The following is a 56728-nucleotide window of genomic DNA, read 5'->3' as shown; positions in this document are numbered from 1 at the left end:
GGCTCTCGGAGCAGGTCGACGCACTGGACCAGACGATCAAGGACATCCGCGGGTCCATCTTCGACCTCAGCAACCACGATCCCTCCTCGCTGCGGGCGCAGGTGCGCGGGGTCGTCCGGGAGTACGCGGGCGTCATGGACTTCACCCCGGAGATCAAGATCACCGGGCCCGTCGACACCGCGGTGCCCGACTCGGTCCGCAACCACCTGCTGCCGGTCCTGCGCGAGGCGGTCTCCAACCTCGCCCGGCACGCCCAGGCCCACAGCGCTCAGATCGAGCTGACCCTTCAGGACGACGAGATCAAGCTGGTCGTACGCGACGACGGCAGCGGCGTCCCCGACGAGGCCGAGGAGAGCGGGCTGAAGAACGCCCGCTGTCGCGCGGTCCAGCTCGGCGGTCAGCTCGAGATCGGCCCGCGCTCACCCAGCGGCACCGAGCTCGTCTGGCAGGTGCCGATCACCGCTGGGGTCTGACTCAGTTTCCCTTGCGGGGGTGGAGCAGCTCCTTGGCCATCAGCGCGGCCTGGGTGCGTCGCTGCACGCCGAGCTTGGCCAGGATGCTGGAGACGTAGTTCTTCACCGTCTTCTCGGCCAGGAACATCCGGCCGGCGATCTCGCGGTTGGTCAGGCCCTCGCCGATGAGCGCCAGCAGACGCTTCTCCTGGGGCGTGAGCGCCTGCATCTGCGGCGACTCGCCATCGGGGTTGCGCATCTTCTCCATGACCTTCGCGGTCATCAGCGGGTCGAGCAGGGAGCCGCCACCGGAGACGGTGCGGATCGCCTCGACCAGGTCGTTGCCGCGAATGTCCTTGAGGACGTAGCCCTTGGCCCCGGCCATGATCGCCGAGAAGAGCGCCTCGTCGTCGTCATAGGAGGTCAGGATGAGCGCGAGCATCTCCGGGTAGGCCGCACGGACCTCGCGGCACACCTCGATCCCCGAGCCGTCGGGCAGGCGGGCGTCGAGCACGCACACGTCCGGCTGGAGGCGGTCGATGTCCTCGCGTGCCTGGGCGGTGGTGCCACCCTGGCCGACGACGGCGATGTCGTCATGACTGTCGAGCAGTGTCGTCAACCCTTGGCGCACGACCTCGTGGTCGTCGAGCAGGTAGACCCGGATCGTCCTTGTCTCGGTCAACACCGTCTCACTTCCCCCATTCGTTGAAGGGAGACCACGGTATCGGTCAGCCCCAGTCCGGTCGATGTGTGAGTCATCCACAATACGGTTTTCGTGCCGCCATGCGGACCAGGCTCTGCGCCAGCCGTCGAGCCATCCTCCCGCGCGAGCACTTCACGCGCCAGCGACGCGGCGGTCGCGGTGTCGAGATGAGCCAAAGGTTCATCCAGAACCAGGACCTTGTGCCCTGCCAGCAGGGACCTCGCCACCGCCAGCCTGGCCCGCTCGCCGCCGGAGACCTCGGCGGCACCGTCGCCGAGCCTGGTCTGCATCCCTGCGGGGAGGGCGTCGAGCCAGTCACCGAGGTGTGCGCGCCGGATCGCCTGCTCGACCTCGTCGTCGGTGGCTCCGGGCCTGGCCAGGCGGACGTTCTCGACGAGGCTCGAGGCGAAGACGTGCGGGTCGTCGTCGACGAGACCCACGATCTTCCGTACGTCCGGTGGGTCCAGGTCACCCATCGACCGGCCGCCGAGGCTGATGGTGCCGGTGTCCGGGTCGAGGAAGCGCAGCAGCAGCGCGGCCAGGGTGCTCTTGCCGGAGCCGGACGGGCCGACGATGCCGATCCGCGCGCCCGGCTCGACGTGCAGATCGGGGATCTCGACGCTCGGGCCGTCGCCCGGGCGAGCGGTGACGCCGGTGATCGTGATAGTGGTGTCGTGGGTGGGCCGCTCGGGGTGGTCCGGGGCGCTGACTGCCGGCGGGCGGCTGGTGAGGTCGTCGAGGCGGCGCTGCGCGGCACGAGTGCGTGCCCTGGCGGCACCGGCGTCGGCGAGCGTCGCGGCGGGCTCGGCCAGCGCCAGCGGGACCAGGGTGAGCAGAGCGAGCATCGGGCCGTCGCCGACGGTGGTGTAGGCGGCGGTCGCGGCAACCGCCGCGCCGGCGGTCACCAGCACGATGGCCTTTGCGAGCGACGAGGCCGACGCCGCTGTCGTGGTCGCCCTGGTGGCTGCGCCGGCCAGGTCGTCGAGGGTGTCGAGCACGGGCTCGCTCGCCTGCCACATCCGGCGTTCGGTCGCCGTCTGGGTCGCCTCGACCACCTGCTCGGACACCCTCGCCCGCACCGCGACCGATATGTTCTCGGCGCGTGCTGCTCCGGCGTACGCGATCCCGAAGGCGGCGCCCGCCGCCAGCACCGTGGCCATGGTGAAGGCCCCGGCGACCGGGTCGATGAGCGTGGTCGCCAGCACCGCGAGGGCAGCCACGACGGCGTACTCCCGGAAAGGCAGCCGCACCCGCAGCTCCTCGTCGAGCACCGCGTCGACGTCGTCGACGACGCTCGCCAGCACATCGCCCCGGCGGCCGGGCAACGCACCCGGCACCAACGGCACCAGCGCGTCGTAGATCTGCACCCGCCGCCTGGCCAGCAGCCGCAGCGCACTGTCGTGCGACCACAACCGCTCCAGGTAGCGCAGCACCGGCCGCGCGATCCCGAACGTACGCACCCCCACCATCGCAGCCACCAGCGTCAGGATCACCGGATGGTAGGAGGCCTTGATGATCAGCCACCCCGCCAGCGCCGTCAGCGCCACTCCCGACGCCCAGCTCAGCCCGCCGACCACCGCCGACCCCCACAGCGCCCTCCGCGCCGAGCCCTCACTTGTGGCAGTCGAATCGTGAGCTGTGGCGGGCGAATCGGTAGTTGTGGGCGCCGAAACTCCACTTTCGTCCGCCATTTCTGCAGTCTCGGCCGCCGCTTCTACCGTCTCGGCGGGCGGGGTTTCGGCGGAGAGGGTGATGACCTGGTCGGCGATGTCGATCAGCGCCTCGCGGTGGGCGACGAGGACGACGGCGCGCTCGCGGGCGAGGTCGGTGACGGTGTCGGCGATGATGCGCTCGGTGTCGGGGTCGAGGTGGGCGGTCGGCTCGTCGAGGAGGATCCAGGAACGACCGGAGAGTACGACGCGGGCCAGCGCCAGCCGGGCTCGCTCGCCCGCCGAGAGGGAGCGGCCGTCCTCGGCCAGGTCGGCACCGAGACCGCCGGGGAGGTCAGCGATCCTGTCGGCGAGGGCGACCCGCTTGAGTACGCGCCACAGGTCGCTCTCGGTCGCCTCGGGCGCCCCAAGCCGCAGGTTGTCGGCGATCGTCCCGCTGACGAACACCGGGCGCTGCGGCAGGTAGGCGAACCGCCGTCGCCACTCGTCGCCCCCGGCCGGCGTCTGTCCGTCCAGCTCCACCGAGCCCGCGTACGTCTCGTGGAGGCCCGCGATCGTCGCCAGCAGCGTGGACTTACCGCAACCGCTCGGGCCGACGATCGCGGTGATCCCCCGAGCGGGGACCGTCGCGGAAACCGGCGCCAGCGCCGGCCGCTCGCGCCCCGGATAGGTCAGTCCCACCCCGTCGAGAGACATGCCGAGGCGTCGCTCCGGTCGGTCGAGGTGGCAGTCGGTGACGTCTCGGCCGACGCGGGTGACGTCTCGGGAGAGGTCCGCGGTGGCCTCGAGAGTCGCCGTACCTTCGGCGGCCGCGTGGAACTCGGTGCCGACGCGACGCAGCGGCCAGTAGGCCTCGGGGGCGAGCAGCAGGACCACGAGAGCCGTCTGCAGGTCGACCGAGCCGGCGGCGAGCCGGACCCCGATGATCACGGCCACCAGGGCGACCGAGATGGTCGCGACGAGCTCGAGCACGGCCGAGGAGGCGAACGCGATCCTCAGGGTCTCGAGGGTGCGGCGGCGGTAGCGGTCGGTGATCGAGGCGATGACGCGGGACTGGGCCGTGGCGCGACGGAAGGCGACCAGGGTCGGCAGACCCTTCATCACGTCGAGGAAGTGACCGGCCAGGGCCGACATCGCCCGCCACTGGCTGGCGGCCTGGTCACGCGTGGCCAGCCCGACCAGCACCCCGAAGATCGGGATCAGCGGCAGCGTGAGCCCCACGATCAGACCGCTGAGCGGGTCGGTCCAGACGATCACCGCGAGCACCATGACCGGCAGCACGCACGCCAGCACCAGCGCCGGCACATAGCGGGTCAGGTATGGCTCGGCCGCCGAGACCCCGCGGGTGGCGAGCGCCGAGAGCGAGCCCGAGCTCTCCGACCGACCGCGCAGGATCGCGCCGACCACCCGGCGTCGCAGGTCCGCCCCGACGACACCTGCAGCCCGGGCACCGGCCACGTCGGAGACCACCCCGACGACGGCGCGCCCGGCGAAGACGGCCACGACCGCCAAGGCCCAGCCGCTCACCGACCCGGTGTCGCGGATCGCGGAGATGAGCAGTCCGGTGACGGCGTACGTCTGGGCGATCAGCAGCACCGCACCCAGCACCCCGGCGGCCACCACGACGGCGAGCGGCCGCCGGGCTACCGACAGCTGGGCTCGCAGTCGCGGGTCGTTCGGACGCATGTCAATGAGCAGCGGGGATGTGGTGGATCGAGATCCGCTTGCGGAAGACCCAGTAGGTCCAGGCCTGGTAACCGAGCACGAGCGGCGCGAACACTGCGGCAGTGATGGTCATCAGCTTCAGCGTGTAGGGCGTCGCCGCGGCGTTCGTCGTCGTCAGCGAGTTGGCGACGTCGGTGGTCGAGGGCATCACGTCGGGGAAGAGCCCGACGAAGAGCCCGGCCACGGCAAGCCCGATCGCAAGGAAGGTGCCGGCGAAGGCGAACCCCTCACGACCGACGTACGCAGCAGCCAGCCCGGCCACGAGCGCGAGCGCAGCCACGACGAAGAGGATCGCGGTGCCGAGATTGCCGGTCAGGCCCTGCGTCCAGACCAGGAACACCACGGCGAGCACGGCCGCGACGACCCCGACCTTGAGCGCCAGCGCACGAGCCCGGCCACGGATCTCGCCGTCGGTCTTGAGGGCGATGAACAGCGCACCGTGGGTCACGAAGAGCGACAGCGTGACGAGTCCGCCGAGGATGCCGAACGGGTTCAGCAGCGTCAGCACCGTCCCGGTGAACTCGAAGTCGGCGTCGATCGGCACCCCGCGCACGATGTTGGCGAAGGCCACACCCCACAAGAACGCGGGGACGTAGGAGCCGAAGATCACCGCGCGATCCCACCAGCCGGCCCAGGTGACAGATGGCCGCTGGTGGCGATACTCGAAGGCGACGCCACGCACGATCAGGGCGATCAGGATGACGAAGAGCGGCAGGTAGAAACCGGAGAACAGGGTGGCGTACCACTCCGGGAACGCCGCGAACGTCGCTGCGCCCGCAGTGATCAGCCAGACCTCGTTACCGTCCCAGACCGGGCCGATCGTGTTGATCATGACCCGTCGCTCACGGTCGTCGCGGGCCAGCACCGGAAGCAGCATCCCGACGCCGAAGTCGAAGCCCTCCAGGACGAAGTAGCCGATCCACATGGCGCCGATGAGGCAGAACCAAACAGTCGTGAGTTCCATCGCAGGCTCCTCAGTACGCGAAGTTCATCGGCTCGTCGGCATCCGAGTCGGAGCCGCGCAGGGAGGGGTCGGGTGGCTCCACGAACGGGTCTGGAGCCTTCTTCACATACTTGATGAGCAGCCCGACCTCGACCACGGCGAGAACCGCGTAGAGCGCGGTGAACCCGAGGAGCGACATCCACACCTCCCAGGGCTCGACGCCCGGCGAGACGCCGTTGGCGGTCGTCAGCACCCCGAAGACCACCCATGGCTGACGCCCCATCTCGGTGAAGATCCAGCCCATCGAGTTGCCCAGCAGCACCATCACCGGGGCCGAGATCGCCAGCGCGGGCAGGAAGCGCCCGACCAGCCCTGTCGGCGTACGTCCTCGGCGGGTGAACCACAGCACCGCCAGCCCGATGAGGCCACCGACGACGCCCAGGCCCATCATCCAGCGGAAGGTCCAATAGGTCACCGGGATGTTGGGGGTGTAGTCGCCCGGTGAGTAGTAGGTCGCGCCCGGCGTCGAGCCGTACGTCTCCCGATACTTCTCCTGCAGGTCGTAGATGCCCTCGACCCTGCCGTCGAAGGTGCCGGTGCCGAGGAAGGAGAGCACGCAGGGCACCTCGAGCGCCCACTTCTCGTGCTTCCCGTCGCGGGTGCCGATGGTCAGGATCGAGAACGGCGCGCACGAGTCGGAGGTCTCCCACAGCGCCTCCGCCGCCGCCATCTTCATCGGCTGCACCTCGGTCATGATCTTGCCCTGGATGTCGCCCGAGACCGCCACGCCGATGCCGGAGAAGACCATGACCCAGGCCGCCAGCACCATCCCGCGCCGGTACATCGGCCGCTCGGACCCGTCACGTCCCGGCCGGCGCAGGTAGAGCCAGCCCAGGATGCCGAGCATGAAGGCGGCCGAGGTCAGGTAGGCGGCGAGGATGACGTGCGGGAACGTGCCCAGCTGCACCTTGTTGAACATCACCGCCCAGAAGTCGGTGAGCTCGGCGCGGCCGGTGACCTCGTTGAACTTGTAGCCGACCGGGTGCTGCATCCAGGAGTTGGCCGCCAGGATGAACCACGACGACGCCAGCGTGCCGAGGTGGACGATCCACATGCACGCGTTGTGCAACGCTCGCGGCAGCTTGTCCCAGCCGAAGATCCACAGGCCGAGGAAGGTCGACTCCAGGAAGAAGGCGAGCAGCGCCTCGATCGCCAGCGGGGCCCCGAAGACGTCCCCGACGAAGCGGGAGTAGTCCGACCAGGTCATCCCGAACTGGAACTCCTGCACGATCCCGGTGACCACACCGAGCGCGAAGTTGATCAGGAAGAGCTTCGCGAAGAACTTGGTCAGCCGAAGCCACTCAGGGTTCTTCGTACGCAGCCAGATCGTCTCCAGCACGGCGACGAGCATGGTGAGTCCCACCGTGAGCGGGACGAACAGGAAGTGGTAGACGGTCACGATGCCGAACTGCCACCTGGCTAACTCCAGGACGCTGTCCACGCCAGTCACTATGTCACTGCCGCAACACCGGCCACACCACCCCCTCCCCTAGGCATACGTCCCTTGTGTCGTGGCTTACGTCCCTTGTGAACCACGCCACCGTTCACGCTCGCCAACGCCAAAGAACCCGGCCGCCCTGGGCTCGAGGTCACGACCGCGGGGGGATGATCGCGACCTCGAGTCCGGGACGGCCGGGCTCCGTAGGTCTTCGTGCCACCAGGGCCGCATACAGATGGGGGAGCTGATGCGGCACCCTGGTGTCACTCAGTGGTGCAGGCCGAGGAGAACCTCAGCCCGTGAGATCACTATCTCATCATCTGCGCCCAGAGGTTGCGGTCGCGGACGGACTGTTTACGTACTGTAAACAGGTAACCTGCGTATCAGTAGACGTAATACGCGGGCGATACAGCGTCCCCACAGAAAATCCGGTATGCATTTGGATGTACCTTGAGGTAGGGGGTGAGCATGTCGGATCGCGAAGGTGTCCTCGCGCGGGTGGTCGACGAGGTCATCGACTACGTCGGCGCGGGCCTGAGCGTCCACCTGGTGGGGCCTCGCGGATCCGGACGTAGCGAGCTCTGCTCCCTGGTCGCCCACCGGCTCGAGGACGAAGGCCGGTCCGTGCTGCAGATCAGCGGTCACCGCGCCTGGCAGAACGAGCCGTTCGCCGCGCTGACCGCCGCCGGCATCGGCAGCGCGACACCCACCGGCCCACGTCGCACCATCGGCGAGATGACGACTGCGCTGAGCAAGCAGCTCGGCAACGGCACCGTCCTGGTGATCGACGACGCCGACGCGCTCGACACCTACTCGGTCGGCGCCCTGCGCAACATCCACCGCCAACGACGCCTCCTGGCCGTGACCAGCAGCCGCCACCAGCACCCCGTCGCCGAGAACACGCTGATGCTCGGCATCGCGCCCTCGGTCCAGGTCCGCTCCCCCGCGCTCGAGGTCGACGAGGTGCACGAGGTGTGCCGCGGGATCCTCGGCGGCCCGGTGGAGGCCGGGTCGCTGGCCCGGATCGCGATGGCGACCGGCGGCCTGCTCGGTCTGGTCCGCGCGATCGCCACCGTCGGGCCGCGGGCAGGGGTGCTGGAGCAGCTCGACGGACTGTGGCGGCTGCCGCGGCGTACGGGCTGGGCTCCTGAGCTCGCCTCGGCCGTCGAGCCGCTGGTCGCCGGGCTCGACCAGGACGCCTGGGACGGCGCGACCGCCCTCGCGGTGACAGGTCCGGTGCCGCTGGACGAGGCCGAGAAGATGATCGAGCGCACCGTGCTCGACGCGCTCTTCGCCCACGGCCTGGCACGGCACAGCGAGGACGGCCCCGGTAGCGGCGTCGTCGGCCTCTACCCGCCGCTCATCGGCGACTACCTGATCACCGAGGGCTCGGCGTTCGGGCTGGTGATCGCGCGCAACCACCTGGCCACCGAACAACCGCTCCTCGACTACACCACCCACCGGCCCCGCGGCGCCGACGCAGCTCTGCTCCACCAGCGCTCGCTGCGCCAGATGGCCGACGAGGTCACCCGTGCGCGCCGCTCCTGGACCGAGATGCCCTCGCCCGAGACGGCGCTGCCGCTGCTCGTGGCGCTCCGCAACACCGCGGCGCCCAGCGATCAGATCGAGGAGGTCGAGCGGCGTACGCCCCTGACCGACACCCAGGAGTCGGCCTGGATGCTGGCCTGGTTCGCCACCTGGAAGGCGGTCGAGCTCGGCGACCTCAACGCCGCCAAGGCCGTGCTCGACGACGGGCTGAAGCGGCTGCCCACCTTCGCCGCGACCCTCGAGGCCTCCCGCGCCCACCTGCAGTTCCAGACGGAGTACGTCCCCGAGGTGCCCACGGTCGAGCCCGACCCGCGCGACACGGTCGGCCCCGAGATGCTCGGCGTCGTCGCCGCCGAGCGCCTCCTCGCCGCCGGGATGGTCGAGCAGGCGCGCAACCTGCTGGAGAGCCAGCGCCCGGAGAACCCGCTGCCCGCCGGTCTGCACGCCTTCCTCGTCGGGCTCGCCGACATGCTGGGCGGCGACCTCGAGCGCGGCATCGACTTCGCCCGCGAGCAGCTCGAGGCGGCCAACCAGAGCTCGAGCGCCATGCTCATCCAGGCCCACGCCTATCTCTGCGTCCTCGGTCTGAGCATCGCCGGACGGCTGACCGAGGCGAGCCAGGCGGCCTTCCAGAGCCTCTCCTCCTCCAGCGTCGCGGCCTACCGCGACGTCGCCCACACCGGCATCCTGACCCTCGGCGCCGAGATCGCGATGGCGCAGGGCCGCCCGGAGTACGCCCGCAGCCTCGCCTCCCAGATCGGCGGCGCGAAGGTCGCCTTCGGCCCCTGGCCCGGGATGGTGGCCAGCATCATGGCGCCGGCGAGCGGCCGGATGCCCAGACTCAAGGAGCTGTGCGAGCTCGTCGGCCAGCGCCTGGACGCCGGCTACATCACCGGCGGCATCTTCCTCGCCGTCGAGGCGGTCGAGCGCGGCGCCAACGAGAACAAGCACATCACCCGGGCCGCCAGCCTGGCGGCCGGCACCGAGAGCCCGCTGCTGCAGGGCATGGGAGCGTACGCCGCGACCACCGCGGCCGGCGACGTCGACGGCCTCCGCGAGGCGATCGTGAAGCTCGCCGATGCCGGGGCTCTCGTGTTCGTGACCAGGGCCGCGATCTCGCTGGCGATCCTGCAGCGCGAGGCCGGCGACCTGGCCGGCGCCGCCGAGACCCTCGACACCGCCTGGGAGCGCTCCGAGATCTCCGGTAGCCGAGCCGGCATGTTCCGTCGCGCGGCCACCCACATCGGGCTCTCCGGACGCGAGAGCGAGGTGCTGCGGCTGCTCCCGGAGGGACCCACGACCGCCTCGCTGGCCGCGGACCTGGAGATGAGCACCCGCACCGTCGAGACCCACCTGCACAACATCAGCCGCAAGACCGGGGTCTCGGGTCGCGAGGACCTCGCCCGGGTGGCCGACACCTGGCTCCGGCCGGCGCCGAACGGCGACTACTCAGCCGGCGACAGGCACTTCACCAGCGGCTCGTAGAGCTCCTTGCTGGCCTTCTGGTCCGCCTCCGAGAGATCCTCCGGGCTGATCTTGGAGACGTCCTCGGCCTCGACCAGAAGGCGTACCGCCTCGTCGGAGAGGTCCGACTCGTAGTAGGTCTTCGCCAGGCACACGGCCTGCTTCTCGGTCACCTGGTCGCCGCTGCTCTTGGCGATCTGGCCCTGGATGTCCTCGACGCTCGGCCGATCAGCCCCGCCACCACCGCTGCCCTCGCCACCACCACACGCGGTCAGCGAGAACAGGAAGAGCACAGAAGCCGCAGCAATCGCTACAAGGCGCCCAGAGCTGCCTCGGGCTCCGCTTCGGCCGCGATAGATGCCTCGGGCTCCGCTTCGGCGGTGGGGGTTCGCCATCATGACGACGAATCATGACGTACGCGGTCCCCCACCGCTACTCGGGCTCAGGAGCTGGTCAGGAAGAAGAGCAGGTCCTGGCGGGTGAGGACACCGACGGGCTTGCCGTCCTCGTGCACCAGCAGCGCGTCGGAGGAGCCCAGGGTGTGGGCGGCGTCGTGCGCGTCGGCACCGGAGCCGATCGAAGGCAGCGGCGGGGACATGTGCTCCTCGACGGAGTCGGTGAGCTTGGCCTTGCCGGTGAACAGCGCCTCCAGCAGGGTGCGCTCCGAGACCGAGCCCGCGACCTCGGCGGCCACGATCGGCGGCTCGGCGCGGACGACGGGCATCTGCGAGACGCCGTACTCCTGCAGGATGTGCACCGCCTCGGCGATCGTCTCGCCGGGGTGGGTGTGGACCAGGTCGGGCAGCCGGCCGGACTTGCCGCGCAGCACGTCGCCGACGGTCTGCTTGGCGGCCTCGCCGGTCGCGAAGCCGTACTGCGCCAGCCACTCGTCGTTGAACACCTTGGTCAGGTAGCCGCGCCCGGAGTCGGGCAGCAGCACGACGATCACGGCGTTCTCGCCCTCCGGCGTGCCGGCCAGCTCCGCGGCGAGCTGCTTGGCGGCGTACGCAGCCATGCCGGCGCTGCCGCCGACGAGCAGCTGCTCCTCGCGGGCGAGCCTGCGGGTGTAGGCGAAGGAGTCGGCGTCGGAGACCTCGATGATCCGGTCGGCGACATCGCGGTCGTACGTCTCCGGCCAGAAGTCCTCACCCACGCCCTCGACCAGGTAGGGCCGCCCGCTGCCACCGGAGTAGACGCTCCCGGCAGGGTCGGCACCGATCACCTGGACGTCGGGGTTCTGCTCCTTGAGGTAGCGGCCGATCCCGGAGATCGTGCCGCCGGTGCCGACACCGGCCACGAAGTGGGTGATCTTCCCCTCCGTCTGGCGCCAGATCTCGGGGCCGGTCTCCTCGTAGTGGGAGCGCGGGTTGTTGGGGTTGGCGTACTGGTTCGGCTTCCAGGCCCCGGGCTGCGAGGCGAGCCGGTCGCTGACGTTGTAATAGGAGTCGGGGTGCTCCGGCGGCACGGCCGTGGGCGCGACGACGACCTCGGCGCCGTAGGCCTTGAGCACGTTGCGCTTGTCCTCGCTGACCTTGTCGGGGCAGACGAAGATGCACTTGTAACCCTTCTGCTGGGCCACCATCGCCAGGCCGACACCGGTGTTGCCGGAGGTGGGCTCCACGATCGTCCCACCCGGCTTGAGCTCACCGGACGCCTCGGCCGCCTCGATCATCCGGGTGGCGATGCGGTCCTTCACGGAACCGCCCGGGTTGAGGTATTCCACCTTGGCCAGAACCAGCGGTCCAGCACCGGGTTCGGACGCCCCGGCGCCGTCCAACGCACGCTCCAGCCGCACGAGCGGAGTGTTGCCAATAAGGTCGAGAAGCGAGTCCACGTACTCCATGCCGACAGCGTATGTCCACTAGGTGAGATCCCCTATATCCCGATACTGAGTGCCCGGTAATGGGCCGAAGACTTTAGAGTGGTCCCCGTGGCGAAGAAGAGTCTGGCACGCAAGACCGCGTACGCCGGCGGGGGTGTTCTGGCCGCGACGGCCGCGTTCGCCGGGGTCCTCGTCGCGGAAGCGGCGCTTGCCGTCAAAGCGACGCATCAGGTCAAGATGCCGGTGGCACCCTCCCCGACCGGGTGGTACGGAGCACGGCAACCGGGGCGACCGATCAGCATTGCGCTGCTCGGCGACTCGAGCGCCGCGGGCTACGGGATGACCGAGGTCGAGGACACGCCCGGCGCCGTCCTCGCCTCCGGCGTCTCCGAGAAGGCACACCGGCCGGTGCGCCTGCACGACCTCTCCGAGATCGGTGCCAAGTCCTCCGACCTGCACCCGCAGGTCGAGAAGGCGATCGCCGCCGACGCCGACATCGCGGTCATCCTGGTCGGCTCCAACGACGTGATCCGTCGGGTGCGCCCGCGGGTTGCGGTGAGCCACCTCGCCCAGGCCGTCATCCGGCTCCAGGAGGCCGGGGTGACCGTGCTCGTCGGCACCGTCCCCGACCTCAGCACCGCCACCCCGATCCTGCCGCCGCTGCGGTCGATCATGCGGGCCTGGTCGATCCGTATCGCCGCCGGCCAGATCTTCCACGTCATCCGCGCCGGTGGCCACACGGTGTCCCTGGGCGACGTCCTCGGCCCGGCCTTCAAGGCGACCCCGGCGTTCTGGTTCGGCGCCGACCAGTTCCACCCCTCCGCCGCCGGCTACCACGCCCTCGGCGAGGTGCTGGTGCCCCCGACGCTCTCGGTGCTCGGCCTCGTCGGCGACGAGAACGCCATCCTGGAGACCTACAACGGCAAGCAGGTGATGCCGCTGGCGGCCGCCTCGCTCCGCGCCGTCATCCGGCCAGGAACCGAGATCGACCCGGCCCCGCGCCCCCGTGGCCGCTTCGGCCGCAACTGGGCCCGCGCCCGTTCCTTCGAGAACGAGCAGCGCGAGCCTCGCCGGGGCGAGCGTCCCGACGAGACTCCCCCGGTGGCCGAGCGCCACCACGCCCAGCGCTGACGACGAACAAACCGCCCCGTGCCTTGGTAGGCACGGGGCGGTTGTTGTTCGTCAGAATCCGGGTCTCGATCAGTCCTGCTGCAGGATCGCGAGGATGCGAAGCAGGTAGAAGTAGATCATGACCAGGCTCGCCGTCAGAGCGAACGCGGCACGCCAGGACTCCCGCTCCTCGAGCTGGTTCGCGACGCCCTGCTCGACGAAGTCGAAGTCGAGGATCAGGCTGAAGACACCGAAGACCAGGCCGGCGATGGAGAACACCAGGCCCATCGCACCCATCCCGAACAGCCCCATGCCCGCACCGAAGAGACCGAGGACGACCTCGAGAAGGATGAGGCCGAGGAGGCCGAAGCCGGCGGCCATCATGAAGGTGCGGAACTTGTTGCCGACCTTGATGTCGAAGAACTTGTACGCCGCCAGGACACCCGCGAACGCCGCGAACGTGCCGAGCACGGCCTGCACGACGATGCCGCCGCCGAACATGGCGTCGAAGGTCTTGCTGATGCCGCCGAGCAGCATCCCCTGGAGCACGGCATAGATGAGGACCAGCGCGGGGCTGACCACACGCTTGAAGCTGTTGACGAGACCGAGGATCAGACCGCCGATCGAGCCGATCGCAGTCGCGGCGTACAACGGCGCGAGGTTGGCGCCCGTAGTGATGTCCGGGGTCAGCATCCACGTGGCGATGGCCGCAAGGACAACGAGTCCGAGCGAGACCGCGGTCTTCTGCACGACCGAGTCGATCGTCATGGGGGCGCCGACGGAGGGAGCCTGGGGGCCGCCCGTGGACCACTGGCTCGGGTCCTGCCCATAGCCGGTGTACGCAGCACCGTTGCCACCGTAAGTCGCGTTGCCGTAGGCGTTCTGCGACGGCTGCCCGAAGCCCTCTGCCCTACGGAACACCGGGTTGTTGCTCTGCATTTGGGGGTCACTCCTCGAAAGCGACGTGAAAGGTTCCGCCACGGTGGCGGCTCCTGTGGCCAGCGTACCGGCCCTGTGTCTCACTCAACGTCCGGGACAACCCTGATGTTCCGCGGATCGCGGGAGTGCCCCGGGTGGGACTCGAACCCACACTGAAGCGTTTTTAAGACGCCTTCCTCTGGCCGATTGGGATACCGGGGCGCGCGGCCGACCTTAGCGTCATAAGTACGTCTGGCGCTGGTGAAGAGCGTGGGCGCCGGCGACGCGGTCGATGAAGAGCAGGCCGTTGGTGTGGTCGATCTCGTGCTGCAGGCAGCGGGCCTCGAAGGCGTCGGTGACGATCTCGACGGTCTCGCCGGTGACCGGGAGCCGGCCGCGTACCTTCAGCCGGGAGGCCCGCTTCACGTCGCCGGTCAGGTCGGGGACGGACATGCAGCCCTCGCGCGCCTTCTCGTTGCGGCTGGCCTCGACGACCTCCGCGTTGCACAGGACGTACGTCCCGTGGTGGGTCCTGGTCTTGACGTGGGTGGAGACGTCGACGCAGAAGACCCGGGCCGAGACGCCGACCTGGTCGGCGGCCAGGCCGACGCAGCCGGGCGAGACCCGCATGGTGGCGATCAGGTCGGCCGCGAGCTGGACGGTCTCAGGGGCGGTGGGGTCGACGTCCTTGCCGGGCACCGAGAGGACATGCGCGGGGGCGCGTACGACCTCGAGGACCTTGCCCTCGACCCCCAGCTCCGCCTCGGTCCAGGTCAAGACTCGTTCGTTGATGCTCACAGGTCGTCGGCCTCGATCGGCCGCAGGGTGGCGTCGACGCCGAGCTCCTGGGCGACCCGCTTGATCGACGCCTCGAGCACGGCGACGTCGGCGTCCGCCGGCAGCTCGAGCTCGGCGACGACGACATAGAGGTCCCCGGAGAGACGGGTGGTCAGGTCGGTGATGTTGCCACCGACGGCGGCGATCTCGGCGGTCACCGTGGAGACGATGCCCGGGCGGTCACCGCCGTGGACGGACAGCACGAAGAGCTGGCCCGCGCCGGCCGGCGCCTGCTCCTCGGGAAGCTCGTAGACCGTGACCGTCAGGGTGCCGTCGGCCGCGATCGGCTCGAGATCGGCCTGGATGGCCTGGGTGGTCGCCTCGCCCGCGCAGAGCAGCGTCATCGCGAAGTGGCCGCGGAGCCGGGTCATCGTCGAGTCCTCGATGTTGAGTCCGAGTCCGGCCAGGCGGGCGGTGGTGTCGGCGATGATCCCCGGGCGGTCGTGTCCCAGGACGGTGATGGCGTGGATGGTCACCAAACCATTGTCACCCGCGGCCCGCCAGTGGCGGACCGCGGGTGACGCAGATGGCCCCGCTATGACAGATGAGCTGTCAGCCGCAGCTCAGCCGCGGAACCACTTGTCCTTCTCCTCCTCGGGAGGGTCGACCGGCTCGGGAGCGAACTCGGGCGTGCCCTCCGAGGTGGGCTTGACCGCGGTGTCGCCACCGCCCAGGTCGTCGTAGGACGCCTTGTCGGGGTTGGCCGGCGGGGGCGGCGGGACCTCAGCGGCGTACGGGTCCGCCGGGGCGATCGGGTCGGTGAGCGGGTCACCGGTGACGCCGGCCTGCGGAGCAGACGGTGACGGCGGAACCGGCGGAGCCGGCGGGTAGCCGCCGTACTCGCTGCTCGAGGACGAGCCCGTGGTCGACTCCGGGGCCTCCGGAGCGGACGTGGGGGTGGTGGACTCCGGGACGGAGCCGTTGCGGTGCAGCTTGTCGGAGGCGACCCCGGCAGCAGCCGAGACCTTCTCCTTGGCCTGCTCCGCGTAGGGACCGGCCTTCTCCTTCACCGTGGCGGCGTAGGGACCGGCCTTGGCCTTGGCGGCCTCAGCATAGGGAGCAGCCTTCTCCTTGATGGGCGCCGCCTTCTCCGAGGCGGTCGCGAGGGCCGACTGGACGCGCGGGTCATGGGTGACCTTGTTCGCGCCGGCCTTCAGCTGCTCAGACTTGTTCTTGACCAGCACGCCGACACCAGCGGCGGCGATGGCAAGCAGGATGAGCTTTTTCACTTCTTGACCTTCCGAGAGACAGCATTTGGTTCTGTTTGATGGGTACGCCGGTGAACCCAAAACTAGGCGTCAAACACAAGATCAAGTCCCCCGACATGCCTAGTCTCTAACGGACCAGGCAATTCCGTCGAGGATGTCGGACTCGGAGACCAGCAGAGACTCGACGCGCGAGCGCTTCAGAATCCGGCTGAGGATGACTCCACCGGCCGCGATCACGTCGGCTCGGCCGGGGTGCATCCAGGGCAGCGCCAGGCGCTCGTCGACGGTCATCGCGAGCAGGCGATCGACGAGGCGGTAGACGTCGTCGGGCGCGACCTCGGCATGGTCGGTGGCGGTGCGGTCGTACGCAGCCAGCTCGAGCAGCCCCATGGTCAGCTGGATCATCGTGCCGCCGACGGCGACCACGGTGTTGGCAGTGGCCGGGTCGACGGGACAGGCGTCGAGGTGGGCGTCGATGTCGCGTACGCAGTCCTCGATCTCGTCCCGCGTGGGCGGGTCGGAGCGCAGGTGACGCTCGTGCAGACGCACCGAGCCGATGTCCATGCTGTCCGCCTCGCCGACGCCCAGCGTCGGCCCGTCGCCGAGGATCAGCTCGGTCGACCCGCCGCCGATGTCGATCACGAGCACCGGCGGCTCCGGGGTGCCGCGCAGGTTACGGACCGCGCCGCCGAAGGAGAGCGCCGCCTCCTCCGCCCCGGTGACGACCTCGGGCGTGACCCCGAGCCGAGCGCGTACGCCGTCGATGAAGGTCGCCGCGTTGGCGGCGTCCCGGGTGGCCGAGGTGGCCACGAAGCGCACCTTCTCGACACCGTGCTCGCGGATCAGCGCCGCGTACTCATCGATGGCCCCGAAGGCGCGCTGCAGCGCCTCCTCCGCGAACATGCCGGTGCGGTCGACACCCTGCCCCAGGCGGACCATGCGGGCCTCGCGTACGTCCTCGTTCAGGCCGTCGGCGGTGACCGTCGCGATCAGGAGCTTGATCGTGTTGGTGCCGCAGTCGATGGCGGCGACCTTCGTCACTGCTCCTCGTCCTCCAGCTCGAGATCCACGCACGGACCCGACTTCCACCACTCGCCGAGGCGCTCGAGCACCTCGTCGCCGAGCGGGTTGACGCCGGGGCCCTGGGCGAGCGCCTGGCCGGCGAGGACGTGCAGGCACTTGACCCGGTTGGGCATCCCACCTGCGGAGATACCGTGGATCTCGGGCGGGTCACCGAGCTCGTAGCGCGCCTCGAGATAGGCCTCGTGGGCCTTGGCGTAGGCGGCGGCGAGCTCCTCGTCGCTGGCCAGCCGCGCCTCCATGTCCTTCATCACGTGGGTGCCCTCGAGGGTGCCGATCTTCGAGGCGGCACGCGGGCAGGTGAGGTAGAAGGTCGTCGGGAACGGGGTGCCGTTGGGCAGCCGCGGCTCGGTGGTCACCACATCGGGCAGCGAGCACGGGCAGCGGTGCCCGACCTCGTGGATCCCCCGTGGCTCGCGTCCCAGCTGTGCCGTGATCGCGGACACGTCCTTGGGATCGATCGCCATGTCTTCAGTCTTTCTTCTGCTTGGGCGGGTCGATCTCCGACTCCGGCCCGTCTCCTGTCTGCTCCGGCGGGTCACCGGCCAGCAGCACGGAACCCCACGCATCGTCCCACCACGCCTTCGGCTGCTCCGCACTGCCCACCTTGCCGGGGTCGGTGAGCTCCGGCTCGGTCTGGATGCGCTCGCCGTTCTCGTCGAGGGCGACGTACGCCGTCTCGCCCGGCATCACGAACCCGAACCGCTCGCGGGCCTGCTGCTGGACGTAGGCGGGGTCCTCCCAGCGACGGGTCTGCTCCTCGAGCTGCTTGATGTGTTCCTTGCGCTCGGCGATCTCGGTCTGGAGCGCGTTGATGTCGTGGCGCTGCTGGATGTAGGCGCGCAGCGAGGAGGCGTAGGAGATCACCATCACCGCGGCCACGACGATGATCATCATCGCCCGGCCGGTGAGCTTGGGCCGGCGCAGCCGCTTGCGCAGTGCGTCGATCCCACCGATCCCGCCGATCGATGCCGGGCGGGCGGGGATCGGGGCGCGCGGCCGTCGTCCCGGACCCTGTTGGGCCCGAGGACCGCGTACGCGCTTGCTCTGACCGGGTCCCTGCGTTGCCACGTCGCTCATCCTCCCATCCACGACCTACCTCCTGGCGGCAGACGCGCGGCGGCCCGTGTCCTGAGGACACGGGCCGCGGCGGCGTACGGAACTACCTACGCCTGGTAGCGCGGGAAGGCGGAGGCGCCGGCGTAGCGGGCGGCCTCGCCGAGCTCGTCCTCGATGCGGAGGAGCTGGTTGTACTTCGCGACGCGCTCGGAGCGGGCCGGGGCACCGGTCTTGATCTGGCCGGAGCCGACGGCGACGGCGAGGTCGGCGATGGTGGTGTCCTCGGTCTCGCCGGAGCGGTGGGACATCATCGTCTTGAAGCCGGCGCGGTGCGCCATGTCGACGGCGTCGAGGGTCTCGGTGAGCGTGCCGATCTGGTTGACCTTGACCAGCAGCGCGTTGCCCTGACCACCCTCGATGCCCCGGGCGAGGCGCTCGACGTTGGTGACGAACAGGTCGTCGCCGACGAGCTGGGTCTTGGAGCCGATGGCGTCGGTGATCGCCTTCCAGCCGTCCCAGTCCTCCTCGTCGAGGGGGTCCTCGATGGAGACGATCGGGTAGGCCGAGACGAGCTCCTCGTAGTAGGCGGTCATCTCCTCGGCGGTCTTCTTCGCGCCCTCGAAGAGGTACGCACCGTCCTGGTAGAACTCCGAGGCGGCCACGTCGAGCGCGAGGACGACGTCCTTGCCGAGCTCGTAGCCGGCCTTGCCGATCGCCTCGGCGATCAGGTCGAGGGCGGCACGGTTGGACTCGAGGTTGGGCGCGAAGCCACCCTCGTCACCGAGGCCGGTGGCCAGGCCCTTCTCCTTCAGCACGGACTTGAGCGCGTGGTAGACCTCGGCGCCGATGCGCAGCGCCTCGGCGAAGGTGGGCGCGCCGATCGGCGCGATCATGAACTCCTGGATGTCCACGTTGGAGTCCGCGTGGGAGCCACCGTTGAGGATGTTGAGCATCGGGACCGGGAGCACGTGGGCGTTGGGGCCACCGACGTAGCGGAACAGGGACAGACCCGCCGAGTCGGCGGCGGCCTTGGCGACCGCGAGCGAGACACCGAGGATCGCGTTGGCGCCGGCCTTGGCCTTGTTGGGGGTCGCGTCGGCCTCGATCATCGCTTGGTCGATGGCGCGCTGGTCGTCGGCGTCGAAGCCCTCGATCGCGGGTGCGAGGGTCTCCACGACGGCGGTCACGGCGTTCTGCACACCCTTGCCGCCGTAGCGCTCGCCACCGTCGCGCAGCTCGACGGCCTCGAAGGCTCCGGTCGAGGCGCCACTGGGGACCTGGGCGCGGGCGAAGGTGCCGTCGTCGAGGACGACCTCAACTTCGACAGTCGGGTTGCCTCGCGAATCGAGGATCTCGCGGGCGCCTACGGCGTCGATCGATGCCACTGAACTACTCCTGGGTCTCAGGGACGGGGTGTCGTCCGTCAGCCTATTACTCGGCCGGATGGGCCTGGCGATTGGAACGTTAACCGGTCGGTAGGACCACTCCGACCCACGCCCACCTGGTGTTCACGTCGAGGTCGGCACCTCGTCACCACGTCGATGCCTCCGGGTGCGGTGCCGCCCGGATCGTTCCTCCGGCAACAATTCCCCGAGAGGAACCCTCACATGCTTCTCCGCACGAACCGCCTCGCACTCGCCGGGGTCGGCGTCCTGGCCATCGGGGGCCTGGGCGTCTCGCTGATGACCGTCCTCGGTGGCACCGCCACCGCCGATCCGGGCGGGCACCGCGAGTTCAGCCGGCTCGCGACCTATCCAGTCTTCCAGAACGTGCCCGCCGGCGTCGACCCGGCCGACCCGACCGTCGCCGAGATCTCGGCCGTCTCCGAGGACGGCAGGACACTGGCCTACACCGACGCGGCCGGCGGCCGGATCGGCTTCCTGGACATCACCGACCCCTCCTCGCCGAAGGGCATCGGCAGCCACGACGTCGCCGGCGCGAAGGGCGGCTCGCCCACCTCGGTCTCGATCGTGGGCGACTACGCGCTCGTCGTCGTGGACGAGTCGACGTACCCCGGCCTCGAGGACACCGAGTGGGAGGACGAGGAGCCGGCCGTCGGCACCCGTGCCGGGCGGATCGACGTGATCTCGCTGGCCGCGCCGCACGAGGAGGTGGCCTCGTACGACCTGGGCGGTCAGCCCGACTCGATCGCGGTCAGCCCCGACGGGACGTACGCCGCGATCGCGATGGAGAACCAGCGCAACGAGGCCGCCACCCCTGCCGGCGGCGAGGAGGGTGACCTCCCCCAGACGCCGGCCGGATCGGTCAAGATCGTCGGCCTCGACGGCGGGCCGGCCGAGTGGCGGATCACCGACGTTGCTCTGCCCGCCTCGCTCTTGAAGGGGCTGGACACGCCGGAGGACGCCGAGCCGGAGTACGTCGACATCAACGCCGACAACCAGCTCGCTCTCACGCTGCAGGAGAACAACGGCGTCGCGATCATCGACCTTCCGTCCGCGACCGTCGAGGCGGCATGGAGCGCCGGGAACGCGGTCGTCTCCGGCGTGGACGCGAGCAAGGACGGGCTGTTCAACCCGGTCGACACCATCGACGCGCCGCGCGAGCCCGACTCGATCCAGTGGGTCGGCAAGGGTCTGGTCGCCACCGCCAACGAGGGTGACTGGAAGGGCGGCACCCGCGGCTGGACCGTCTTCCGTGCCGCGACCGGCGAGGTGGTCTGGGACGCCGGATCCACCTTCGAGGACCTCGCCACGAAGTACGGCCTGCACAACAACGACCGCGCCGCCAAGAAGGGCGCGGAGCCCGAGGGGCTGGCCTTCGAGACCTTCGGCGGCGTCCCGTACGCCTTCGTCGGCTCCGAGCGCAGCAACTTCGTGGCCGTCTACGACATGCGTACGCCTTCTTCTCCTCGCTTCACCCAGGTGCTGCCGGCGACGAACGGGCCCGAGGGGCTGCTGCCGATCCCGTCGCGCAACCTGCTGGCGATCTCCTCGGAGGAGGACTCCGCCGAGGATCTGGTGCGGGCGTCGGTCTCGCTCTACGGCTTCGGTCGGAAGTCGTCGTCGTTCCCCACCGTCGAGTCGACCTCCCGCAACGGCAAGCCGATCGGCTGGGGTGCGCTCGGCGCGCTCTCGAAGGTGCCCGGCGAGCCCGGCAAGCTCTACGCCGCCAGCGACGCGGCCTACGCCACCGGCCGGATCTACACCCTGGACGTCCGCCGCTCACCTGCGGTGATCCGCGACGTGGTGGAGGTCACCGACTCCGCCGGCGAGATCGCCGAGGGGCTCGACATCGAGGGACTGGCCGCCCGTCGGGGCGGCGGCTTCTGGGTCGCCGACGAGGGTGCGACCGGTGCCGGGAACGCGCTGCTCCGCCTCGACCGCGACGGCCGGATCGCCGAGACGGTGCCGCTGCCCACCGAGATCGCCGAGAAGGTCGGCAAGTGGGGGCTCGAGGGCGTCACGGTGACCGGGAAGCGCCGTTCGGAGAAGGTGTACGTCGCGCTCCAGCGCCCGCTGTGGGCCGACTCGACCGCGAAGAAGCCCGGCGTGGACGGCGCGAGCACCGCCCGGATCGGTCGCTACACCCCGGCGACCGGCGAGTGGGAGTGGTTCGGCTACGGCCTGGGGTCGACGTCGGTGGCCGGTGACTGGCTCGGTCTGTCCGAGATCACCGCCGTCGACGAGGACACCCTCGCCGTGATCGAGCGCGACAAGCAGAACGGCACCACCGCCGCGATCAAGCGGGTCTACACCGTCGACCTGCCCCGCCGGGGCGTCACCGGGCTCAGCCCCGTGACCCCGCTGCGCAAGCGCCTGGCGTACGACCTGCTGCCGGCGCTGCGGGCCACCGACGGATGGACCCAGGAGAAGCTCGAGGGCTTCACCATCGGCGCCGACGGTCGCGCCTACGCGGTCACCGACAACGACGGTCTCGCGGACGCCACCGGGGAGACGGTCTTCCTCGACCTCGGCCGAGGTCCCAAGCGCTGAGGATCAGCATCAGGCCGGCCCGTCACCGACTCGGTGGCGGGCCGGCCTGATTTCGCGGACCGGTCAGTCCTCGGAGCAGCGCTCGGCCGGAAGATGCGTGCCCGCCCACTCGGTGAGCGCGCCGAGCGTCGGCGCGAGCGCGGCGCCGGATCCGGTGAGCGCGTAGCGGACCGCCACCGGCGGGCCGGGATCGACCTCGCGGGCGAGCAGGCCCAGGCCGGCCAGCTCGCTGAGCCGCTCGGAGAGCATCGAGTCGCTGATGCCCGCCACTGCTCGCTTGAGCTCCGCGAAGCCGAGCGGGCCCTGCGTCAGGCTGCCGAGGATCACGCCGTTCCAGCGCTTGCCGAGGAAGTCGAAGGCCCGCACGAGCGCTGCACTGCACACCTGCGGATCGTGGGCGGGCTTCGTCGCGGGCATGCATCCCAGCGTACAGGAGTTGCCTGAAACCTGAGGAACTACTATTTTCGAAGCAACCGGAATATCCCTAGCAACCACGGAGTTCAGAGCGACATGACCGAGACCACTGCACTCGAGACCACTTCCCTCGAGAAGCTGGACAACCGCGGCCGCGAGATCGTCTTCACCGGTGCGCGCACGTCCAACACCTTCGCCGACACCCCTGTCACCGACGACGAGCTCGCCGACATCTGGGAGCTCACCCGCTGGACTCCGACGATGGCCAACACCCAGCCGCTGCGGATCGTGTTCGTGCGCACGGCCGAGGGCAAGGAGCGCCTGCTCCCGCACATCGCCGAGGGCAACGTCGAGAAGACCAAGGCCGCCCCGGCGACCGCGATCGTCGCCTACGACAACAACTGGCACGAGGAGATCCCGAACGTCTTCCCGATCCGCCCGGAGATGAAGGACTACTTCGAGGCCGACGAGACCGCCCGCCACGGCGCCGGCGGCTGGTCCGCAGGCCTGCAGGCCGGTGCCTTCATCCTCGCCGTCCGCGCCGCCGGCCTCGCCGCCGGCCCGATCGCGGGCTACGACACCGCGGGCGTCGACAAGGAGTTCTTCTCCGAGGGCGACTGGACCACCAAGATGATCGTCAACATCGGCCACCCGGGCGAGAACCCGTGGTTCGACCGGCTCCCCCGCGTGGAGACCGAGGCCGCGGTGAAGTGGGCCTGACCCGCTGAGCTGTTCGTTCGAGGCGCTCGTCTGCCGTCACGGCAGGCGAGCGCCTTAAGTTTTCGCCGGAATACAGTTAGCCAAGCTAAACTTTGCCTCGATGTCCGCGACCCACACCAGCCCCCGCCTCACCTTCGCCATCGTCGCCATCGGCGTCTGCTCCTACTCCCTGCTGCAGTCGGTCTCCGTCCCGACGATGCCGCTGATCCAGACCGAGCTGAAGACCGACCAGGCCACAGCGTCCTGGATCCTGACCGCGTTCCTGCTCTCGGCCTCGGTCGCGACCCCGATCATCGGCCGGATGGGCGACTCGTTCGGCAAGCGCCGGATGTACGTGTGGAGCCTGGCCGCCCTCACCGCCGGCGCCGTTCTCGCCGCCGCGGCCCCCAGCATCGAGGTCATGATCGGCGCGCGCGTACTGCAGGGGCTGGGTGGTGGCACCCTGCCGCTGGCCTTCGCGATCCTGCGTGACGAGCTGCCCAAGGAGCGCGTCGCCGGCGCGATCGCGGTGACCTCGTCGCTGCTCTCGATGGGCTTCGCGGCCGGGATCGTGCTGGCAGGTCCGGTCGCCGAGACGCTCGGTTTCCGGGCGCTGTTCCTGCTGCCCGCTCTGGTCGCGGCCGGCGCCGCGATCGCCGCGCGCTGGCTGGTACCCGAGTCCCCGGTGCTCACTCGCGAGCCGATCCCGCTGCTTCCCGCCGTACTCCTCGCCGGCTGGCTGGTCGCGCTCCTCCTCGGTGTCAGCAAAGCACCGTCGTGGGGCTGGACGTCACCCGCCACCATCGGTCTGCTCGGTGCGGCCGGGGTGCTCCTGGCCACCTGGATCCGGGTCGAGTGGACCGTACGACAGCCGTTGGTCGACCTGCGTCTGATGGGCCGTCGCGGCGTCTGGACCGCCAACCTGGTCGCGCTGCTGATCGGCATCGCGATGTACGCCTCCTTCGGCTTCATCCCGCAGCTGACCCAGACCCCGCCGTCGGCCGGCTACGGGTTCGGCGCGTCGGTCACCGTCGCCGGCTACCTGATGCTCCCGACGGCCATCACCTCGTTCCTGTGCGGTCTGATCAGCGCCCGGCTGGCCGAGCTCATCGGGATGCGCCGCATCCTGGTCATCGGCGGGCTGCTCACCGCGGTCTCGCTGGCCATGGTCGCCTTCGTCCACGACGAGCCGTGGCAGATGTGCGTCGCCGCGGGCCTCTCCGGCTTCGGCACCGGCCTGGTCTTCGCCAACCTCGCCAACGCCGTCGTGGCCGCGGTGCCACCGGAGCACACCGGCGTAGCCACCGGGATGAACGCCAACATCCGCACCGTCGGCGGCACCATCGGAACCGCGGTCATGACCTCCGTGGTCACCGCCCACACCCTGCCGTCGGGCTACCCGACCGAGCAGGGATACATCAACGGCTTCGGGTTCCTCACCGTCGTCGCTCTGGGCGCGGCCCTCGCGGCCATGCTCATCCCCCTGGCGCCGCGAAAGGTCACCCCCGCCGGCCGAGAGGTCACCTACGCGAACCGAGGCGTCGCTCCCGTCGGCCGAGACGGCAGTGAGGTGCCGTGTCGGCCGACGTAACGGACGTCTCGGCCGACGTAACTGACGTCTCGGCCGACGTAACTGACGTCTCGGCCGACGTAACTGACGTCTCGGCCGACGTAGGTGCCTATTCGGCGGGGTGGGCGCGTTCGGCGGCCTTGGCGGCCGACCAGAGCTTCTCGACCTCTTCGAGGGTGTAGCGGCGGCCGGAGGCGGCCTCGGGGCCGAAGACGTGCGGGTTGCGGCGCTTCATCTTGGCGGTGAGGCCGGCGATGACGTCGTCCATGGTGAACTCCCCGGCCTCCTCCGCGATGGCCGCGTGGAAGTAGACCTGGAGCAGGAGGTCGCCGAGCTCCTCCTTGAGGTGCTCGGGGTCGGCCTCGTCGATGGCCTCGAGGACCTCGTCGGACTCCTCGCGCAGATACTGCGCGAGCGACGCGTGGGTCTGCGACGACTTCCACACGCACCGCTCGCGCATCAGCCGCATCAGGTCGAGGAACTCGACGAGCCCCTCCCCCGATGCGTACGTCCTGCGCTCGTCGTCTGGGCTCAATCCAGCGCTCCGAACGCGCTCAGGCACTGCCGCAGCAGGGCGCCGCGACCGCCCTCCATGTCGCCGACGACGGCGTCGGAGGCGGCCTCGGCCGGGGTCATCCAGGACAGCTCCAGGGCGTCCTGACGCGGCTCGCACTCGCCGGTCACCGGGATGACGTAGACCAGCGAGACCGCGTGCTGGCGCGGGTCCTGGTAGCGCTCGCCGGGCCACGGGAAGTATTCGGCGACGGTCACCGGCACCGTGGTCAGCGGCAGGGTCGGGAAGGCGACCGGACCGAGGTCCTTCTCCAGGTTGCGCATCAGCGCGTCGCGGATCCGCTCACCGTGCAGCACCCGGCCGGAGACGAGCGACCGGGTGATCGTCCCGGTCGTGGGTGACCCGCGCAGCAGCAGCCCGACCTCGGTGACCCGTCCGTCCGGGTCCACGCGCACCGGGACCGCCTCCACGTAGAGGATGGGCACGCGCCCGCGGGTCTCGCCCAGCTCCTCCTCGGAGAGCCACCCGGGCTCGGTGTCCCACTCGTTGCCGAAGGGCTCCTCAGGGAAGGACTGCTCGCCGAAAGCCTCCATCGTCATGCGTCGATCCTGCCAGACACAGGCGTACGTCACGGAGCAACGGCGCCGCAGTGTGGACTCTCACCGACGCAGGGCCAGGAAGCTGTCGGCCTTGAACGCCTTCTCGACCATCCACCAGGAGAAGCCGTCGTAGTAGGGACGCGCCTCGTCGCGGTCGAGGATCCGCGGCTGGGTGGCGGCGTGGTCGCGGCCCTTCCAGGTGATCGTGCACTCGCCGGCGGCCAGCACGTTGCGGACCCAGTTGGTGCCGGCGCCCCATGGGAGCGTGATCACGAACTCGTCCGCGGTGTGCAGCAGCGCGACCGGGAGGCTCAGGTCGCGTCCGGTCTTGCGGCCCCGGTGGTGCACCACGGCCCAGAGCGGGAACAGGCGGCGCCCGGCCAGGGTCCGCATCATCGGGGCGGTCGCCTTCGCCATCCGCCAGGAGTCGTTGCTGGGAGTGATCGTCGTCGTCATGCTCCCCACTCTGCCCAGGATCCGGGGCCGCCGCTTCCCGGACAGTGGGCAGCCGGCCTGACGGGTTCCCGTCAGTCCGCGCTCAGGCCGCGCCGTTGCGGATCGCCCAGGCGGTGGCCTCGGCACGGCTGCGTACGCCGAGCTTGCGGTAGAGGTTGGCGGCATGCCGCTCGACGGTGTGCTCGGCGATGCCGAGGTCCCGGGCGATCGAGGCGTTCGTACGTCCCGTGGCGATCAGCCGCAGCACGTCCTGCTCGCGCGCGGTCAGTGCCGTGGTGGCCTGACCCGAGGCGGGCGCGGACCCGCGGTGCACCTCACCGGCCAGGAACCAGCGGTTCACCATGGCGAGGTCACGGGCTCCGCCCTCGACGAACAGCGTCGGGGTGCTGCCCTCGAGCTCGACCAGCGTCCCATTGCGTACGCCGTCGGCCAGCCGCCGGGACACCTCGACCGGGATCTGGCTGGCTGCCTGCCGGTGCAGCACGAGCGTGGGCGCCACCACTTGGTCGAGGAGGTCGCTGACGTCCATCCGGGCGGCCTCCGCGAACCAGTCGCGGGCGACCGCGGGCGTCGCGGCGGTGCGGAAGGCCTCGGCGACCCGGCCGGCGTTCTCACCCGACCCCCATCCCAGCCAGGCGGTCGCGGCCGCATCGGCGAAGAGGTCCCAGTCCTGCTCGACCAGCGACAGCAGCGCCTGCGTCTGCGCCGGGCTCATCGCCTCACGCATCCGTGCCGCTCCTCCGAACAGGAGCATCCGGTCGACGCGCTGCGGGTTGGTCGCCGCGTACGCCACTGCAGCGGCGACCGCGTGGTAGTAACCGAGCAGGTTGACCCGGTCGGCACCGACAGCCTCGATGACCGCCTCCAGGTCGCGCAGGTGTGCGTCGAGGCCGAGGTCGCCGGCCCGGCGGTCCGAGGAGCCGGTGCCGCGGCCGTCGTAGAGCACCAGCGTCAGGTCCTGGCTCAGCCGCTCGTAGGCCATCCGCAGCGCGGGCACCCGCCACTGTGCCCGGATGTTGCTGAGCGAGGGCATCCAGATCGTCACCGGCCCGCTGCCGACGGCCTGGTAGGCGATCGAGATGTCGTCGCTGGTCTGCGCGTAGCGCACCTCTGGCTCGCCGGTCACTCGGCCATTCTTGCGCCTGGGTGGTCCCAGTAGCGTCGTTGTCATGAACCGAGTCCTCCTCATCGGGCTGGCGCCCGAGGCTGTCGACCTCTCCGACGCACCGATCGACCTGGCCACGTTGAAGGAGCGGATCGCCGTCGGCAACGCCGAGGTCGCCGATGCCGGCTACGACGCGCTCTCCTGCGAGATCGGCACCAGCGTCGACGATGCCGTCGCGCAGGTCCGCGAGGCGCTCCAGAAGCAGCCCTGGGACATCGTCATGATCGGCGGCGGCGTCCGGGCCGTCCCGGCCCACACCGAGCTCTTCGAGGCGATCGTCAACCTGGTCCACGAGCTCGCGCCCGGGGCCCGCTTCGCCTTCAACGCGGGCCCCGACACGACCCTGGCGGCGCTGCGCCGGGCAGCGGGCGACCGGAGCTGACGGGGCTGGCTCAGGCCAGTCGCGCGACGGCGGCGTCGTACAGCGTCTGCGCCGCCTCCGCGGCCGCGTCGGCGGCGGCGTGCGTGACCGGCTTGCCGAGGTAGTTGTTGGCGTTGCGGTCCAGGCGCATCACGTCGTAGTGGGCGGCCGCATCTCGCGGTGGCGGGGTGTCGAAGATGGCGGCGAGGAACCTGCCGACCTTCACATGGCCGCCGGCGCCGTACGTCGTCTTGTAGCCGTAGCCGGCAAGGACCGCCTCGCCGACGTCGTGGGCGGCCTTGTAGGCGAGGTTGTAGCGGTTCTCGGTCCGGGTGACGTTGGGTACGTCTGCGAGGGCCGACTCCGCGCCGGAGAGGAAGGCGCGGGCCTTCTTCTCGTCGGGTCTCACGGCGCGCAGGGCGCCGGAGCGTACGAGCGCGTCAACCGCCTTCTGCTGCGCCGGGGTCAGCGGCAGGGGCATCCGGTCCTCCTCCATAGATCTCGATCACCGGGTTGGCCCGGACCTCTTCGAGGAACCCGGTCTGCTCTTCGGCCTCCTCCGGGCTCATGATCGTCGGGTTCACGATGCGCCCGACACTGTCGGAGACCTCCCGGCAGACCCGGTAGACCGCCCGTACGTCGGGGCTGCCGATCACCATCAGGTCGATGTCGTTCGGCGGCGGCCCCGGCTCGCCCTTCGCCCGCGCCGCGAACGACCCGAAGAGGAAGGCTCGCTCGATCCCGTCGAGGTCCTCGAGGGCCTCCCGGAGCAGTACGACCGGGCCGGTGACCGTCAGCAGGATCTCTCGCGTCGGCGCCAGCAGCGGACTCTGCTCGTTTCCCCTGATGAGCCGCGTCCTTCCGACGCGGCGGTCGACGAGCAGACCCGCATCCAGCAGCCGCGCGACCTCGCGATGGACCGTCGGATAGGGCAGCCCGGCCCGCTCGGCGAGGTCGGTCATGCTCATCTCCTCTGCCGGGAGCAACAGCTCCGAGAGCAGCAGCGCCTGCGCCTCCGACCGGAACAGAGGCGCGAGCACCGGAGCCTGACTTCTCACAAAATGGATAATAACCTCCATTTTGTGGATATGAAACCCCACAACCGCGCCGAGTCGGCTCGTCATGACGAGCCGACTCGGCGGATGGGTCAGGTGAGCGGGTCGATGATCGCGTCGATGACGACCCGTGCCCAGTCGAGGAGATCCGGGCCGTCGAGGGGCTTGGCGGGGAAGCCGGAGGAGACCGGGCGCGGGACCATGATGGTGTCCAGCTGCGGCTTGACCAGCGACTTCGGGTACATCCGGTTCAGCCGGACGACGCGGGAGTCGGGCAGCGAGACCGGGTGGAAGCGTACGTTCTTGCCGGCCAGGGTGACCTCGGAGACGCCGGCCTGGCGGGCGCGGGCGCGGAAGCGGGCGACCTGGAGCAGCGAGGAGACCTCCGCGGGCGGCTTGCCGTAGCGGTCGAGGAGCTCGGCGGCGACCGACTCGACATCCTCGTCGGAGCGGACCTCGGCGAGGCGCTTGTAGATCTCCAGCCGCAACCGCTCGGAGGGGATGTAATCGTGGGGCAGGTGGGCGTCGACGGGAAGCTCGATGCGCACCTCGTTGAGCTCCTCGGCAGCACCGTCCGGACCGGCTTTGAACTCGGCGACGGCCTCGCCGACCAGCCGCACGTAGAGGTCGAAGCCGACGTCGGCGATGTGGCCGGACTGCTCGCCGCCGAGCAGGTTGCCGGCGCCCCGGATCTCGAGGTCCTTCATCGCGATCGCCATGCCGCCACCGAGGTCGGAGTGCTGGGCCAGGGTGGCGAGCCGCTCGTGGGCGGTCTCGGTCAGCGGCTTCTCCCCGGGGTAGAGGAAGTAGGCGTAGGCGCGCTCGCGGGAGCGGCCGACGCGGCCACGGAGCTGGTGCAGCTGCGAGAGACCGAGGGTGTCGGCGCGCTCGATGATCATGGTGTTGGCGTTGGAGACGTCGAGGCCGGATTCCACCAGCGTGGTGCACACCAGCACGTCGAACTCCTTCTCCCAGAAGTCGACCATCACCTGCTCGAGCTGCTTCTCGTTCATCTGGCCGTGGGCGACCGCGACCCGCGCCTCGGGCACCAGCTCGCGGATCCGCGCGGCCGCCTTCTCGATCGAGTTGACCCGGTTGTGGATGTAGAAGACCTGTCCTTCGCGGAGCAGCTCACGCCGGACCGCGGCGACGATCTGGCGGTCCTCGTAGGCCCCGACGTACGTCAGGACCGGGTGTCGCTCCTCGGGCGGCGTGGTGATCGTGGACATCTCCCGGATGCCGGTGATCGACATCTCCAGGGTTCGCGGGATGGGCGTGGCCGACATGGACAGGAAGTCGACCGAGGTCCGCAGGCGCTTCATCGCCTCCTTGTGCTCGACGCCGAAGCGCTGCTCCTCGTCGACGACGATCATGCCGAGGTCCTTGAACCGGATGTCCTTGTTGAACAGGCGGTGGGTGCCGACCACGATGTCGATGGTGCCGTCGGCGAGGCCGGCCATGACCTCCGCGGCCTCCTTGTCGGTCTGGAACCGGGACAGGCCGCGTACGTTGACCGGGAACCCGGACATCCGCTCCATGAAGGTCGACAGGTGCTGGGAGACCAGCAGCGTCGTCGGCACCAGCACCGCGACCTGCTTGCCGTCCTGCACCGCCTTGAACGCGGCCCGCACCGCGATCTCGGTCTTGCCGTAGCCGACGTCACCGCAGACCAGCCGGTCCATCGGCACCGGCCGCATCATGTCCTGCTTGACCTCGTCGATGACGGCGAGCTGGTCGGCGGTCTCCTGGAACGGGAAGGCGTCCTCGAGCTCGCGCTGCCAGGGGTTGTCGGGGCCGAACTGGAAGCCCTTGGTCGCCTGCCGCGCGGCGTAGAGCTTGATCAGCTCGGCGGCGATCTCGCGGACCGCCTTGCGGGCGCGGGCCTTGCGCTTCTGCCAGTCGGCGCCGCCGAGCCGGTCGAGGCTGGGCTGCTCGCCGCCGACGTACCTGGTGACCTGGTCGAGGGCGTCGGCCGGGACGTAGAGCCGGTCGGCCGGCCCGCCGCGCTTGGAGGCGCCGTACTCCAGGACGAGGTATTCGCGGGTCGCGCCCTGCACCTCGCGCTGCTTCATCTCGATGAACTGCCCAACGCCGTGCTGCTCGTGGACGACGTAGTCGCCGGGCTTGAGCTCGAGCGGGTCGATCTGCTTCTTGCGGCGCGCCGGCATCTTCACCATGTCGCGCGTCGAGGACTTCTGACCGGAGATGTCCTCGCCCGTGAGCACGACGAGCTGGTTGGTCTCGTCGAGGAAGCCGTGGTTGAGCCGGGCGTGGATGACGGTGACGGTCTTGTGGACGGGCTTGGCGGTCTCGGGTTCGTCCTCGGCGAGGCGGGCCGGGACGTCGCGCTCCCCCAGAGCCTCGACCGTACGCTGCGCCGTGCCGTGCGCGGGCTGGACGACGACCACGCGGTAGGAGTCGTCGCGCCAGCGCTCGATGTCGGTCAGCGCGGCAGCGGTGTCGCCACGGTAGGCCTTCGCGGGCTGCCAGTCGATCTTGCGCGCGGGGACGCCGACGACGTCGGGGTCGGCAAGGTCGGCTTCCGCGTCGTCGAGGCCGAACGGGCTGACCGACCACCACGGCTTGCCCAGGGCGATGGCGTGGGCGCGTACGTCGGCGAGGTCGCGGTAGGAGGCCGCGGAGAGGTCGATCGGGGCGACTCCCCCGCTGGCCGCGGCGGCCCAGGAGGCCCCGAGGAACTCCTCGGCGGTGGCGACCAGGTCGTGGGCGCGGCTGCGGATCCGCTCGGGGTCGAGCAGCAGGACGTGGCTGTCCTCCGGGATCAGGTCGAGCAGCAGCTCCATGTCGTCGACGAGCGCGGGGGCGAGCGACTCCATGCCATCGACCGCGATCCCGGCGGCGATCTGGTCGGTGAGCTCGATCAGGGTGGGGTGGGCCTCGCCCAGCTTTCGCGCCCGGTCCCGGACCTCCGGGGTGAGCAGGAGCTCGCGGCACGGCGGCGCCCACAGCCGCTCGGTCTCGCCGCCGTGCTCGGCAGGGATGGCGCGTTGGTCGGCGACGGCGAAGTGGCGGATCGAGTCGACCTCGTCGCCCCAGAACTCCACGCGTACGGGGTGCTCCTCGGTCGGCGGGAAGACGTCCACGATGCCGCCTCGGACGGCGAACTCGCCGCGCTTCTCGACCAGGTCGACGCGGGAGTAGGCCGCGTCGGCAAGCTTCTGGACGGCGTCGTCGAGGCTCGCCTCCTGACCCTTGATCAGCTCCACGGGCTCCAGGTCGCCGAGGCCCTTGACCTGCGGCTGGAGCACGCTGCGGACCGGCGCGACGACGACCTTCAGCGGTCCGTGGGCACCGTCGGCATCGGGATGGCGCAGCCGGCGGAGCACGGCGAGCCGACGCCCGACCGTGTCGCTGCGCGGGGAGAGCCGCTCGTGCGGCAGGGTCTCCCAGCTCGGGTAGTAGGCCACCGAGTCGGGCGGGAGCAGGTCGGTCAGATCGTTGACCAGGTCCTCGGCCTCGCGAGAGGTCGCGGTGACCGCCAGGACGGTGCGCTCCTGGCGTACGAGGCCGGTGACCACGAACGGGCGCAGCGCCTCCGGCCCGGTGACGTCGAGCGCCAGCATCCGGCCGCCCTTGGCCTCCGCCATCACCTCGCTCAGGGCAGCATCGCGCAGGACGAGATCGGCGAGCGGGGCGAGGATCACGGGTGGCTCCAAAATGGCAGGCAAGCACGAGAGCCCCCGGCCGGGAAGACAGGGGGTGCTGGACCCAGTCTAGAAGACGTGCGTAAAGACGTTTGACTTCGAGCGCACGCGAGGCCGGAGCGTGGATCGCATGAGATACACGACCATCGGAACAGGCGCCGGGTCACGGCGCGTCAGCAAGCTCGCGCTCGGCGTGATGCGGTTCGGGACGGACACGGACGTCGAGACGTCGTACGCGATCCTCGACCGCTTCGTCGAGGCCGGCGGCACCTTCGTCGACACCTCCAACAACTACGCCTACTGGGCCAACGGCACCCAGGGCGGCGAGAGCGAAACGGTGCTCGGTCAGTGGCGCCGGGACCGCGGGGTCGGCGAGGAGCTCGTCATCTCCACCAAGGTCGGCGCACGCCCGACGGACGTCGTCGAGCGCGTCGAGAACGGCTGGGAGAACCAGCGGACCCGGGTGTGGGAAGGCCTGGCTCCGGAGAACGTACGCGAGCAGGCCGACCGCTCCCGCGAACGCCTCGGCGTCGAGCGGCTCGACCTCTACTACGCGCACGTACCGGACATGAACGGCGTGCCGCTGGAGGAGTACGCCGCGGGCTTCGCCGCCCTCGTGAAGGACGGTGTCATCGGCCAGTTCGGGCTGAGCAACCACTGGTCCTGGCAGGTCGAGCGGGCGCGGGCGGTCAACCCGGAGGAAGCCCGGCCGAGCGTGCTGCAGTATCACCACACCTACCTGCGGATGCGCACCGACATCCCCGACCCGCGGCTCTCGGTCGACGGCGAGATCGGGGTGGCCGACGCGTCACTGCTCGCGCTGCTCCGGGCAACTCCGGGGCTGACGCTGGTGGCCTACACGCCGCTGCTCACCGGGGCCTACACGAACCCCGCGAAGCCCCTCGATCCCGCCTACGACCACCCGGGGACCACCGCGCGGCTCGCGGTGCTCGACGAGGTCGCGGCGGAGACCGGTGCGACCCGCAACCAGGTCGTGCTGGCGTGGATGCTCGGCGACGCGCTCCCGGTGATCCCGCTGGTCGGGGCCTCCTCGGTGGCCCAGCTCGAGGAGAGCCTGGCGGCGGTGGACCTGGAGCTCAGCGAGGAGCAGAGGGCTCGGCTCGACGCTGCTGGGCGATGAGCTCGGCGTCGGGGTCGGTCTCGCCGACCGCCGCGGCGTAGTAGGAGACCTTGAACTCGATCGCGTCGAGATGGGCCGCCGTCTCCGCCAGCTGCGCGCGCACCCGGTCGCGGTGTGCGCGCAGCAGGGCGAGGCGGGCCTCCTCGTTGCCGGAGCCGTCGCGGACCATCTCGGCGTAGCGCCGGATCTCCCGGATCGGCATCCCCGTCGAGCGCAACCTGGTGATCAGGGTGATCCAGCCGAGGTCGCCCTCGGTGTAGGCGCGGTGGCCCGACCCGTTGCGGCCGACGCCGAGCATCAACCCGTCACGCTCGTAGTAGCGCAGCGTGTGCGCGGTCAGGCCGGTCCGCGCGGCCACCTCGGCGATGCTGAGCCCGTTGCTGTCCGCCTGCGTCGTCATGGACCCCAGTGTCCTGGTTCGAGTGCACTCGAAGTCAAGCCATTCAGAGCGCCGATCCGCCGGTCACGTCGAGCGTCTCGCCGGTGACCCAGCGCGCCTGGGGCGAGGCGAGGAAGCCGACCGCGTCGGCGACCTCCTCCGGCGTGCCGATCCGGCCGAAGACCGAGAGCGCGTCAGCCTGCGCCCGCGGCCCGGGCAGGTTGATCCAGTCGGCGTTGATGTCGGTCTCGATCACGCCGGGAAGAACCGCGTTGACCGTCACCCCACGGGCGGCGAGCGGGGCGGCCAGGGATCGGGTGAGGTTGTTGATGCCGGCCTTGGCGGCGGCGTACGTCAGATGGGTCGGCGCCGCCACCCGGGTGTAGCCGGTCGACACGTTGATCACCCGGCCGCCCTCGCGCAGGTGCGGAGCGACCGCCTGGGTCAGGAACATCGGCGCGATCAGGTTGACCTCGAGCACGCGGCGCGCGGTGGCCGGGTCGAGCTCGTGGAGCTCCTGGTTGCCGTTGATGCCGGCGTTGTTGACCAGGATGTCGAGGCCGCCGTCCTCCTCGAGCGCGGCCGCGGTCCATGCCTCCGCGATCTCCGCGGCGGCTTTCGCGCCGTCCTCGCCGAGGTCGGCCTCGATCAGGACAGCCCGGGCCCCGGCCGACTCGACGAGCCGTGCGGTCTCCTCGGCGGCCGCACGGTTCGAGCCGTAGTGGACGCCGATCAGACCGATTCCGTCGGCGGCCAGACGTACGGCGATGGCGCGGCCGATCCCGCGCGATGCTCCGGTGACGAGGGCGTTGCGAGTCATCTCGGTCTCATTTCTGTAGTGGTCGCTAAATAATGACCTGCGAGTTAATGTAGGGATCACTATGGAAATGCGCAAGCCCTCCCGCGGACGACCGCGCTCCTTCGACGAGGACGCGGTGCTCGACGCCGTGATGCGGGCGTTCTGGGAGCACGGGTACGAAGGCACGAGCGTCGCGACGCTCGAGGCCGCGACCGGGCTGAAGGCCCCCAGCCTCTACGGGGCGTTCGGCTCCAAGGAGGTGCTCTACCGGGCCGCCCTCGATCGCTACGCCCGTGAGCACGGCAACGTGCTCCGGCCCGACGGACCGGCCCGGGAGGCCCTCTCGGAGTTCCTGTACGAGGCGGCCGACCGGTTCAGCGAGAGCGGCCTGCCGCCGGGCTGCATGGTCTCGACGGCCGCGCTGGCGCTGGGCACCGCCCAGCGCGGCGTCGCCACCCGCCCGGCGAAGATGCGCTCGGAGACGATGGCGGGGATCGAGCAGCGACTGCGGACCGCGGTCACCGAGGGTGAGCTGCCGGCCGGGACCGACGCCGCCGCTCTGGCGCGGCTCTTCGGCGCGGTGATCCAGGGCATGTCGGTCCAGGCGATCGACGGCGCCAGCCGGCAGGAGCTGCGCGGGCTCGCCGCGGCCGCGATGGCTGCGTGGCCGCGATGACGTCTCGCGGATCGCTGAGAACCAGGGCGTACGTCGCCGGGGCGGCTGTCCTCCTGCTCGCGATCAGCGCCTGCGGCGGAGCGCCCGAGGCCGAGCCGTCCCCGACGACCAGCGCCTCGGCTCCCTCGACCTCGGCGGAGCCGTCACCCAGCGACGTACCTTCGTCTTCTTCACCGACTGTCGCGAAGCCGGGGTCGGTGCCGCCGCCGTGGCTCGGCACCCGGGTGCTGAAGGAGGACGCGGAGGGCTACGGGATCGCCGGGCCGACGCCGAAGGAGCTGCGCAACCGGGCGTGGACGCTGCCTGACATCATGCCGATGCTGCCCGGTGACGGCTTCGCGGCCGAGGTCGACATCGCGCCGGACGACGTGATCGCGCGCTCGACCTGGGTGCCGGGGTGCCCGGTCTCGCGGCGGGAGCTGGCCTGGGTGCGGATGACGTTCTGGGGCTTCGACGGTGCCCGCCACACCGGCGAGATGCTGATCAACGCCCGGGTCGCCGAGGACGTCGTCGGGGTCTTCCGGCGGCTGTACGAGGCGAGGTTCCCGATCGAGCAGATGGACATCACCACGAAGGCGGCCCTGGACGCGCCGCCGACCGGCGACGGCAACGGCACCGGCGGCTTCGTCTGTCGTCCCTCGGTCGGCCAGACCTCGTTCTCCCAGCACGCCTACGGCCTGGCGATCGACCTGAACACCTTCCAGAACCCGTACGTCAAGGGCGACCGCGTCATCCCCGAGCTCGCCCGCTGGTATCTGGACCGGTCCAGGCGGGCGCCCGGGATGATCCACGACGGTGACGTCGTGGTCCAGGCCTTCGCCGACATCGGCTGGGAGTGGGGCGGCGACTGGAGCTCGCTGAAGGACTACCAGCACTTCAGCGAGAACGGCACCTGAGGCGAAACCCCGCCGAGCTCAGGCGGACTCGGCCTCGGCGAGCTCGCGCTTCCATTCGCGGAAGGTCTCCTCGGTGCGGCCCCGGCGCCAGTAGCCCGAGATGGAGACGTCGGCCTTCGGGACCCCGCGCTCCTTGAGGAGATAGGGACGGATGCCGTGCATGGTGACCGCTGCCTCGCCGTGGACGAAGGCGTGGACGCGGCCGTCGAGCCATTTCAGGTCGCGGATGGCGGTGACGAGGAGCTGCTCGTGACCCTCGGCGTCCTCGGCGGCGTGGTGGGTGTGGCCGCCGGTGACCAGCCAGGTCACCTCGACGCCGTCGGGGTGGTCCAGGGCCTGCTCGTGGCCCGGCGCCGGGATGTCGATAACGGCGTAGCCGCGAGCATCGGAGGGCAGTGCGGCCAGCGCGGCACGGATGGCCGGCAGAGCGGTCTCGTCGCCGGCGATCAGGTGCCAGTCGGCCTCCGGGTCGGGCGAGTAGGCGCCGCCCGGGCCGCGCGCCGCGAGGGTGTCGCCGGGCTTGGCCGCGGCGGCCCAGGGACCGGCGTACCCCTCGGTGCCGTGGACGACGAAGTCGATGTCGAGGGTGCCGTCCTCGACCGAGGGGTTGAGGGCGGTGTAGGTGCGGACCACCTCGCCGTCCACCTGCGGGAAGACGAGCTTCACGTAGCGGTCGGTGAAGACGCTCGAGGAGAAGGCGCTCAGGTCGTCGGAGCGGAAGCTCACCCGGATCATCGTCGGACTGAGCCGCTGGGTGGCGGTCACGACGAGGACGGTCTCAGGCTTCGCGGGACGGTTCATATAGGCAACCCTAACTTGGCGGCAAACCGCCGGCCTTCAACCCGCCGACCGGGTGGAGTGTGCTGAGCGCGGCTGGGTCGTCTCGACCGGAGGCGCGGGCGAGGGGATCGTGGGAGCCGCCGCGGGCCGCTGGGGCTTGGCGACCAGCGACAGGCTCGGTTCGAGCACTTGCAGCAGCGACTCGACGTGGCCGCGGGCCTCGGTCACCAGCCGCCGGGCCTCGCGCGGGGTGCGCTTTCGCAGGTCGAGCAGGTCGTCGTCGGCCGGCCGCCGTACCCGTCGCCGGGCCTTCTGCAGCGGCGCGAGCTGGACGAGCGTACGCAGCCGCGTGGCCGCGTCCGCCTCCGAACCCGCGGGGCCGCCCAGGGCCGTACGTCCCAGCAGGTCGCCAAGGGCGGCGATCTCGACGAGGGTGAAGGTGCGCTTGACCGCCGAGGGCACCAGCTTGGCGACCTCGCTGCGGTGGGAGCGTTCTGCGGTGATGATCAGGTCGGCGCTCTCGATGTCGTCGACGTCGAGCGGGTAGGCCTGGTGCCTGGTCAGCCGGACTCCGGCGAGAGCGACCTCGGAGGCGATCATCGGGTCCATGTCGTAGCCCTCGAGCGCCTCGCTGCCGGCCGAGATCACCGTGATGCCGTGGCGGGCGAGCCCACCGATCTGGCCGACGCCCTCGCGGAGCATCGCCTCGATCGCCGGCGATCGTCGTACGTTCCCGCTGCAGACGACCAGGATCGTCGCGGTGTCCATACCCTGCCTACCTTCGAAACAGTTGCCTGCCGGTTCTCGAGCGCGGACCTCACATCCACGCGGCCAACCCCCCGAACGTGACGGACAGACATTACGCAGTCGGCGTACGCCTCCAGAAACCGACGGCGAATCAATCCCCCATTTGGGTGAACGGGCCGGACACCCGGCCCTGTCATCCCCCAAACAGGGTGAGGATGTGCGATGGCCCCGTGGCCCCGCCCTGACGGCGACCCATTGCCTCGGGCTCCGCTTCGGCGGGTGAGCCCCGGACAAGCAGCCTGGCACAGACATCGGATGGAGTGACCTGTTGGACCTGCGCGACTATGTCGCTGCTCTGCGCAAGCGGTGGTACATCGTCGCGGTGCTCGCGATCATCGGCGCCGGCGCGGCCTTCGCGCAGGCACACGCGAGCCCGCCGCAGTACCGCGCACAGAGCACCGTCTTCGTCTCGATCGCGCGCGGCGCGACGACCCAGGAGCTGGTCCAGGGCTCGACGTTCACCCAGGACATCGTCCAGTCGTACGCCAAGCTGGCGACGATGCCGGTGGTGCTCGACCAGGTCATCTACGAGCTCGACCTCGACACGACCCCCAAGGCGCTGGCCGAGGAGATCACCGCCGAGAACCCGCTCGACACCGTGATCATCGAGATCGACGCGGTGGCCACCACCAGCACCGGCGCCTCCGACCTCGCCAACTCGGTCGCCGACGAGCTCACCACCACGATCACCAACCTCTCCCCCAGCTCCAACAAGAAGTCCGCGGTCGAGGTGACGGTGGTCGCCCGCGCCGACCCGCCGCAGGAGGCGTTCGCGCCGCGTACGCGGCTGGCCGCTCTGGTCGGATTCGCCGGCGGCTTCGGCCTCGGCGTCGCGATCGCCGTGGTCCGCGCCCTCCTCGACACCCGGGTCCGGACCGCGGCCGAGATCGAGCAGCTCACCGACGTGGGGCTCCTGGGAGCGATCCCCCGGCGCCGCGGCCAGCGGCGCTCGCGCGGCGCGGTGACCGCCATCGATCCGCACAACGTCGCCGCCGAGGCCTATCGGAGGCTGCAGACCAACCTGCAGTTCCTCGACGCCTCCTCGCCGGTCCGCTCGATGGTGGTGACCTCCTCGATCGGCGGCGAGGGCAAGTCGACCACCTCGATCAACCTGGCCCTGGCGATCGCGGAGCAGGGCCAGCGCGTGCTGCTGGTCGATGCCGACATGCGCCGCCCTGCGGTGGCCGACTACTGCGGCCTGGAGGGCGCGGCCGGGCTGACGACCGTGCTGATCGGGAAGGCCGACCTCGACGACGTCGTCCAGGTCTGGGGCGACGCCAATCTGCACGTGCTCACCATGGGTGAGATCCCGCCCAACCCCGCGCAGCTGATCGGCTCGCCGCGGATGGCCGACCTGCTGGAGGAGGCGCGCGCCGGCTACGACGTGGTCATCCTCGACTCCCCGCCGCTGCTTCCGGTGGCCGACGGCGCGATCCTGTCCCGGCTGACCGACGGTGCCCTGGTGGTCGCCAACTGCCGTACGATCCACCGCCCGCAGGTGCTGGAGGCGATCGACAGCCTCGAGGCCGTCGATGCCCGCTGTCTCGGCATCGTCGCCAACCAGGTCCGGGACACCGCCGCGCACACCTACTACGGCCAGCCGGAGCAGGGCTGGTTCGCCCGCCTCCTCTCCGGTTTCGTACGCCCCCGGGAACCGCGCCAGCAGGGCTACCCGGCCGCCGGGAGCTGAGCATGGCCGTCGCGACGGCGGTCCGGGTCCGCGCTGGTCGCTCCGGTCGCACCGGGCACACCCAGCGCGCCGACCGCACCGGCTGGGAGGTGCTGACAGCGCTGCTGGCCGGGGCCGCGGCGGTCCTGGCCGGGACCAACTACACCCTGGTCAGCGGGCTGACCGTCGGCGGACTGATCGGCGCGGCCCTGGCACCGATCTGGATCCGGGAGGCCCGCCGCTATCGCGGCGTGATCCTGGGTGGCGTACTTCTTCTTGCCTGTCTCGTCTCCACGCTGGCGCTGTCGACGTGGCGCTCGGCGACGCATCCGCCGACCGAGGCCGGGTTGCTGACCGATCTGCTGCCGGTGATCTCGGCGGTGCTGTGCGTAGGTGCGTTGCTATGGGCGCAGCGGGTGCTGTCGCCGGGGGCCGTGGTGTGCCTCTACGCCGTCGGCTCGTTCTTGACCGTGACGTTGAGGCCGCAGTTCGCCGAGGAACCGTGGCGGTTCGGGTTCTCGATCCCGGCGACGATGCTGCTCCTGGGGGCGTGCCAGCTGATCAAGCGGCGGCCCCGGAAACAGCTCTTGGCCGAACTGGTCGTGATCGGGGCGCTCAGCGTGGTCGGCGCGCTGTCCGGGGCCAGGTCGATGAGCGCGTTCCTGCTCATGACCGCGGTGCTGCTGGTGTGGCAGCACCGGCCGAGGACGGCGGAGCGGACCACCTCCGCGCTGCTCTCCCTGGTGCTGGTCGGCGCTCTCGGGCTGGGCATCTACAAGTCGCTCGAGGAGGCCGCCCTGGACGGCTATCTCGGCGCCTCGGCCCAGGAACGCACCGTCGAGCAGACCCAGACCGCCGGCTCACTCATCCTCGGCGGCCGGCCCGAGATCGGGGCCACCGTGGCCCTGATGATCCACGAGCCGTTCGGCTACGGCGCCGGCACCATGGCCACGCCGAGCGACATGCAGGCGGCCAAGCAGGGCATGTCCCGTCTGGGGTACGACCCCGACAACGGCTACGTCGAGCACTACATGTTCGGCACGCGGATCGAGGTCCACTCGCTCATCGGCGACCTGTGGATCTGGTTCGGTCTCACCGGGCTGGTCCTTGCTGGTTGGCTGCTCTGGCTCGCCACCAGCTATCTGGGCCGCAGCATGGCCCACCGCTCCGGCGCCGCGCTCGGGATCTTCCTCGCCCTGCAGTTGGGCTGGAACCTCTTCTTCGGCCCGATCATCAGCTCGCTGCCGCCACTCGCACTGGCACTCGGGGTATTCCTGTTGCCGCGCAAGGAGGCCGACACGGCCCCACCGACGCGGAAGCCACCGCCGAGACCATCGCGGCGGCACGGCCGTCGTGGCCAGCGCGCCCGCCGCCGCTACCTCACCGGAGGTCCGCAGCGTGCGTGAAGCCTGGATCGACTCCGCACGCGGCCTGGCGATCATCCTGGTGGTGCTCTTCCACGCCGTGATCAACCTCGACCTGGTCGGCCTCGCCGGCCCCTGGTCGAGGCTGGCCTACACCCTCGACACGTTCCGGATGCCGCTGTTCTTCTTCCTCTCCGGCCTCCTCGCGCCCTCGCTGCTCGCCCGCCCGCTGCGGGAGGTGCTGCGCACCCGCTGCCTGATCCTGATCTACCTCTACGTCCTGTGGTGCCTGCTCCTCGGCACCTTCCGTGCGCTCCTGCCGCATCCGCCGCCCGACGCCTTCGCGTCCCTCGCCCGGATCCTGGTCGAACCCAACGTCTACCTCTGGTTCCTCTACACGCTCTGCCTGTTCACGCTGGTCGGCTGGCTGACGCGACGGCTGCCCGCATGGCTGGTCGTCGGGACCGCGTTGGTCTGTTCCGCGGTCTTCGCCGCCGGGCTCGTCTCCACCGGCGACCTCCCCTGGGATAAGACGTTCCGCTATTGGTTCTTCTTCGTGCTGGCCTCCCGCACGGCACCCGCGGTGCGCTCGGTCGTGCCGCGGATGCGACCCGTCTACGTAGTCGGGGCGGCGGTGGCGTACGCCGCGGTGTTGGGGTTCTTCCTCTACATCGCCGACGACAGGATCATCTTCGTCCGGCCGATGCTGGGCCTGCTCGCGGTGGCCGCGGGCTGCGGGCTCGGAGTGATGATCGCCCGCATCCCGGCGCTCGGGTTCGTACGCCATCTCGGCACCCGCACGCTGCCGATCTACGTCGTCCACGCCTTCCCGATCACCGCGGCAGCAGCCCTGCTGTCCGGCCGGGACATCGACTGGCCGCCGGGCACCGGCCTGGTGGCGGTGCCGCTACTGACCCTCGTAGCGATCCTGCTGGCACTGGGTCTCGACCGGCTGATCACGGGTCGCATCCGCGGCATCTTCGACGCCCCCTTCACCCGCCGACCCGGCGCATCTGCCCCGCCCAACAACATCGACTCGGCGCATCTGTCCCGCTAGACAAGGCCGAGTCGGCGCAAACGTCCCAACCCCCGATGCGCAGCAAAGGCGGCCGCGGGACAGACGCGCCGACTCGACGGGACTCGGCGAGACAGATGTGCCGAGTGGGTCAGCGGGCGTACTCGGCTACGTAGGAGCCCCAGGCGCCGCGGAGCATGCCCACGCCCCGGAGAAGAGTGCGGGTGCCGCGGGCGTGGTGGGTCAGCGAGCCGGTGAGGCGGCCGAGGACGACGCGGGAGGATCCGCCCAGGACTCGGACGAGGCCGCGGGCAGTGGCCCGCAGCCGGGCCACCGGACGGCGGCCGGAGGGGGCTAGGTACACCTGCACCCGGGAGTCCGAGTTGCCGATCCGAGAGGCACGGGCGCGGACCCACTCTCGCGTTGCCCGATCGGCGGGCACCAGGTCGTGGACCGGAGCCTCGTCACACCACACGATCCGGCCACCGGCGGCGGAGAGGCTGCGAGTGAAGACCGTGTCGGAGCCTCCGGACAGCCCGAAGCCGAGGTCGAAGCGGACGGAGCCGACCTGAGCCATGTCGAGGAGCAGGTTGTTGGTCGCTGCGGTGGTGACGACGGTGCCGGTGGCATGCCGCAGACGTACGAAGAAGCCACCCGCGGTGATCCAGGGATCAGGCTCTGCCGCGAAGGTGGAGAGAACCGGCCCGACCACGGCCGCGGCGCCCGTCTCCTCCCAGCACGCGAGCAGGGTCGCCAGCCACTTCTCCGAGGGCTGCTCGTCATCGTCGATGAAGACGACGACAGCCTCGGGACCGGCCTCGTCCAGCGCCCGGTTGCGGGCGGCGGCGATGCCGGGGGTCGGCTCGTGCACATACCGCACACGTACGTCACCCCCGGCCGCCTCCGCGACCGCCGAGGAAGCGCTGGGCTGCTCGTCGTTGTCGACCACGAGCAGCCGGGCGCCGGGAACCAGATCGAGCTGGGCCCGGAGCATGCCGATGGCCTCGGCCAACCCCTCGGGCCGCCGATAGGTGAGCATGCAGACCCAGACCGGCCTCGTCATTCCACTGACTTCACTTGATCGTGACCGTCACCCAGTCGGAGCGGGAGATGTTGCCGAGCGGGTCCACTGCCTCGATCTTGTACTTCTGCGCCGAGCCACTGGCGCGGCCGGTGTCGGTGAAGGTCATCGCAGTGTGCTTCCAGAACGGAGCGGAGACCTTCACGGTCTTGATCGGCGTGGACTCGATCGACCCGCGGTAGAGCTTGTAGGTGACGGTCGCGTTGTCCTTGTCGGGGTTGCCCGGCCACTTCAGCGTGGCCTTGCCCGCCGACGGCGAGGAGCCGGTGAGGGCCCACTTCGCGCCCTTCAGCGTCGGGCCGACCTTGTTGGGCGCGATGTCCTTGACGGCGAACCGCACCAGGCCCTGCTGGGCGACGCCGTTGACCTTGAGGAACTCACCGCCGTACAGCACGTAGCTGGCGTTGGCGGTCACGGTCCAGGTCGACTGCTTGGCGCTGGTGTAGGTGCCGTTGGTCCACTTGGGGTACCACTCCAGGAACTCCGGACGCGGGGTGCCGGGGTGGTCGGGGTAGCCGTACTTGTCGTCGGCGATGTTGGTGCCGCGTACGTCCTGGGTGGTGGCGGTGGCGTGGTACCAAGCCCGCGGCTTGGTCTCCGGGAAGCCACCGGAGGTGTCGCAGCCGTGCTTGTGGCTGGCCTGGTAGACGACAGCGGAGGTCGGCCAGACGGCGTAGGTGTCGCCGTGGCAGTCCTCGAGCCAGGTCAGCTTGCCGGTGGCCCAGTCGGCCTTGAAGGAGCCCTCGGAGTTGCCGCCGCTGCCGTAGTCGTAGCCGGTGCCGTAGAAGCTGGTGCCGTCGGACTCCAGGGAGAGGATCGCCGCCTCGGTGCCGCCGTTGCGGATCTCGGAGTTGACCGGCAGTGCCAGCGACTTGCCCGAGGAGACCTCGATCCGGGCCAGACCGTAGCCCGGGTTGGAGGAGCCGTTGACGCTGGTGAACGCCCCGCCGATCACGATCTTGGTGCCGTCGGAGGAGGCGACGATGTCGTTGACGTTGCCGCCGGCGAGCTTGGGGTTCATCGGCAGCAGGCCGGTGCCGGTGTCGCCGGGCTTGACGGCGGCCACCTTCGTCCGTGCCGTGTTGTCGGCGGAGGTGAACACGCCGCCGTAGAAGACCGCGCTGGACGTGACCGCGACCGCGTTGGTCGTCGAGTTGAAGATCGGCCGGAAGCTGGTGACCTTCCCGGTCGCGAGGTCGATCGCCGCGCCCCGGTAGCGGTTGACGCCGTCGACCTGGGTGAAGCCGCCCGCGACGTAGAGCAGCTTCTTGTCGGGCGAGAGCGCCATGTCCTTGACCTGGCCGTTGAACTTCGGCGCGAAGGTGGTGATCAGCTTCCCCGTCGAGAGCCGGTAGGCGAGCATGTGGGACCGCGGTGACTCGCTGGTGCCGGCCGCGGCCCCCGCTGGGCGCGCCGAGGTGAAGTTGCCGCCGACGTAGACGATGTCGCCGACGATCACCTGCTTCCAGGCGACGCCGTTGATCTGCACGGTGGGAAGTACGTCGGCAGCGACGGTCTTCGGCAGGTCGGGATCGGTCGGCGCGGTGTCCGCGGATGCGGAGGTCGTCGCCAGGGTCAGGCTCGTTGCCACGAGCGCCAGCACAGCCAGGATCGGCTTCATCACATCTCTCATCGGGGGGAGGGTTATCGCTGGGGACGGCCCTTGAAGACCACCACGTCGGCGCCGTTGCCCAGATCGAGCTCGACGCGTACGGGGCGGGCTTCCTCGGGGATCTGGAAGACGTAGACGCCCTTGGCGGACTCGCCGTCGGCGACCGAGGCCGGGAACGGCACCTCGCCGTCGGAGGCGACGCTGACCGCCGGGGTGCGCTCAGGCCCGTAGTAGGCGTTGACCACACCGAGCGCGAGGTCGAGCTTCTTCCCGGTCTGGTTCTTCACCTTCACGGTGATCGCGAGGGCCGGGCCGCCGACCTCGCCGGGCAGGCTCGCCGTGGCCTGGACCGAGTCGATCCTGGCCAGCCGCGCCGTCACGCCCGGGGCCGAGGTCGCCTCGGCCTTGAGGCCGACCGCGCGGTTGTCGCCCGACGGCTTTCCCGGCTCCGACTCCTCCGACTCCTCTGACTCTGAGGACTTCTCCGACGGGGTCGCCGTCGAGGAGGGCGCCGCGGCCACCGTCGAGTCCGACCCGGGGTCGGCCGGGCCGGACGGGTGACGCACGATGAGCACGACCGCGACGCTCACCAGGACGACGGCAGCGACGGCTGCCGCGACGTACATCCTCGAGCGCGGGACTTGACTGAGCATGGGGGATCTTCCGCGGGCGGGTCGGACAAAGGCATCGATTCAAAGACGTTGGATTAAAGCCCAAGCCGGACGCCCATGGGGGGATCCGGACGCCTACTCCCCAAGATCGGGTATGCCTCCTACGGCTCGATCACCTTCAGGTCGTCGTAACCGACCAGGACCGGCGTCGTGCCGATCGTCGAGGCACCGAAGCTGCGCAGCATGACCCCACCGGCGACCTGATTGGCGAGGGTCGAGTCGGAGAGCTCGTACGTCCAGCCCGACGGCTCCGCGGAGCCGGCCGGCCACACCTTGGTGCGCACGGTCGCCGGGGCGGTGCCGGTGACCTGGAGGCGGACCTTCAGCCGGTCGCCGGGCGCGACGCTCAGGCCCGGGACGACGTTGGCGCCGACGACCGGGGTGCCGCTGCGTACGAGATGGATGCCGACGGTGCCGTCCGGGTTGAACCGGAGCCGCGAGGCGTAGTGGTTGGTGCCGGAGACGCGGGCGCCGAGGATCGACCAGACGTAGCCCGCGTCGGGCAGCCGGGACACTCCGACGCTGACGGTGGCGTCGACGTCGGTCGCAGAGACCTCCTCGAGCCGGGACTCGGTCGTCCCACCCGGGGTGACCGAGTGCCAGCCGCGGCCCTCGGAGACCGAGAAGTTGCCGGCGGTGCCGGTGGTGCGGGTCCAGATGCCACCGGTCTCGGCCGTGCCCCAGCCGCTCGCCTCGGCACGTCCGAAGGTGTCCTCGGCGACGACGCCCTCGGCCGGAGGTGCTGGCTCGCCGGCGACGTCGACGGTGACCCACTCGGTGGGCGACTGGTTGCCGAAGGCGTCCTCGGCGACGACACGGTAGCTCTGGGTGGTGCCCGGCGGCGCCGCGGTGTCGACGAAGCTCTGCGTGGTCTGCTTCCAGAACGCCGCGGTGACAGCCTTGGTGTGGATCGGGGCGACATCGGTCGAGCCGCGGTAGACCTTGTAGGTCACGGTCGCGTTGTCCATGTCGGCGTTGCCGGGCCAGGTCAGCTTGACCTGACCGTCGGCCGGCGAGGTCGCGGTGAGCCCGAACTCCGCGCCGGACATGGCCGGACCGACGTCGTTGGGGGCGATCGTGTTGACCGCGAACCGCGCCAGACCCTGCTGGGCGATCCCGTTGATCTTGAGGAACTCGCCGCCGTAGACGACGTAGTCGGCGTTGGCCGTCACCGTCCAGGGCGCCTGGTTGGCACCGGTGAACGTGCCGGGGGTCCACTTCGGGTACCACTCCAGGAACTCCGGGCGCGGGGTGCCGGGGTGGTCGGGGTAGCCGTAGATGTCGCGGGTGTTGGTGCCGCGTACGTCCTGGGTGACCGCCGTCGAGTGCTGGAAGCTGCGCGGGCTGGTCTCCGGGAAGCCGCCCGAGTTGCCGCAGTAGTGCTTGTGGCTGGCCTGGTAGACGACGTCGGCAGTCGGCCAGATCGAGTAGGTGTCGCCGTGGCAGTCCTCGAGCCAGGTCAGGCTGCCCGTGGCCCAGTCGGCCTTGAAGGTGCCCTCGGAGTTGCCGCCGCTGCCGTAGTGGTAGCCGCTGCCGTAGAAGCTGCTGCCATCGCTCTCCAGCGAGAGGACCGCGGAGTTGCTGCCGGCGTCGCGGAACTCGGAGTTGACCGGCAGCGCCATCGAGGCACCGGTCGCGACCTTGATCCGGGCCAGGCCGTAGCCCGGGTTGGAGGATCCGTTGACCCGGGTGAAGTTGCCACCGATCACGATGTCGGCGCCGTCGGGCGAGACCACGACGTCCTGCACGGAACCGTTGGAGACCGTCGGGTTCATCGGCAGCAGCTGGGTGCCGGTGTCGCCGGGCCTTACCGCTGCCAGCTTCGTACGCGCGGTGTTGTCGGCCGAGGTGAACACGCCGCCGTAGAAGACCGCGTCGGCGGTCGCCGCGACCGCGTTGGTGGTCGAGTTGAAGATCGGGCGGAAGCTGGTCAGCGCCCCGGTGGCCAGGTTGATCGCCGCGCCGCGGTAGCGGTTCACCCCGTTGACCTGGGTGAAGCTGCCGGCGACGTAGAGCAGCGTCTTGTCGGGCGAGAGCGCCATGTCCTTGACCTGACCGTTGAAGCTCGGTGCAAAGCTAGGGATCAGCTCGCCGGTCGAGAGCCGGTAGGCCAGCATGTTGGACCGCGGCGTCTCATCCGTCCCCGCCGCAGCGCCCGCCGGGCGCGCCGAGGTGAAGTTGCCGCCGACGTAGACGATGTCGCCGACGATCACCTGCTTCCAGGCGACCCCGTCGATCTGCACCGTCGGGAGTACGTCGGCCGAGACCGTCTCCGGCAGCTCCGGGTCGACCGGAGCCGTGTCCGCCGTCGCCCCTCCCGACATGACCAGGCTGCTCACCCCGAGAACAGCTGCGACTGCCCCCGCCGCCAGCAGACGCCACTCGTGAATCCGCGTCATCATCCATCCCTGCACAAGGCGGCCACCTCGGCCGCGACACGGCAGTGTCGCGGACACACACGGTCATCCGCCCGTCAATCGCGCTTCTGATCCCCTGAATCGGGTATGTGTGGGGACGCAAGCACCCAACGCTCGCAAACTGCGTGGTTCAGGGGGCAGACTCCCACACCATCAGTTGGATGCAGAGTCCACAGGAAGGCGTACGTCTCTTGGCTGTCCCGTCCCGGGTCCTCCTCCTCGGTATCTCCACGGTCGCCACCGTGGTCGCGCTGGGCTCGACCTACGCGCTGACCTCCGGCCCCGCCGAGGAGCCCACGCCGCGTGCGGAGAGGAACTACGGCGATCTGCCGCCCGACGACTTCGGCGGACCGGTGACGCTGACGCCATCCCCCTCGCCGTCGGTCTCTCCCTCCGCGTCCTCGACGCAGACGGCCAAGCCCTCGGACGGGGCGGACCCGAAGAAGCGGCCCACGGACTCGGGGAAGCCGAACCGCTCCGGCGACCGGCCGGGCGAGCAGGGACCGCGCGATGGTGAGCCGCTGAGCTCACCGCCGGCGGGCGGCGCTCCAGGGTCCGGGGACACCGGCGTACCTCCGAAGAAGAAGCTGCGCGTCCACCGCGGCGACCTGATCATCAGGACGCCCGGGAAGGTGGTCGACGGCCTCGAGGTGCACGGCCGGGTCAGCGTCGAGGCGCCGAACGTGACGATCCGCAACACCAAGGTGATCGTGCCGACCGGCTCGGAGACCGCCGGGATCTCCAACAACAACGGCAACGGGGCCGGGATGCTGGTCAGCAACGTCGAGGTGCTCGCCGAGAACGCCGCGCCGGGCGTCAACGGCGTGGTCGGCCGCGACTTCACCCTGGAGGACTCGGAGATCCACCACGTCACCGACCAGGTCCACATCACCGGCAGCAACGTGACGGTGCGCGACAACTGGTTCCACGACAACTACCACTTCGAGCGCGACCCCTACCAGGGCGGCGGTGCCTCCCACGACGACTCGATCCAGATCATCGGCGGCAGCAACATCACGATCGCGGACAACCGCTTCACCGGCGCCTACAACGCCGGTGTGCAGATCACCCAGAGCATCGGCGACGTCAACGGGGTCACGATCCGCGACAACCTCCTCGGCGGAGGCGGCTGTACGGTCAACATCGCCGAGAAGGGCCGGGGCCCGATCCGTGGCACGGTGATCCGCGACAACCGGTTCCTCAGCGACCAGCGCATCGACGGCTGCGCGATCATCCACCCGTCCTCGACGAAGATCACCCACTCCGGCAACGTCTGGGACGACTCCGGCCGTCCGGTGGCCCTCAGCCGCGGCTGACCTTCCGAGCCAGCGCGCCCCTCACGGTCACCACCAGCGACATCACGTCGCGGCGGATCGGCGGGACGAGCAGAAGCAGTGCGTACGCCGCGGCCCCGGCCACCACGCAGACCGGCAGCGTCACCGCGGGGTGCTGCCCGTGAAGGGCCTGGGCGGTGACGTACGCAGCGGCGGCGACCGCGCCGGCGACCGTCAGGATGCGGGCGGCACCGAGATAGAGCGGGCCGACGCGGAGACGGGTGCGGCGGGAGATCCACCACAGCGACAGTGGCCACTCCAGGAGATGGGCGGTCGCGTAGCCGACCGCGACGCCGGTGATCCCGTACTGCACCCCGACGAGCACGCAGACGACCTTCAGGACGGAGGCCACCAGGGTGTAGTGGCGCAGCTCGGTGGTCAGCCCGTGGGCGAGATAGACCCAGTAGCCGACATAGGCCAGCGTCTGGAACAGGCCGGCGCAGGCGAGCAGGGCGAAGACACCGGCGACGTCCCAGCCGGGTCCGAGGAAGAGGGCGCAGACCGGTGCGGCGGCGCCCGCGACCAGGCCGAGCCCGGCGCCGAGGCTGTAGCCGAGCGCGACCTGGCCGCGCTGCACGAACCGCTGGGTCAGCGCCGGGTTGTCGCGGATCCGGCTCAGCACCGGCAGCGCCACGGTCGTGGTGGGGCCGCGCAGCTGGACCAGCGGGTTCATCAGCAGCTGCCAGGCGCGGTTGTAGGAGCCGAGCTGGTCGGCACCCAGGCGGGTGCCGATGAGCACGGAGTCGATGTTGCTGGCGGCGTAGTTGATCAGCTGGGTTCCGGCCAGCGACCAGCCGAAACGCAGGAACCCGCCCATCTCCACGCCGCGCCGCGGGCGCCCGGGGAGCCAGCCGGCGAACGCCGCGACGGCGACCAGGGCGACCGCGCCCTGGACGAGCTGCTGGATGACGAGGGCCCAGTAGCCGGCGCCGTTGGCTGCCGCGTACGCCGCGATCCCGAGGGCCAGCAGCGGCGCCAAGGTGGTGGCCACGGCGAGCCTTGCGAAGAGCATCCGGCGGGTGAGGTCGGCGCGGTATTGCGCGCCCATGCCGTTGAGGACGAAGATCCCCGACATCGCGGCGGTCAGGGCTGTCAGGGCCGGCTCGTCGTAGAGGGCGGCGACGAGCGGGGCGGCCGCGATGACGACGAGCGCGAGGCCGACGCCGAGGGCGGTGTTGAGCCACCACAGGTTCGACTGCTGCGCCCGGGTGAGCACCTTGGCCTGGATCGCGGCGGTCGAGAGCCCGAGGTCGCGGAAGATCTCGGCGACCGCGACGACCGCCAGCACCATCGCGACCAGGCCGTAGTCGCGGGGACCGAGCAGCCGGGACAGCACCGCGACGGAGGCGACCTGCACCAGGATGCGTACGCCCTGGCCGCCGAGCACGACCATCCCGCCGCGCGCGGCGCTCCTGCCGAGCCCGGTGTCCTGCTCCACCGTCACCCGAGGACCTCGGCCGCGATCTCCTCGCGGTAGCGCTCGGCGCCGAAGCGCTCCTCGGCGTCCTTGCGGCCGGCGGAGGCGAGCTCGGCGGCGAGAGCGGGATCGGTGGCGAGCCGCTGGATCGCGTCGGCGAGGTCGTTCGCGTCATCGGGGGTGACGAGGAGGCCGGTCTCGCCGTGGATCACGATCTCGGCCAGGCCCTGCACCCGGCTCGCGATCAGCGGGCGCTCGGCGAGCAGTGCCTCGACGGCGACGTTGCCGAAGGGCTCGACGCGCGAGGGCACCAGCACGACGTCGGCCTGCTCGAGCTCGCCCGCGGGCTCGGCGACGTAACCCAGGAACTCGACCGAGCCCACCAGATCGGCGTCGGCCGCCCGGTCGCGGAGCTCCTGTTCGAACCACTCATAGCCCGCGAACACCGACCCGCACACCCGCAGCCGCGCGTCGATCCCGCGCCGGCGCACCTCGGCGAGCGCTTCGAGGGCCACGTCGGTCCCCTTGCGCGGCGAGAGCCGCCCGACCAGCACCAGCCGCAGCGTCTCGTGCGGCCTCCGGCTGCGCGCCGCCGCCACGGACTCCGGCCCCGGCACGCCGTTGTAGACGACGGTCGTACGCCGCTCCAGCACCTTCACCGTGTGCGTGAGGACGTCGCGCGATGCCCGCGAGTTGGCCACCACCCGGGTGGCCAGCAGGAGCGGAGCGGTCAGGGCGAGGCGTACGGGCTTCGGCTGGTCGTCCTCGGCCTCGTGGACATGACAGACGACGGGGACGCGGGCCGCCCGCGCGACGACGATCCACCACGGGATCGTCACGGTGTTGACCAGCAGCCGGCTCGGCCGGACCCGCCGCCACAGCCGCGCCGCACGGACCCAGAAGACCATCAGCGCCGCGGCCAGCCGGACCAGTCCGGTGGGGCTGAGGTAGGCCTTGCGCAGCACCGGGAAGGCCATCACCTCGACGTTCGCGCCGGCGGCCTCGAGCAGCGGGAGGAGCGGTCCGCGCTCGGGTACGACGACGGTGATCCGCTGTCCCGCCTGGTGCAGCCCACGCACCGTCTCGACCAGCTGAAGATCGGAGCCGTAGACGTCCGGCGACGGGTGGGCGACCAACAAACGCATGATGGGCAACGGTATGTCACCGGGACGGCCCGGGCCGAAGGTCCTGACAAAGTCCTACCCAGATCTGGGGAGTGGACGCGCTTCGTGCCCTACGACGATTGAGGGTCACCTAAGGTCCGCATGTCCAACCCTCCCCCACGTATGCACGTATGAGCGAAGCAGGATCGAGCATGGCCGCGACCGGCGCCGAACGCGCCTCAGCCGGGTTCCGTGCACATCTGGAGGCGCTGGCTCAGGCACAGAAGCCCTCGCTCAACACCGCGGCCTACTCGCGGCTGGTCAATCGGCCCGCGGGCCGGGTCGTCGCCGCGGCCGCGCACACCGTCGGCGCGAGCCCAAACCAGGTGACGGCGGTGAGCGCGACGCTCTCGGCGGCCGGCCTGGCAGTGCTCGCGCTGGTCGAGCCGCGCTGGTGGACCGGGATCCTGGTCGCGGTGCTGCTGGCTGCCGGCTATGTGCTCGACTCCTCCGACGGGCAGCTCGCCCGGCTCCGCGGCGGCGGGTCGCGCTCGGGCGAATGGCTCGACCACACCATCGACTGCTTCAAGACCGCCAGCCTGCATCTGGCGGTGCTGGTGTCCTGGTATCGCTTCGGTCCGGTCACTGACGGCTGGCTGCTGGTGCCGCTGGGCTTCGAGGTGGTCGCTGTGGTGACGTACTTCGGGCTGATCCTGATGCCGACGCTGCGCCCGGCCCCTGTGACCGGGCCTCCCGGATCGCCCGCATCGGTCCACGAGAACCCGCTGCGCAAGTGGGCGCTGCTGCCGATGGACTACGGCGCGCAGTGCTGGATGTTCGTGCTGCTCGGCTTCGGGGCGCTCTTCACCTGGGTCTACGCCCTCGTCTTCGTCTGCAACGCCGCAGCGCTGGCCATCGCGCTGCGCAAGTGGTGGCGTGAGCTGCGCGTGCTCGACGGCTCGGTCGAGGTCTCGTCGTGAGCGAGCTCTCCCGGCTCGCCGTGGTGGTGGTCAGCTACGGCGATCCCGCCCTGCTGGAGCGGCACACGACCCAGGTCGCCGCCGCACTCCGGCACGCCAGGATCGTCGTCGTCGACAACCACTCGACCGACGCCCATCGCGACGCGGTCCGGCGGCTCTGCGACCGCGAGGGCTGGACCGGCGTCTTCCCCGGCACCAACACGGGCTTCGGCGCCGGCTGCAACCTGGGCGCCGCGGCTGCGCTGGCCGAGGGCGCCGAGGTGCTGCTCTTCCTCAACCCGGATGCCACGATCGAGGCCGAGTCGGCCGTACGCCTCATGGCCGCTGTCGAGGCCGAACCGCTCCTGCTCGCCGGGCCGACCGTTCTCGGCGCGGACGGCGAGGTCGCCTCCGCGGGTCTCGATCTCGACCTGGACACCGGGGCGATGCGCCCCTGGCGGCGCCGCTCCGAACATCCAGGGGCCGAGACACTCCCGTGGGTCACCGGCGCCTGCTTCGCGGTCACCCGAGAGCTGTGGGAGCGGCTTTCCGGCTTCGACGAGCGCTACTTCCTCTACTGGGAGGACGTCGACCTGTGCGCGCGGGTCCAGGCGCTCGGCGGCCGGGTCGCGGTCATCGAGGGGGCCACGGCGATCCACTCCGGCGGCGGCACCCAGCGCCTGGAGGGTTCCCGCGCCAAGTCGCCGGCCTACTACTACTTCAACATCCGCAACCGCGCCCTCTTCGCGCGGACCTGGCTCAGCCAGGAGCGGCAGCGGTCCTGGCGGCGCGGGGCCGTCGGGGCTGCGTACGAGATCCTGATGCGAGGTGGCCGCCGACAGCTCCTGCACCCGGTACGACCGGTCTCCGCGGTCCTGCGCGGGCTGCGCGACGGGCGCCGCGACCGCCCGGTCCGGGTCCTGGAATCGGCCCGGGAGCTGCGCGCGACGACCAACCCCTACATCGTCCAGCTCATCGAGACCCTGGGGCAGCGGGACGACACCGAGGTCGTGCTGTTCGGCTTCGCCCGGGCCATCGTGGGCCGCTACGACGTCTTCCACGTGCACTGGCCCGAGCTGCTGGTGACATCGGCACGTACGCCGCTGCGCCGGCTGGCCCGCCGCCTCCTCACCACCGCGTTCATCACCCGTCTCCGGCTGACCCGGACCCCGGTCGTACGCACCTGGCACAACCTCGTCCGTCCCCACGGCCTGAGCCGCTGGGACCACCGGCTCCTCGACGCCCTCGAGCGCCGCACCAGGCACGTCATCCGGCTCACCGACCAGACCGCTCCCCCGCTCGACGTACCGACCTCGACGATCGTCCACGCCCACTACCGCGACTGGTTCGAGCCGGTGACCGAGGCACTCGAGCCCATCGAGCAGGACGACAGGCGGGTGCTCTACTTCGGCCTGATCAAGCCCTACAAGGGCGTCGAGCAGCTCCTGGAGGCAGTAGCCGACAGCCCCGAGGCAGACCTCGACGTACGCCTCGTCGGCTCCCCCTCCGACCCCGCCCTCGCCGACCGCGTCCGCGCTGCCGTAGCCGCCGACGCCCGGATCAGCGCCAACCTGAGCTACGCCGACGACCCCACCCTGGCCGCCGAGATCGCCGCCGCCACGTTGGTGGTACTGCCCTACAAGGCCATGCACAACTCCGGCGCCCTTCTGCTGGCCCTCTCCCTCGACACCCCAGTCCTGGCCCCCGACAACGAGGTCAACCGTCGCCTGGCCGAGGAGGTCGGCGAAGGCTGGCTCCACCTCTTCGAAGGCACCCTCACCATCGAGGACCTGGAGGGCGCGTTGAAGGCCGTCACCGCCAATCCGCCCGCCGGGCGTCCCGATCTGTCGGCGCGCGAATGGCCGGAGTCTGCTGCGCTCCATGCCGCGGTGTTTCGGGCTTCGTTGTATCCCTAGATCGTCGCGACGCTCGATCTCTTGGGTGGGGCCGAGACGGGTTGTACGTCGTCGACCGTCGGTCGTCGGCTGTTGCTGGGTGGTTGGGGTTTGCCGCCGACCCGTTCTTGGAGGGTGTTCTCGTCGAACCCCGGAGTCAAGGACGGCCTTCGGCCGCCGGCTTCGCCGGTCGCCTTCGGCGATCCTTGACACCGGGATCCGTCGAGAATTTTGGCTGGCTATCGGGTCGGCGGCAGGGTCTGGCGCAGCGGATTCAGTTGGGTGCGGGCTTGGGGCTGTGGCTGGTCGTGTGCCGGCGGGTCGTGCTTGTGGGTGCCTACGGCAGTGGGCGCGAGCTTGTGAATGGTTCACAAGCGGGCCGTTGTTCTTGACCGGGTCGGGTTCGGTGCCGGGCAGGGTCGCGAGGTTCCCACCGATCGGGAGAACTCCCCACGACCGCGCCCGTTCCCCATCCTCCGGATCGTGGGGAACCTTCACTGCAGTGGGGAAGTGTCCCCGCCAGCAGGGAACGGCGCGAGTGGAGTCCAGAAAAGCTGACCCGAACACTCGTCGGGCACCAGGGCGGGCGGCTTCGGCAAGAGCTGAAACCAGTCAGCGGTTGGGGATCTCGCCTCGCGGCCGGGACCCGGTGAAGTGATTCATCGCCCAGTCGTTTAGGGGCGGCGGGTGAACCTGATGGTGCCGTCGGGTAGTCGCTGATGGGTATAGCCGGGTGCGTGGGCCAGGCGGTGATGGTGGGGACAGAGCAGCGCCCCGTCCTTGAGGTCTGTCTTGCCGCCGGCGGCCCAGGGTTCTAGATGGTGGGCGTCGCACCATTCCGGTGGCATGTCACACCCCTCGGCCTGGCAACACTTGTGCTGCAACCGCAACGCTTTGCGCTGGATCGGTTGGAAGAACCTGCTGCCCCGGCCGGCGTCGAGGACCTCGCTGTCACCACCGAGGACCCAGGGGATGATGGTCGCGTTGCACGCCATCCGCCTCGCCTCCGCCGCGGAGATGGTGGTGCCGTTGGTCTCCTCATAACCCAGGGTCGCGATGCCGAGGTCCTTGCGGAGCTCCTCCAAGGAGATCACCACGTTGACCACGGTGGCATCGCCACCGTGACGCGGCAGCGCGGCCGGGTCGATCGTCTCAAGTAGCCGCGCGAAGCCCTGACCCATCAGCCGCTCCCACGGCGGCAACGGAGCACCCTTGCCGACCAACTGCTGTTTGCGGGGCTGGGCCCAGGCCTCCACCAGCCGCTTGAACCGCATCCCGATCGAGACCGGGAGGACGCCGTCGAAACCGATGGTGCCGTCGTGGTTGTCCCAGACCCGTAGCGCGGTCTTCTGCTGAGCCCGTTCCTCCTCAGCCAACAGTGCTTTGGCTTCGGCGTCCTCGAACCGGGCCGGGTCGATCTCGGCCAGGATCCGTCGTCCGACGATGCGGAGTTCGTTGGCGGTCAACCGAGTGGCGTAGTCAACGAGGAGCTTCTCGGCGAGGATCAGGTCTTCGCTGCTGGCGACGGGGTTGGTCTCGATCTTGTCGAGCGCTTGGGTGATCACCCGTGCCTTGTCCTGGGACACGACACCCTCAGCGAGACCGGCGGCCACCATGTCGTACTTCCCGACGCTGCTCGCGAGCTTGATCTCGGATCGGGCGACCGCCTTGTCCACCAACAACTCGGCCCGCATCCAGGCGGAGGCGTCCTTGGCACCGGTCTCCTCGGCGATATCGCCAGCAGATGCGAGCACCCGGAGTGTCACCGCGGCCAGCTTGGCCCGGAGCTTCTCCAGCCGCTCCAGCGAGTCCTTCTTCTGCCCGGTGCGCCAATAGGTCGGATCCCGGGTCAGCAGCCGGTCGAGGGAGGATTCGATGGCGGTCAGTTCTGCGTCGATCGCGTCGCCGGGGTTGGTGCCCCAGTGGTTGGTGTCGCGTTCGAGACTCATCGCCATCCCTCCCTTCAAAGCGGTGTTGTGATGTGTCCGATTCTACGCCTTCATTCGCCTTTCAGTCACTTATTTTCCCAGTTCAAGTGCCATTTTCGCGATGAGTGAACAGAGTCGCTTCTGTGGATGGTAAGTGGCCCGAAGGGCCACCCTCCCGCCCCATCAACCTCACCGGTCCGAAGCAAGATTCCGCTGCGCCACACCCGGGCCGCCGCCCCGATAGCCAGCCAAATCTTTTCTCGATCTGGTCCGGAGTCCAGGACCGCCGAAGGCGGC

The 56728-nt window shown here is 70.3% G+C and carries 49 protein-coding genes and 1 tRNA gene (1 of these 50 cut by a window edge); 16 read left to right on the top strand and 34 right to left on the bottom strand.

The features are described from left to right. A protein-coding gene (locus ABTX24_RS22525; RefSeq protein ID WP_350842724.1) for a sensor histidine kinase crosses the window boundary here: on the top strand, window positions 1-473 show its end. 1168 nt of this gene lie to the left of the window's left edge; the window shows 473 of its 1641 coding nt (coding positions 1169-1641); the start codon falls outside the window, past its left edge; its stop codon occupies window positions 471-473. A 1-nt stretch (window position 474) separates the two neighbouring features. On the opposite strand, the gene ABTX24_RS22520 is transcribed toward ABTX24_RS22525, so the two are convergent. From ABTX24_RS22520 to ABTX24_RS22505, 4 genes are read right to left on the bottom strand one after another with little or no spacing between them, the layout of a single operon-like run. Then, complete coding sequence (locus ABTX24_RS22520) at window positions 475-1137, bottom strand: response regulator (protein WP_350714305.1); 663 nt, start codon at window positions 1135-1137, stop codon at window positions 475-477. Continuing rightward, window positions 1131-4511, bottom strand: a complete 3381-nt coding sequence (cydD, locus tag ABTX24_RS22515; RefSeq protein ID WP_350842723.1) for a thiol reductant ABC exporter subunit CydD — start codon at window positions 4509-4511, stop codon at window positions 1131-1133. The genes ABTX24_RS22520 and cydD overlap by 7 nt, the downstream gene beginning before the upstream one ends. 1 nt (window position 4512) lies before the next feature. Next, window positions 4513-5514, bottom strand: a complete 1002-nt coding sequence (cydB, locus tag ABTX24_RS22510; RefSeq protein ID WP_350842721.1) for a cytochrome d ubiquinol oxidase subunit II — start codon at window positions 5512-5514, stop codon at window positions 4513-4515. 10 nt (window positions 5515-5524) lie between these two features. Continuing rightward, on the bottom strand, window positions 5525-6994 hold the full coding sequence (locus tag ABTX24_RS22505) for a cytochrome ubiquinol oxidase subunit I (protein ID WP_350842719.1): 1470 nt from the start codon (window positions 6992-6994) through the stop codon (window positions 5525-5527). Window positions 6995-7459: 465 nt separating this feature from the next. Here ABTX24_RS22505 and ABTX24_RS22500 point away from each other — a divergent pair, with 465 nt between their 5' ends. After that, a complete protein-coding gene (locus ABTX24_RS22500; protein WP_350842717.1) occupies window positions 7460-10024 on the top strand; it encodes a LuxR C-terminal-related transcriptional regulator in 2565 nt (854 codons plus the stop codon). Here ABTX24_RS22500 and ABTX24_RS22495 read toward each other — a convergent pair. Together ABTX24_RS22495 and ABTX24_RS22490 are read right to left on the bottom strand one after the other, a co-directional pair. After that, complete coding sequence (locus ABTX24_RS22495) at window positions 9985-10296, bottom strand: hypothetical protein (RefSeq protein ID WP_350842715.1); 312 nt, start codon at window positions 10294-10296, stop codon at window positions 9985-9987. The genes ABTX24_RS22500 and ABTX24_RS22495 overlap by 40 nt on opposite strands. 149 nt (window positions 10297-10445) lie before the next feature. Then, entirely contained in the window at window positions 10446-11846 is a 1401-nt protein-coding gene (locus tag ABTX24_RS22490; RefSeq protein ID WP_350842713.1) for a cystathionine beta-synthase, read from the bottom strand. Between the two features lie 87 nt (window positions 11847-11933). On the opposite strand from ABTX24_RS22490, the gene ABTX24_RS22485 reads away from it, so the two are divergent. After that, entirely contained in the window at window positions 11934-12956 is a 1023-nt protein-coding gene (locus ABTX24_RS22485; RefSeq protein ID WP_350842712.1) for an SGNH/GDSL hydrolase family protein, read from the top strand. 69 nt (window positions 12957-13025) lie between these two features. Here the strand turns inward: ABTX24_RS22485 and ABTX24_RS22480 are convergent, their stop codons facing one another. The 9 genes from ABTX24_RS22480 to eno form a co-directional block, all read right to left on the bottom strand. Continuing rightward, window positions 13026-13874 (bottom strand): Bax inhibitor-1/YccA family protein, encoded by an 849-nt coding sequence (locus ABTX24_RS22480; protein ID WP_350842710.1) that lies wholly within the window; start codon window positions 13872-13874, stop codon window positions 13026-13028. Between the two features lie 126 nt (window positions 13875-14000). Next, window positions 14001-14075: transfer RNA gene (locus ABTX24_RS22475), tRNA-Leu, on the bottom strand. An 18-nt stretch (window positions 14076-14093) separates the two neighbouring features. Further along, window positions 14094-14630: a peptide deformylase gene (gene def / locus ABTX24_RS22470; RefSeq protein WP_350842708.1), complete on the bottom strand. Its 537-nt coding sequence runs from the start codon at window positions 14628-14630 to the stop codon at window positions 14094-14096. A 17-nt stretch (window positions 14631-14647) separates the two neighbouring features. Continuing rightward, window positions 14648-15166 carry a glycine cleavage system transcriptional repressor gene (locus ABTX24_RS22465; protein WP_350842706.1) on the bottom strand — a complete coding sequence of 173 codons (519 nt, stop codon included), beginning with the start codon at window positions 15164-15166 and terminating at the stop codon, window positions 14648-14650. Window positions 15167-15253: 87 nt separating this feature from the next. After that, window positions 15254-15919 carry a hypothetical protein gene (locus ABTX24_RS22460; RefSeq protein WP_160025023.1) on the bottom strand — a complete coding sequence of 222 codons (666 nt, stop codon included), beginning with the start codon at window positions 15917-15919 and terminating at the stop codon, window positions 15254-15256. Window positions 15920-16018: 99 nt separating this feature from the next. Further along, entirely contained in the window at window positions 16019-16939 is a 921-nt protein-coding gene (locus ABTX24_RS22455; protein ID WP_350842704.1) for a Ppx/GppA phosphatase family protein, read from the bottom strand. Next, the gene (locus tag ABTX24_RS22450) at window positions 16936-17445 is read right to left on the bottom strand and encodes a DUF501 domain-containing protein (RefSeq protein ID WP_141803236.1); all 510 of its coding nucleotides are present in this window, start codon (window positions 17443-17445) and stop codon (window positions 16936-16938) included. The genes ABTX24_RS22455 and ABTX24_RS22450 overlap by 4 nt, the downstream gene beginning before the upstream one ends. 4 nt (window positions 17446-17449) lie before the next feature. Beyond that, window positions 17450-18049 carry an FtsB family cell division protein gene (locus tag ABTX24_RS22445; protein WP_350714280.1) on the bottom strand — a complete coding sequence of 200 codons (600 nt, stop codon included), beginning with the start codon at window positions 18047-18049 and terminating at the stop codon, window positions 17450-17452. Between the two features lie 95 nt (window positions 18050-18144). Then, entirely contained in the window at window positions 18145-19422 is a 1278-nt protein-coding gene (eno, locus tag ABTX24_RS22440; RefSeq protein ID WP_160025026.1) for a phosphopyruvate hydratase, read from the bottom strand. Between the two features lie 222 nt (window positions 19423-19644). Here eno and ABTX24_RS22435 point away from each other — a divergent pair, with 222 nt between their 5' ends. Beyond that, window positions 19645-21990: an esterase-like activity of phytase family protein gene (locus ABTX24_RS22435; protein WP_350842702.1), complete on the top strand. Its 2346-nt coding sequence runs from the start codon at window positions 19645-19647 to the stop codon at window positions 21988-21990. Between the two features lie 63 nt (window positions 21991-22053). Here the strand turns inward: ABTX24_RS22435 and ABTX24_RS22430 are convergent, their stop codons facing one another. Further along, complete coding sequence (locus ABTX24_RS22430) at window positions 22054-22407, bottom strand: winged helix-turn-helix transcriptional regulator (RefSeq protein ID WP_350714275.1); 354 nt, start codon at window positions 22405-22407, stop codon at window positions 22054-22056. Window positions 22408-22500: 93 nt separating this feature from the next. Between ABTX24_RS22430 and ABTX24_RS22425 the strand changes: the two genes are divergently transcribed. Both ABTX24_RS22425 and ABTX24_RS22420 read left to right on the top strand, forming a co-directional pair. Then, window positions 22501-23124 carry a malonic semialdehyde reductase gene (locus ABTX24_RS22425; protein ID WP_350842700.1) on the top strand — a complete coding sequence of 208 codons (624 nt, stop codon included), beginning with the start codon at window positions 22501-22503 and terminating at the stop codon, window positions 23122-23124. A gap of 100 nt (window positions 23125-23224) precedes the next feature. Beyond that, the gene (locus ABTX24_RS22420; protein ID WP_350842698.1) at window positions 23225-24694 is read left to right on the top strand and encodes an MFS transporter; all 1470 of its coding nucleotides are present in this window, start codon (window positions 23225-23227) and stop codon (window positions 24692-24694) included. Between the two features lie 88 nt (window positions 24695-24782). On the opposite strand, the gene ABTX24_RS22415 is transcribed toward ABTX24_RS22420, so the two are convergent. The 4 genes from ABTX24_RS22415 to ABTX24_RS22400 form a co-directional block, all read right to left on the bottom strand. Then, window positions 24783-25208, bottom strand: coding sequence for a MazG nucleotide pyrophosphohydrolase domain-containing protein (locus ABTX24_RS22415; RefSeq protein WP_201451112.1), 426 nt, complete (start codon window positions 25206-25208; stop codon window positions 24783-24785). After that, on the bottom strand, window positions 25205-25786 hold the full coding sequence (locus ABTX24_RS22410; RefSeq protein WP_141803230.1) for an NUDIX hydrolase family protein: 582 nt from the start codon (window positions 25784-25786) through the stop codon (window positions 25205-25207). Before ABTX24_RS22410 ends, ABTX24_RS22415 begins: the two co-directional genes overlap by 4 nt. Window positions 25787-25846: 60 nt before the next feature. Further along, the gene (locus ABTX24_RS22405; protein WP_350842696.1) at window positions 25847-26242 is read right to left on the bottom strand and encodes a PNPOx family protein; all 396 of its coding nucleotides are present in this window, start codon (window positions 26240-26242) and stop codon (window positions 25847-25849) included. An 82-nt stretch (window positions 26243-26324) separates the two neighbouring features. Next, entirely contained in the window at window positions 26325-27368 is a 1044-nt protein-coding gene (locus ABTX24_RS22400; RefSeq protein ID WP_350842694.1) for an alpha/beta fold hydrolase, read from the bottom strand. A gap of 43 nt (window positions 27369-27411) precedes the next feature. On the opposite strand from ABTX24_RS22400, the gene ABTX24_RS22395 reads away from it, so the two are divergent. Further along, complete coding sequence (locus ABTX24_RS22395; RefSeq protein ID WP_350842692.1) at window positions 27412-27789, top strand: hypothetical protein; 378 nt, start codon at window positions 27412-27414, stop codon at window positions 27787-27789. A 10-nt stretch (window positions 27790-27799) separates the two neighbouring features. Here the strand turns inward: ABTX24_RS22395 and ABTX24_RS22390 are convergent, their stop codons facing one another. From ABTX24_RS22390 to mfd, 3 genes are all read right to left on the bottom strand, one after another. Then, the gene (locus ABTX24_RS22390; RefSeq protein ID WP_160025034.1) at window positions 27800-28249 is read right to left on the bottom strand and encodes a hypothetical protein; all 450 of its coding nucleotides are present in this window, start codon (window positions 28247-28249) and stop codon (window positions 27800-27802) included. After that, window positions 28209-28826 carry a MarR family transcriptional regulator gene (locus tag ABTX24_RS22385; protein ID WP_350842690.1) on the bottom strand — a complete coding sequence of 206 codons (618 nt, stop codon included), beginning with the start codon at window positions 28824-28826 and terminating at the stop codon, window positions 28209-28211. The genes ABTX24_RS22390 and ABTX24_RS22385 overlap by 41 nt, the downstream gene beginning before the upstream one ends. 89 nt (window positions 28827-28915) lie before the next feature. Next, window positions 28916-32431 (bottom strand): transcription-repair coupling factor, encoded by a 3516-nt coding sequence (mfd, locus tag ABTX24_RS22380; RefSeq protein WP_350842788.1) that lies wholly within the window; start codon window positions 32429-32431, stop codon window positions 28916-28918. Window positions 32432-32618: 187 nt separating this feature from the next. Between mfd and ABTX24_RS22375 the strand changes: the two genes are divergently transcribed. Continuing rightward, window positions 32619-33629, top strand: coding sequence for an aldo/keto reductase (locus ABTX24_RS22375; RefSeq protein ID WP_350842688.1), 1011 nt, complete (start codon window positions 32619-32621; stop codon window positions 33627-33629). Here ABTX24_RS22375 and ABTX24_RS22370 read toward each other — a convergent pair. Next, window positions 33586-34029: a MerR family transcriptional regulator gene (locus ABTX24_RS22370; protein WP_350842686.1), complete on the bottom strand. Its 444-nt coding sequence runs from the start codon at window positions 34027-34029 to the stop codon at window positions 33586-33588. The genes ABTX24_RS22375 and ABTX24_RS22370 overlap by 44 nt on opposite strands. Window positions 34030-34072: 43 nt before the next feature. Beyond that, on the bottom strand, window positions 34073-34828 hold the full coding sequence (locus tag ABTX24_RS22365; protein WP_350842684.1) for an SDR family NAD(P)-dependent oxidoreductase: 756 nt from the start codon (window positions 34826-34828) through the stop codon (window positions 34073-34075). Window positions 34829-34895: 67 nt separating this feature from the next. Between ABTX24_RS22365 and ABTX24_RS22360 the strand changes: the two genes are divergently transcribed. Both ABTX24_RS22360 and ABTX24_RS22355 read left to right on the top strand, forming a co-directional pair. Next, the gene (locus ABTX24_RS22360) at window positions 34896-35483 is read left to right on the top strand and encodes a TetR/AcrR family transcriptional regulator (protein WP_350842682.1); all 588 of its coding nucleotides are present in this window, start codon (window positions 34896-34898) and stop codon (window positions 35481-35483) included. After that, window positions 35480-36379 carry a M15 family metallopeptidase gene (locus ABTX24_RS22355; RefSeq protein ID WP_350842681.1) on the top strand — a complete coding sequence of 300 codons (900 nt, stop codon included), beginning with the start codon at window positions 35480-35482 and terminating at the stop codon, window positions 36377-36379. Before ABTX24_RS22360 ends, ABTX24_RS22355 begins: the two co-directional genes overlap by 4 nt. 18 nt (window positions 36380-36397) lie before the next feature. Here ABTX24_RS22355 and ABTX24_RS22350 read toward each other — a convergent pair whose 3' ends face one another. Beyond that, the gene (locus ABTX24_RS22350; RefSeq protein ID WP_350842679.1) at window positions 36398-37180 is read right to left on the bottom strand and encodes a siderophore-interacting protein; all 783 of its coding nucleotides are present in this window, start codon (window positions 37178-37180) and stop codon (window positions 36398-36400) included. Between the two features lie 36 nt (window positions 37181-37216). Next, on the bottom strand, window positions 37217-37927 hold the full coding sequence (locus tag ABTX24_RS22345) for an arsenate reductase/protein-tyrosine-phosphatase family protein (RefSeq protein ID WP_350842677.1): 711 nt from the start codon (window positions 37925-37927) through the stop codon (window positions 37217-37219). 307 nt (window positions 37928-38234) lie between these two features. On the opposite strand from ABTX24_RS22345, the gene ABTX24_RS22340 reads away from it, so the two are divergent. From ABTX24_RS22340 to ABTX24_RS22330, 3 genes are read left to right on the top strand one after another with little or no spacing between them, the layout of a single operon-like run. Continuing rightward, window positions 38235-39656: a tyrosine-protein kinase domain-containing protein gene (locus ABTX24_RS22340; RefSeq protein WP_350842675.1), complete on the top strand. Its 1422-nt coding sequence runs from the start codon at window positions 38235-38237 to the stop codon at window positions 39654-39656. 2 nt (window positions 39657-39658) lie between these two features. Continuing rightward, entirely contained in the window at window positions 39659-41041 is a 1383-nt protein-coding gene (locus ABTX24_RS22335; protein ID WP_350842673.1) for an O-antigen ligase family protein, read from the top strand. Next, window positions 41034-42056: an acyltransferase family protein gene (locus ABTX24_RS22330; protein WP_350842671.1), complete on the top strand. Its 1023-nt coding sequence runs from the start codon at window positions 41034-41036 to the stop codon at window positions 42054-42056. Before ABTX24_RS22335 ends, ABTX24_RS22330 begins: the two co-directional genes overlap by 8 nt. A 109-nt stretch (window positions 42057-42165) precedes the next feature. Here the strand turns inward: ABTX24_RS22330 and ABTX24_RS22325 are convergent, their stop codons facing one another. From ABTX24_RS22325 to ABTX24_RS22310, 4 genes are all read right to left on the bottom strand, one after another. After that, window positions 42166-43077 (bottom strand): glycosyltransferase family 2 protein, encoded by a 912-nt coding sequence (locus ABTX24_RS22325; RefSeq protein WP_350842669.1) that lies wholly within the window; start codon window positions 43075-43077, stop codon window positions 42166-42168. Window positions 43078-43087: 10 nt separating this feature from the next. Next, the gene (locus ABTX24_RS22320; protein ID WP_350842668.1) at window positions 43088-44728 is read right to left on the bottom strand and encodes a hypothetical protein; all 1641 of its coding nucleotides are present in this window, start codon (window positions 44726-44728) and stop codon (window positions 43088-43090) included. Between the two features lie 11 nt (window positions 44729-44739). Then, entirely contained in the window at window positions 44740-45360 is a 621-nt protein-coding gene (locus ABTX24_RS22315; RefSeq protein ID WP_350842666.1) for a hypothetical protein, read from the bottom strand. 119 nt (window positions 45361-45479) lie between these two features. Then, window positions 45480-47777: a fibronectin type III domain-containing protein gene (locus ABTX24_RS22310; RefSeq protein ID WP_350842664.1), complete on the bottom strand. Its 2298-nt coding sequence runs from the start codon at window positions 47775-47777 to the stop codon at window positions 45480-45482. A gap of 179 nt (window positions 47778-47956) precedes the next feature. Between ABTX24_RS22310 and ABTX24_RS22305 the strand changes: the two genes are divergently transcribed. Further along, on the top strand, window positions 47957-49111 hold the full coding sequence (locus ABTX24_RS22305) for a right-handed parallel beta-helix repeat-containing protein (protein WP_350842662.1): 1155 nt from the start codon (window positions 47957-47959) through the stop codon (window positions 49109-49111). On the opposite strand, the gene ABTX24_RS22300 is transcribed toward ABTX24_RS22305, so the two are convergent. Next, window positions 49098-50573, bottom strand: a complete 1476-nt coding sequence (locus ABTX24_RS22300) for a lipopolysaccharide biosynthesis protein (protein WP_350842660.1) — start codon at window positions 50571-50573, stop codon at window positions 49098-49100. The genes ABTX24_RS22305 and ABTX24_RS22300 overlap by 14 nt on opposite strands. Further along, complete coding sequence (locus ABTX24_RS22295; protein WP_350842658.1) at window positions 50570-51691, bottom strand: glycosyltransferase family 4 protein; 1122 nt, start codon at window positions 51689-51691, stop codon at window positions 50570-50572. The genes ABTX24_RS22300 and ABTX24_RS22295 overlap by 4 nt, the downstream gene beginning before the upstream one ends. Before the next feature lie 170 nt (window positions 51692-51861). Here ABTX24_RS22295 and ABTX24_RS22290 point away from each other — a divergent pair, with 170 nt between their 5' ends. Both ABTX24_RS22290 and ABTX24_RS22285 read left to right on the top strand, forming a co-directional pair. Continuing rightward, window positions 51862-52629, top strand: coding sequence for a CDP-alcohol phosphatidyltransferase family protein (locus ABTX24_RS22290; protein WP_201451116.1), 768 nt, complete (start codon window positions 51862-51864; stop codon window positions 52627-52629). After that, window positions 52626-54524: a glycosyltransferase gene (locus tag ABTX24_RS22285; RefSeq protein WP_350842657.1), complete on the top strand. Its 1899-nt coding sequence runs from the start codon at window positions 52626-52628 to the stop codon at window positions 54522-54524. Before ABTX24_RS22290 ends, ABTX24_RS22285 begins: the two co-directional genes overlap by 4 nt. Before the next feature lie 653 nt (window positions 54525-55177). Here the strand turns inward: ABTX24_RS22285 and ABTX24_RS22280 are convergent. Then, window positions 55178-56452 carry an HNH endonuclease signature motif containing protein gene (locus tag ABTX24_RS22280; protein WP_350842655.1) on the bottom strand — a complete coding sequence of 425 codons (1275 nt, stop codon included), beginning with the start codon at window positions 56450-56452 and terminating at the stop codon, window positions 55178-55180. Between the last annotated feature and the right edge of the window lie 276 nt (window positions 56453-56728).

Source organism: Nocardioides sp. NPDC127514 (assembly GCF_040302125.1).
Taxonomy (GTDB): Bacteria; Actinomycetota; Actinomycetes; order Propionibacteriales; family Nocardioidaceae; genus Nocardioides.
The sequence above is the reverse complement of the archived record's forward strand: the minus strand, read 5'-3'. Positions and strand labels throughout refer to the sequence as shown.

What these genes read in the sequence shown, in the direction of transcription:
- ABTX24_RS22500 (WP_350842717.1), top strand. Translation starts at nt 7,460, where the DNA reads ATGTCGGATCGCGAAGGTGTCCTCGCGCGGGTGGTCGACGAGGTCATC.
- ABTX24_RS22315 (WP_350842666.1), bottom strand. Translation starts at nt 45,360, where the DNA reads ATGCTCAGTCAAGTCCCGCGCTCGAGGATGTACGTCGCGGCAGCCGTC.
- ABTX24_RS22355 (WP_350842681.1), top strand. Translation starts at nt 35,480, where the DNA reads ATGACGTCTCGCGGATCGCTGAGAACCAGGGCGTACGTCGCCGGGGCG.
- ABTX24_RS22320 (WP_350842668.1), bottom strand. Translation starts at nt 44,728, where the DNA reads ATGAGAGATGTGATGAAGCCGATCCTGGCTGTGCTGGCGCTCGTGGCA.
- ABTX24_RS22335 (WP_350842673.1), top strand. Translation starts at nt 39,659, where the DNA reads ATGGCCGTCGCGACGGCGGTCCGGGTCCGCGCTGGTCGCTCCGGTCGC.
- ABTX24_RS22325 (WP_350842669.1), bottom strand. Translation starts at nt 43,077, where the DNA reads ATGACGAGGCCGGTCTGGGTCTGCATGCTCACCTATCGGCGGCCCGAG.
- ABTX24_RS22290 (WP_201451116.1), top strand. Translation starts at nt 51,862, where the DNA reads ATGGCCGCGACCGGCGCCGAACGCGCCTCAGCCGGGTTCCGTGCACAT.
- ABTX24_RS22390 (WP_160025034.1), bottom strand. Translation starts at nt 28,249, where the DNA reads ATGCCCCTGCCGCTGACCCCGGCGCAGCAGAAGGCGGTTGACGCGCTC.
- ABTX24_RS22430 (WP_350714275.1), bottom strand. Translation starts at nt 22,407, where the DNA reads ATGCCCGCGACGAAGCCCGCCCACGATCCGCAGGTGTGCAGTGCAGCG.
- ABTX24_RS22310 (WP_350842664.1), bottom strand. Translation starts at nt 47,777, where the DNA reads ATGACGCGGATTCACGAGTGGCGTCTGCTGGCGGCGGGGGCAGTCGCA.
- ABTX24_RS22410 (WP_141803230.1), bottom strand. Translation starts at nt 25,786, where the DNA reads ATGACGATGGAGGCTTTCGGCGAGCAGTCCTTCCCTGAGGAGCCCTTC.
- ABTX24_RS22350 (WP_350842679.1), bottom strand. Translation starts at nt 37,180, where the DNA reads ATGAACCGTCCCGCGAAGCCTGAGACCGTCCTCGTCGTGACCGCCACC.
- ABTX24_RS22360 (WP_350842682.1), top strand. Translation starts at nt 34,896, where the DNA reads ATGCGCAAGCCCTCCCGCGGACGACCGCGCTCCTTCGACGAGGACGCG.
- ABTX24_RS22280 (WP_350842655.1), bottom strand. Translation starts at nt 56,452, where the DNA reads ATGAGTCTCGAACGCGACACCAACCACTGGGGCACCAACCCCGGCGAC.
- cydD (WP_350842723.1), bottom strand. Translation starts at nt 4,511, where the DNA reads ATGCGTCCGAACGACCCGCGACTGCGAGCCCAGCTGTCGGTAGCCCGG.
- ABTX24_RS22435 (WP_350842702.1), top strand. Translation starts at nt 19,645, where the DNA reads ATGCTTCTCCGCACGAACCGCCTCGCACTCGCCGGGGTCGGCGTCCTG.
- ABTX24_RS22405 (WP_350842696.1), bottom strand. Translation starts at nt 26,242, where the DNA reads ATGACGACGACGATCACTCCCAGCAACGACTCCTGGCGGATGGCGAAG.
- ABTX24_RS22420 (WP_350842698.1), top strand. Translation starts at nt 23,225, where the DNA reads ATGTCCGCGACCCACACCAGCCCCCGCCTCACCTTCGCCATCGTCGCC.
- mfd (WP_350842788.1), bottom strand. Translation starts at nt 32,431, where the DNA reads ATGGCGGAGGCCAAGGGCGGCCGGATGCTGGCGCTCGACGTCACCGGG.
- ABTX24_RS22490 (WP_350842713.1), bottom strand. Translation starts at nt 11,846, where the DNA reads ATGGAGTACGTGGACTCGCTTCTCGACCTTATTGGCAACACTCCGCTC.
- ABTX24_RS22305 (WP_350842662.1), top strand. Translation starts at nt 47,957, where the DNA reads ATGCAGAGTCCACAGGAAGGCGTACGTCTCTTGGCTGTCCCGTCCCGG.
- ABTX24_RS22425 (WP_350842700.1), top strand. Translation starts at nt 22,501, where the DNA reads ATGACCGAGACCACTGCACTCGAGACCACTTCCCTCGAGAAGCTGGAC.
- ABTX24_RS22480 (WP_350842710.1), bottom strand. Translation starts at nt 13,874, where the DNA reads ATGCAGAGCAACAACCCGGTGTTCCGTAGGGCAGAGGGCTTCGGGCAG.
- cydB (WP_350842721.1), bottom strand. Translation starts at nt 5,514, where the DNA reads ATGGAACTCACGACTGTTTGGTTCTGCCTCATCGGCGCCATGTGGATC.
- ABTX24_RS22345 (WP_350842677.1), bottom strand. Translation starts at nt 37,927, where the DNA reads ATGGACACCGCGACGATCCTGGTCGTCTGCAGCGGGAACGTACGACGA.
- ABTX24_RS22375 (WP_350842688.1), top strand. Translation starts at nt 32,619, where the DNA reads ATGAGATACACGACCATCGGAACAGGCGCCGGGTCACGGCGCGTCAGC.
- ABTX24_RS22450 (WP_141803236.1), bottom strand. Translation starts at nt 17,445, where the DNA reads ATGGCGATCGATCCCAAGGACGTGTCCGCGATCACGGCACAGCTGGGA.
- ABTX24_RS22395 (WP_350842692.1), top strand. Translation starts at nt 27,412, where the DNA reads ATGAACCGAGTCCTCCTCATCGGGCTGGCGCCCGAGGCTGTCGACCTC.
- ABTX24_RS22370 (WP_350842686.1), bottom strand. Translation starts at nt 34,029, where the DNA reads ATGACGACGCAGGCGGACAGCAACGGGCTCAGCATCGCCGAGGTGGCC.
- ABTX24_RS22295 (WP_350842658.1), bottom strand. Translation starts at nt 51,691, where the DNA reads ATGCGTTTGTTGGTCGCCCACCCGTCGCCGGACGTCTACGGCTCCGAT.
- ABTX24_RS22365 (WP_350842684.1), bottom strand. Translation starts at nt 34,828, where the DNA reads ATGACTCGCAACGCCCTCGTCACCGGAGCATCGCGCGGGATCGGCCGC.